A 55,951-nucleotide genomic window follows, 5' to 3' on the forward strand; every position below is an offset into this window, starting at 1 on the left:
TGCGTCGAAGTCCTGCGGGGCGGTCGACTCGGGCCGGTAGCCGACGAGTTCGTCGACGCCGAAGTCGGTGACGGGCACGGGGCTTCCTCCGGGTGCTGCGAGGGCGGGGTGGCGTACCAGGGCGGGGGTGGTGACCTCTGGGGCCGCCTCGGTTGCGGACGCCGACACGGAACTCGCTTGGGATCCCCATCGGGTGGGCTGGGCTCGGCGGTCACAAGTCGAAGCGCCTCGACGCTGACACGATCCGTACGGACCTGTCAACTACCCTGGAAAACAAAGGATTCTGCTTTTGTCCAGCCTCTTGCCCAACTGGTGACGCGTCGTTAGTCTCGCCGAAACATTCAAGCGCTTCGACGCTTCGACGGGGAGGGGCCGCACCACTGTGCGATCCGGGTGGAATCGCAGGATCAGCGATCCCCGCGGCATCGCCGCAGGGACTGCGCGGCCGACGTCGGCGCGCTCTGCCGTCACCGCCGTCACCGCGCTCTCCCACACGGTCGGCCACCGGATGGCGGTGACGGTCCTCATCCTGGTACCACTGGTGACCGTGTACCCGTTCATACAGAAGCACCCCCGCACCGGCGTCCGCACCGGCGCGATCAGGGGCTGAGCAGTCCGCACCGGGCCCCACGGGCCCCACGCACCGGAGCAGTCCCTCCCCGGGCCTCCTCCACCGTACGAACGGGAACACACCTCACCCGAACCGACACGAAGGAACCACAACGATGGTGACACTCGCCGATGTGGCCAGGCACGCCGGCGTCTCGTCCAGCACGGTCAGCTACGCCCTCAGCGGCAAGCGCCGGATCTCCGACGAGACCAGGCTCCGCATCGAGCAGGCCGTCACCGACCTCGGCTACCACCCCAACGCGGGTGCCCGCGCCCTCGCCGGCAAACGCTCCCACATCATCGCCCTGGTCGTGCCGCTCAACCCCGAAGTGCACGTGCCCACGATGATGGAGATCGCCATCGCCGCCACGGTCACCGCCCGCGAACACGGCTACGACGTCCTGCTGCTCACCAACGACGAAGGCACCCAAGGCGTCCGCCGGGTCGCCGCCACCGGACTCGCCGACGGCGTCATCCTCATGGACGTCCGCCTCGACGACGACCGCATCCCCGTCCTACGGGCCCAGGGCATCCCCGCCGCGCTCATCGGCCTGCCCGACGACCCCACCGGACTCTCCTGCGTCGACCACGACTTCGCCACCGCCGGCGCCCTGTGCGCCGACCACCTCGCCGACCTCGGCCACCACGACATCGCCTTCATCGGCTACAGCAACACCGTCTACCGACGCCACGCCGGCTACGCCCAACGCACCCTCGACGGCTTCCGCACCCACGCCGAACGACGCGGCCTGCGTTTCCTCCACCGACCCTGCGAGGGCACCTACGAGAGCACCGCCGGCACCCTCGCCCGCATCCTCGCCGACCGCCCCGACACCACCGCCTTCGTGGTCCAGAACGAAACCGCGATCGGCCCCCTCCTCAGCCTCCTGCGCGCCAACGGACGGACCGTACCGGAAGACGCCTCCGTCATCGCCATCTGCCCCGACCCGATGGCCGAACAACACTCCCCCCGCCTCACCTCCGTCACCAGCCCCCGAAAAGACCTCGGACAGATCGCCGTCGACCAGGTCATGGCACGAATCACCGCCACCGCCACCGGCAACGAACCCGAGGACCAACTCCACCTCATGGCACCAGAACTGATCATCCGCGAAAGCACCGCACCGGCCCCGCAACGCAGTTGACAGCCGCACTCTCCCCCGGCGCCCGGGAGGGTACGGGGCCTCGTCACGCACTGAACACCGAGGGGGCGGTGGGCCCACCGGGCTCACCGCCCCCTCACCTGCCGTCCGCTGCTCGGTGGCTCGGCTACTCGGCTACTCGGCTACTCGGCCGAGAAGCAGTACACCGTCATCGAACGGAACTCCTCCCCCGGGCGCAGGACGGTGGAGGGGTACTCGGGGCGGTTGGGCGAGTCCGGGAAGTGCTGGGTCTCCAGCGCCACGCCCGCGTACGCGTGGTACGGGCGGCCGGACGGGCCGCTCAGCGTGCCGTCGAAGTGGTTGCCGGTGTAGACCTGCAGCCCCGGTTCCGTCGTCAGGCACTCGACCCGCCGACCACTGGCCGGATGGCTCAGGGCGGCGACCCGCCGGAACCCGTTCCCGTCCAGCACCCAGTTGTGGTCGAAGCCGGCTCCGGCCCGGCGGATCTGGTGGTCCCCGTCGACGACGCGGTCCCCGATCCGGCCGGCCTCGCGCAGGTCGAAGGGCGTGCCCAGGACGCCCGCGACGGGCCCGATCGGGATCAGCTCGGCATCCACCGGGAGGTAGCCGCGGGCTTCGACGCGCAGCAGGTGGTCGAGCACCGTGCCGCTGCCCTCACCGGCCAGGTTGAAGTAGGTGTGGTTGGTGAGGTTGACCACCGTCGGCGCGTCCGTGGTCGCCCGGTAGCCGATCCACAGCCGGCCGGCCGGGTCGAGCAGGTACGTCACCTCGGCGGTGAGCGCCCCCGGGAACCCCTGGTCGCCGTCGGGGCTGCGCAGACGCAGCCGCACTCCGGCCCGTCGGCCCTCCCGGACGGGCACGCCGTCCCAGAGCCGGGTGGCGAATCCGTCCCGTCCGCCGTGCAGGGTGTGGCCGGTCGACTGGGTGGTGAGCCGGTGCACCGTACCGTCCAGCGGCAGCGCTCCGTCGGCGATCCGGTTGGCGTAGCGGCCGACCGTCGCACCGAAGTACGCGCCCTCCCCGAGCAGGTCACCCACCCGCTCGCAGCCGAGGACGACGTTCGCCCGCCGTCCGTCCCGGTCCGGCACGTGCAGGGCCTGGAGCCGGGCGCCCAGGTTGAGCACCTCCGCCCGCACGCCCGACGGCGAGCCGATGGTCCAGCGGGTGACGGACCGCCCGTCCGGCAGGGTCGCGGCGCCTCCCTGGGAGACCGTCAGGTCACCCGGGGACACGAGTGCGTCGTTCGGCACGGGATTGCTCCGTTTCTTCCCGGGACTGCGGGAAAGCGGCGACGCCCGCCCGTGCAGGCGGGCGGGCGTCGGACGTCCGGTGGTGCGGGTGTGGTGCGGATGGCGCTCGTCGTGGGGCTCAGAACCCCTGGGCCAGACGGTGGTAGGCCTGGTTCCAGCGCAGTTCCTTGGTGAACCGGCGGATGGTGGTGTCGTCGTCGATCACCAGCAGCTCCACGGCGAGCATCTCGGCGAGGTCCTCCAGTTCCTCGGCGCCGACCGCGCTGGAGAGCACGGTGTGGTGCGGTGCACCGGCAGTCAGCCAGGCTTCGGTGGAGGTGCGCAGGTCCGGGCGCGGCTTCCAGACCGCGCGGGCGACCGGCAGGTGGGGCAGCGGCTCCGGCGGTGCGACCACGTCCACCTCGTTGGCGACCAGCCGGAAGCGGTCGCCGAGGTCGGCGAGGCCGACCACGACCGCCGGACCGGGCTCGGCGTCGAAGACCAGGCGGACCGGGTCCTCACGCCCTCCGATGGACAGCGGGTGGATCTCGCAGGACGGGGTGCCGGCGGCGATGCTCGGGCAGACCTCCAGCATGTGCGCGCCGAGGATCAGCTCACGGCCGGACTCCAGGTGGTAGGTGTAGTCCTCCATGAAGGAGGTGCCGCCGGCGAGGCCCGCGGAGGTCACCTTGAGGGTGCGCAGCAGGGTGGAGGTCTTCCAGTCGCCCTCGCCGCCGAAGCCGTAGCCGTCGGCCATCAGCCGCTGCACCGCGAGGCCGGGGAGCTGGCGGAGCCCGCCGAGGTCCTCGAAATTGGTGGTGAAGGCCTTGAAGCCGCCCTGCTCCAGGAAGCCGCGAAGACCGAGCTCGATCCGGGCCGCGTAGCGCAGCGACTCGTGCTGCTCCCCACCGGCCCGAAGCGCCTGGACGAGACGGTAGCTGTCCTCGTACTCCTTGACCAGCGCGGTGACGTCGTTCTCGTCCGCGGCGTCCACGGCGACGACGAGGTCGTTGACGCCGTAGGTGTTGACGGAGACGCCGAAGCGGAGCTGGGCCTCGACCTTGTCGCCCTCGGTGACGGCGACATCGCGCATGTTGTCGCCGAAGCGGGCGAGCTTGAGGCTGCGCAGCTCGGCGCGGCCGGCGGCGGCGCGGGCCCAGGCGCCGACCCGGGCGGAGACGGCGGGGTCGGTGACGTGCCCGGCGACGGTCTTGCGCGGCACGCCGAGGCGGGACTGGATGAAGCCGAACTCGCGGTCGCCGTGGGCGGCCTGGTTCAGGTTCATGAAGTCCATGTCGATGGACTGCCAGGGCAGGTCGACGTTGGCCTGGGTGTGCAGGTGGAGCAGCGGCTTCTGCAGGGCGTCGAGCCCCGCGATCCACATCTTCGCCGGGGAGAAGGTGTGCATCCAGGCGATCAGGCCGATGCAGTCGTCCGCGGAGTTGGCCTCCAGGCAGATCCGGCGGATGGCGCCCGCGTCCGTCAGGACGGGCTTCCAGACCACCTCGACCGGCACTGCCGACGCACGGTTCAGGGCTTCGGCGATCTGCTGGGACTGCTCCGCGACCTGGCGCAGCGTGTCCTCGCCGTAGAGCCCTTGGCTGCCGGTCAGGAACCAGACCTGGCGGCCTTCGAGTGGCTTGGTCATGGGTGGGCTCCTTACCGGGCCTGAGGCTGGCCGTAGACGTTCTGGTAGCGGAAGTTGAGGCTGTCGATGTCCGCCTGGGCGATCGGCAGCGGCTCGCCGAGCTGGCGGGAGAGGTGGACGGTGCGGGCCACGTCCTCGCACATCACGGCGGCCTTGACGGCGGCCTTGGCGTCCTTGCCGATGGTGAAGACGCCGTGGTTCTGCATCAGGACGGCGGGCGAGCGGTGGCCCCGGAGGGTGTCCACGATGCCGCGGCCGATCGAGTCGTCGCCGATCAGGGCGAACGGGCCGATCGGGATCTCCGCGCCGAACTCGTCGGCCATCGCGGTGAGGACGCACGGGACGGCCTCGCCGCGGGCCGCCCAGGCACAGGCGAAGGTGGAGTGGGTGTGGACCACTCCACCGACCTCGGGCAGGTGGCGGTAGACGTAGGCGTGCGCGGCGGTGTCGGAGGACGGGGCGTGCTCGCCCTCGACCACGTTGCCGTCCAGGTCGCAGAGGATCATGTTCTCCGGCGACAGGTCGTCGTAGGAGACGCCGCTGGGCTTGATGACCAGCAGGTCCTCGCCGGGGACGCGGGCGGACACGTTTCCGGCGGTCCAGACCACCAGGTTGTAGCGGACCAGTTCGCCGTGGAGGTCGTTGACCTGGCGGCGGATGAGGTCGATGGTCGCGTTCACAGGGCCTCGCTCGGGGTGGTGAGGGCGGCGTTGCGGATGTCGCGCAGGCGGTGCAGCAGCTTGTCGGCGCCCCGGCCGAAGTGGTCGTGCAGGGCCCGGTATTCGGCGAAGAGGCGGTCGTAGGCGTCGGCGTCTGCCGGATCGGGCCGGTAGGCGTCCTTCTGCACCCGGCCCATCGCGGCGGACGCGGTCCGGACGTCCGGGTAGGCCCCGGCGGCGACGGCGGCGTGGATCGCCGAGCCGAGCGCCGGGCCCTGCTCCGAGTCGGCGACCGAGACCGGGCGGCGCAGTACGTCGGCGTAGATCTGCATCAGCAGGGCGTTCTTCTTGAGGCCACCGGTGACGATGAACTCGGTGACCGGGACCCCGCCCTGTTCCAGGGCCTCGACGATGACGCGGGTGCCGAAGGCGGTGGCCTCCAGCAGCGCCCGGTAGACCTCCTCGGGGCGGGTGGCCAGGGTGAGCCCGACGATCACTCCGGAGAGGTGGTGGTCGACCAGGGTGGAGCGGTTGCCGTTCATCCAGTCGAGCGCCACCAGGCCGTGTCCGCCGACGGGTTGGGCGGCGGCCTTGCGGGTGAGCAGCTGGTGCAGGTCCTCGCCGTTCCACTCGGCCTCGGCCAGGTAGTCGGCGGGCACGCCCTGGCGCAGCCACCAGGCGAAGATGTCGCCGACGGCACTCTGGCCGGCCTCGTAGCCGTAGGAGCCGGTGACGATGCCGTCCTGGACCACGCCGCAGATGCCGGGGACGTCGGCGAGGGTCGCGCCGTTGACCACGTGGCAGGTGGAGGTGCCCATGATGGCGAGGAGTTGGCCGTCGTCGACGGCCCGGGCGGCCGGGGCTGCCACGTGGGCGTCGACGTTGCCGGCGGCGACGGCGGTGCCGACCGGGAGTCCGGTCCACTCCGCCGCCCGGGCGGTGAGCGAGCCCACCCGGGTGCCCAGTGGGGACAGCGGGTGGTCCAGGCGGGTGCGGGCGAAGTCGGCGAAGTCCGGGTGGAGCGCGGCGAGGTAGTCCTCGGTCGGGTAACTCCCGTCCTGGTGGATGCCCTTGTAACCGGCGGTGCAGGTGTTACGGCTCTCGGTGCCGGTCAGCTGCCAGACGATCCAGTCGGCGGCCTCGATCCAGCGCTCGCAGGCGCCGTAGACGGCGGGGTCCTCCTCCAGCACCTGCAGCGCCTTGGCGTACTGCCACTCGGCGGAGATCCGGCCGCCATAACGTGAGATCCACTTCTCGCCGCGGGCGTGGGCCAGTTCGTTGATGCGGTCGGCCTGGGGCTGCGCGGCGTGGTGCTTCCAGAGCTTGGGCCAGGCGTGCGGGCGGGCGGCCCACTGCGGCGTCTCGGCCAGCGGGGTGCCGTCGGCGAGCGCTGGAAGGACGGTGCAGGCGGTGAAGTCGGTCGCGATGCCGATGACCCGGGCGGGGTCGACGCCGGCGTCGGCGAGCGCGGCCGGGACGGCGATGCGCAGCACCTCGCGCCAGTCCGCCGGGTGCTGCAGCGCCCAGTCGGGCGGGAGCGGGCGGCCGGTGCCGGGCAGTTCGTGCTCGATGACGGCGTGCGGGTAGTCGTGGACGGCGGTGCCCATCTCCTCGCCGTCCCGGACCCGGACCACCACCGCGCGGCCGGACAGGGTGCCGAAGTCGACGCCGACGACGTACTGGTCGGAGTCGTGGGCGGCAGGGGTCACTGTCACGTGGTCATCCTTCGTACGGGAAGCCTGGGTTGTGGGCTGTCGCCGGTGCGGTCCTCGACCGGGGCAGGGCGGGCCGCACCGACGACAGTCTCCGTTCCGCCGCCCCACCCTCGGGAGGCAGCGGAACGCGAAGCCGTCGGCCGGGCTCACGGAAGCGGGATGCAGTGGCCCGGCCGACGGAGTGGAAGAAGCGCTGTTGTTAACGCTCACAGAGATTGTTAGCGCTAACAAACTGCATGTCAAGGGAGGTGGACAGGACGGAGCCGAAGAGCCGGACAGGCACTGGCCGGCCGGTACCCGCCTGGTGCGCGGCCACCGGCGCACCGGCGCACCGGGCTCAACGACGGGCGGACGGCCCCACGCTGCGCCGCAGCACCAGTTCCGGGGAGACCTGCACCTGGGCCGGAGGGGATGCGGCACCCTCCAGCTCTCCGACGAGCAGCTCCAAGGCCCGTCTGCCGAGCTCGCCGAAGTCCTGCCGCACCGTGGTCAGCGGCGGGGTGAAGTAGGCGGCCTCCGGAATGTCGTCGAAGCCGATCACGCTGATCTCCTGCGGGACGTGCCGACCTGCCTCGTGGAAGGCCCGCAGCAGGCCGAGAGCCATGTGGTCGTTGGCACAGAAGACGGCAGTGACGTCGCGCAGCCGGGCGATCCGAAGCCCCGCCTGGTAGCCCGAGCGGGCGCTCCAGTCGCCCCGCTCCACCTCCGGCACGGGGGCCCCGGCCGCCTGCAGCGCGAGGCGCCAGCCCTCCTCCCGGTCCTGGCTCTCCAGCCAGTTGGCCGGCCCCGCCAGGTGGTGCACGGTGCGGTGGCCCAGGTCCAGCAGGTACCTGGTCGCCTCTCCCGCACCGTAGCGATTGCCCACCGAGACCATGGGCACCCGGGTCTGGTCGCCCGAACCGACCGCGACCAGCGGCACCGAGCTGGAGAGCCGGGACACCGCGCTGACCGCGGAGGTCTGCGGCGCGATCACCACGACGCCCTCCACCCCTTGGTCACGCAGCCGGTCGACGGCTTCCTGGACCGAACGGCCGTCCAGGGAGCGCAGACTGGTCACGCTCACGAAGTACCCGGCGCTGCGCGCGGCCCGCTCGATACCGTCCAGCATCGAGGCAGGGCCGTAGAGGGTCGAGTCGAAGCTGACCACCCCGAGGGTCTGCGACCGACGGGTCACCAGGGCCCGGGCGGCGGAGTTGGGCCGGTAGTCCAGCTCCCGTATCGCGGCCAGCACCCGGTCCCGGGTGTCGGGCCGCACGTGCGGAGCCCCGTTGAGCACCCGGGACACCGTCTGGTGGGAGACACCCGCCAGTTTCGCCACGTCCGCCATCACGGGCTGGCGCTGTTCCGCCCCGGTGCTGTCGGTTCCCACTCGTCGTCCCCTCCTAGGCTGTGGACCACAGTACGCGACCAGGTCCAGGCCAATCCGTCACCCTCGGTTCAACCGTGGTTTCTCTTCATACCAGTCCCTCAGGGCGCTGACATGTGCCAATACCGCCAAGTTAACGCTCACGCCTCATCCGCGGGGGTACTTGCCCGCTTCGTCCGCCCGCTCCCGGTCGGCGACCGCGTCCGGCGAGCGGTCCGGTACGCAGCGCATTCCGGATCACCGACGCGGTTCGAGGAGGACCGGGTTGGTGAGGGCCGCCACGGCGCCTTCGGCGTCACGGACCTCGGCACGGGCGAAGAGCGCCTGCGTCGCTTCCGCCGCCCCGACCCGCCACTCGACGGTGTCCGCGTCGGTGCGGGGCAGTGCGGCCTCGCGCACCCGGCCCTTCGCGGTGTGCAGGCTCACCGTGCCGGCGGGCACGCCCTGCGGCTCGGCCCGTACGACGACGCCCGACTCGTCGCCGACCGTCAGCGCTTCACCGATCCCGGCCCCCCGGCCACCGCCGATGAGCGTGAAGGACAGCTCGACGGCGCTCCCCGCGGCGATCCGGCTGCGGCCCGCCCGGAGTCCGGCGAGGATCGCCGCCCGCTCCGGCCCGTCCGCCAGGACGACGGTGCGCGGGATCCCGATCCGGCCCGCGAGGTGGGTGTCGCTGCTCCCGGTCGCGGGCCGCCACCGCCGGCCCCTCCGGAGGTCGGCGGTCAGGCTCCGCGCCCACTGTGCCGGCGCCGCCTCGTTGTCCGCCTGCCAGGGCAGCTCCGAACGCCACGGCCCGTTCCACACCTCGACCAGGTCGAACCCGCGGTACGGGCACCGGAAGGTGCCCGATCCGTACGGCGCGAACGGATGCGCGGCCACGCACAGCCCGCCGCCCCCGCGGACCTCCGCCGGCCGCCGGTCGGTCGCGCCGTCCGCGGCGCCGTAGCGCCGGTCGACCACCTGCCCCGGCCGGAGCCCGAGGGCGAGCCAGTGCCCGTCCCGAGTGGGCACCTCCTGACCCGGTACCACCAGCAGGTCGCGGTCCACTCCCCGCTTCCAACCAGCCTGCAGACAGCAGGAGTTGCGCTCGGTGACGACGCTGGAGTCGAGCACCGCCCCGCGTGCGGCGGCCAGCAGCTGTTCCGGCGTCATCTCCCCTCCGTTCGAGGCGGCGGAGTGCGCGTGGCAGTCGCCCTGGTACCAGCCCGTTCCCTCGTTCATGGCCTTCCCGGCAGCCTAAGGCCGTGTCGTTCGGATCACGCCTGGCGAACGTGATCCGAAGGACACGCCCTGGGCCCCGGCTCCGCGTGCTCGCGGAACCGGGGCCGGAGTCGGGGCCGACCCGGGTGAGCGCTACCCGAGGGCCCACTTCTGGTTGTCGCCGCCCCAGCAGCTCCACAGCTGGACGGGTGTGGCGTCGGCGGTGAGCGCCCCCGCGACGTCCAGGCAGCGGCCGGACTGGACGCCGGTGACGCTGCCGTCGGAGTCGACCTGCCACTGCTGGTTGGCCCCGCCGTTGCACGGCCAGGCCACCACCTTGGTGCCGTCGGCCGTCCCGCCGCCGTACGCGTCCAGGCACAGCGTGCTGCCGGAGATGTCCACGGTGAGCTGTCCACCGGCGGTGCGGGTCCAGGTCTGGTTCGCCGCGCCGGAGCAGCTGTAGATCTGCGCCTGCACCCCCGGCGTGGTGGAGGCGCCCGGGACGTCCAGGCACTTGCCCGAACCGGTGCCCCGCAGCACTCCCGTGCCGACCGCCGGGGAGTTGGCGTACCCGGCGGCAACGACGTTGGCCTGGACGGCGTTCTCGGTGGCCTCCGAGGGGTAGCCGGAGGTCATCACGCCTTCGTAGAAGGTGCCGCGGGCGCCCTTGCTGTTGTCACCGCCGATGCCGAGGATGATCGCTCCCTCCTTGTGCATCGGGTTGTAGCCCGAGGCGTTCGGGCGCGGCCCGGAATAGAAGGTCGACAGCCCGCCGGACTGGGCGTCGCCCGCGCGGATCGCCCACTGGTTCGGCGCGCCCTTGACCATGGCCGTCAGGTAACGGTGGTTCACCGTCGGGTCGTTGGCGTTGTAGCGGGTGTCGGCCCCGGAGAACAGGCCGTTCTCCAGGTCGGCCATCACCCAGGGGCCCGGCCCGGAGCCGTAGCCCCAGACCTTGATGTTGCCGAAGTAGATCGCCTCCATGTGGCCGTTGCCGGTGTCGTTGCTGCTGGTCTCGGCGTTGCCGTAGTCGAAGCAGCAGCCGCCGTTTGTGCCTCCGATCGAGCCGCGTGCTTCCCAGCCCGTCGGCCCGACCCTCGACGCCTACGGGCCCGACTCCGGCCGGCGGCGCCCCCTGACCGACAGATGCCCGCTCCCCGATCGCCGACGGGGGACGACGCCGCGCATTCCCATCCATAATGACCACTCGATGCGCACCTCACGTTCACTCACCACCTCCCTGGGCACCTCCCGGCCGAGGGGGCGCGCACCTGCGGAGCGGTCGTTGGCGGATCGCGATCCAACAGTGATCTAACCCCCCTTGACGCCATCGTTGTTAGCGTTAACACTTCATGTCACGCCAGGCCAGAGCTACCACCACCCCGACGCACCACAGCGTGCAGGACCGCTCCGGTCGGCGCCGCTCGACCGCTCCCAGTCGCCCAGTCAGGGGTGCGCTGCTCCGGTCGCGGACCATCACCATGGAGGAAACACGTGCGGAAGCTTTCAGCGGGTCTCGTCGCGGCCGGCCTGACGCTCTCGTTGGCGGCCTGCGGCCAGAGCTCCAACGGAGTCGGCGACGGGGCGGCCAAGGGCGACGCCAAGGGCGGACTCGTCGGCATCGCGATGCCGACCAAGTCGTCGGAGCGCTGGATCAACGACGGCAACAACATGGTCAAGGACTTCCAGGCCAAGGGCTACAAGACCGACCTGCAGTACGGCGACAACGTGGTGGAGAACCAGGTCTCCCAGGTGGAGAACATGATCACCAAGGGCGCCAAGCTGCTGGTGATCGCCGCCATCGACGGCTCCTCCCTCACCAACGTGCTGCAGAAGGCCGCCGACGCGCACATCCCGGTGATCTCGTACGACCGGCTGATCCGCGGCACCCAGAACGTCGACTACTACGCGACCTTCGACAACCAGAAGGTCGGTGTCCTCCAGGGCAGCTACATCGTCGACAAGCTCGGCCTCAAGGACGGCAAGGGCCCGTTCAACATCGAGCTCTTCGCCGGCTCGCCGGACGACAACAACGCGACCTTCTTCTTCAACGGCGCGATGAGCGTCCTCAAGCCGTACATCGACCAGAAGAAGCTGGTCGTGCAGAGCGGCCAGACCGACTTCAACCAGGTCGCCACCCTGCGCTGGGACGGCGGTGTCGCCCAGTCCCGGATGGACAACCTGCTGAGCAAGGCCTACACCAGCGCCCACGTCGACGCCGTGCTCTCGCCCTACGACGGCATCTCGATCGGCATCCTGTCCTCGCTCAAGGGCGTCGGCTACGGCACCGCCAAGTCCCTGCCCGTCGTCACGGGCCAGGACGGCGAGCTGGCCTCGGTGAAGTCGATCATCGCGGGCGAGCAGACCCAGACCGTCTACAAGGACACCCGGCAGCTCTCCAAGGCCGCCGTCCAGATGGGCGACGCGCTGCTGACCGGCGGCAAGCCCGAGGTCAACGACACCACCCAGTACAACAACGGCGTGAAGGTCGTTCCGGCCCAGCTGCTCCAGCCGGTCAGCGTCGACAAGGACAACTACCAGAAGGTCCTGGTCGACAGCGGCCAGTACACCGCGGACCAGCTCAAGTAGCCCGTGGGGCCCGCTCGACGGGCCCCGTGCCGAACCGGCGGTGCGGCGGGCACCCGGGCGCGACCCCGGTGCCCGACCGATCCCCCACCGCACCGCCCCGAACGATACGGACGCAGAACCATGGCTGGACCCGTTCTCGAAATGCGGTCGATCAGCAAGACGTTCCCCGGCGTCAAGGCACTCTCCGAGGTCAACCTGAGCGTGGCCGCCGGAGAGGTGCACGCCATCTGCGGCGAGAACGGCGCCGGCAAGTCCACCCTGATGAAGGTGCTCAGCGGGGTGTACCCGCACGGAAGCTACGAGGGCGAGATCCTCTTCGAGGGCGAGCCCTGCCGCTTCAAGGACATCCGGGCCAGCGAGCAGCGCGGCATCGTCATCATCCACCAGGAACTCGCCCTGGTGCCCTACCTGTCCATCGCCGAGAACGTCTTCCTCGGCAACGAGCACGCCACCCGGGGCATCATCAGCTGGCACCGGACGCTCACCCACGCCGCCGAACTGCTCCGGCAGGTCGGCCTGGAGGAGAGCCCGCACACCAGGATCGCCGACCTCGGCGTGGGCAAGCAGCAACTGGTCGAGATCGCCAAGGCGCTGGCCAAGAAGGTCAAGCTGCTCATCCTGGACGAGCCGACCGCCGCGCTGAACGACGAGGACAGCCGCAAGCTCCTCGACCTGATCCTGGAGCTCAAGGCGCAGGGCATCTCCTGCATCATCATCTCGCACAAGCTGAACGAGATCGCCCGGGTCGCCGACGCCGTCACCATCCTGCGCGACGGGCGGACCATCGAGACCATCGCGATCGGTCCGGAGGGCATCTCCGAGGACCGGATCATCCGCGGCATGGTCGGCCGGGACCTGGAGCACCGCTACCCCGAGCGCACCCCGGAAATCGGCGAGGTCGCCTTCGAGATCGCGGACTGGACCGTCCAGCACCCGATCGACCAGCAGCGCACCGTGGTGGACGGCGCCTCCCTGAACGTGCGGCGCGGCGAGATCGTCGGCGTCGCCGGCCTGATGGGCGCCGGCCGCACCGAGCTCGCGATGAGCGTCTTCGGCCGCTCGTACGGGCGTTGGAGCGGCGGGCGGGTACTGCTGCACGGCGAGGAGATCCGCACCCGGACGGTGCCGGAGGCGATCGGGCACGGCATCGCGTACGTCACCGAGGACCGCAAGCACTTCGGCCTCAACCTGATCGACGACATCAGCCGGAACATCTCGCTGAGCGCGCTCGGCAAGGTCGCCCGGTACGGCCGGGTCGACCGGCACGCGGAGAGCCAGGTCGCCGAGTCGTTCCGGCGCACCATGAACATCAAGGCTCCGACGGTGTTCACCCGGACCGGCACGCTCAGCGGCGGCAACCAGCAGAAGGTCGTCCTCAGCAAGTGGATCTTCGCCGAGCCGGAGGTGCTGATCCTCGACGAGCCCACCCGGGGCATCGACGTCGGCGCCAAGGCGGAGATCTACACCGTCATCGCCGAACTGGCCGCCCAGGGCAAGGCCGTACTCGTCATCTCGTCCGAACTCCCCGAACTCCTGGGCCTGTGCGACCGGATCTACACCATGGCCGAAGGCCGGATCACCGGCGAGGTCGCCCGCGCCGACGCCACCCAGGAATCCCTCATGCGGCTCATGACCATGAGCGCCGCATCCAGCAACGAGCAGGTGTGAGGCATGGCCCAGACCGAGATCATCCCGGACTCCGCCCAGAACGGCCCCGAGCCCGGCGCGAGCCCGTCCGTCGGCGCCGCGCTGGCCCGTGCGCTGCGCGGCAACGTGCGCCAGTACGGCATGCTGGTCGCCCTCGCGCTGATCGTGCTGCTGTTCCAGATCTGGACCGACGGCATCCTGCTCCAACCGCTCAACATCACCAACCTGATCCAGCAGAACAGCTACATCCTCATCCTGGCGATCGGCATGATGATCGTCATCATCGCCGGGCACATCGACCTCTCGGTCGGCTCGCTGGCCGCCTTCGTCGGGTCCGCCGCCGCGGTGATGATGGTCGAGCACCATGTGTCGTGGCCCGTCGCGGCCCTGGCCGCGCTGGTGATCGGCGCCCTGGCCGGCGCCTGGCAGGGCTTCTGGATCGCCTACCTCGGGATCCCGTCCTTCATCGTCACCCTGGCGGGCATGCTGCTGTTCCGCGGGGCCACCCAGATCCTGCTGCAGGGCCAGTCGGTGGCGCCGTTCCCCAAGGGCTTCCAGAGCATCAGCAGCGGCTTCCTGCCCGAGGTCGGCCCGCACACCAACTACCACAACCTCACCCTGCTGATCGGTCTCGCGGTGCTGGCCGTCGCGGTCGTCCAGGAGCTGCGCGGCCGACGGCAGACCGCCTCGTACGGGCTGGAGGTGCTCCCGCTCGGGCTGTTCCTGGTCAAGCTCGCCGTGATCACGGCGGCCGTGCTGGTGTTCACCCTGCTGCTGGCCAGCTACCACGGCGTGCCGATCGTCCTGCTGATCCTCGGCGCCCTGCTGGTCGGCTTCGGCTACCTGATGCGCAACTCGATCATCGGCCGGCACACCTACGCCATCGGCGGCAACGAGCCGGCGGCCAAGCTGTCCGGGGTGAAGAGCAAGCGGGTCGTCTTCCTCGCCTTCACCAACATGGGCGTCCTCGCGGCACTCGCCGGGCTGGTCTTCGCCGCACGGCTCAACGCCGGCACCCCGCAGGCCGGCATCAACTTCGAGCTGGAGGCGATCGCCGCCGCCTTCATCGGCGGCGCCTCCGCCAGCGGCGGCGTGGGCACCGTGCTGGGCGCGATCATCGGCGGCCTGGTGCTCGGCGTGCTGAACAACGGCATGTCGCTGGTCGGCGTCGGCACCGACTACCAGCAGGTGATCAAGGGCCTGGTGCTGCTCGCAGCGGTGGGCTTCGACGTCTACAACAAGCGCCGGGCCGGTTCCTGACCCGGTCCGGGGGCGAACGGACGGGTGCGGTGCCCCACACCGCGCCCGTCCTGCCACGTCTCCGCAACGTGGCAGGAACGTGGCAGGAACGTGGCGGGAACGCGGCCGTACGGGCGCCGGTGCAGACCGGCGCCGGATCCGCGCGGCCCTGGACCGGCTCGCCGGCTTCTTGGCCGAACGGCGGGCCCTGCTGGTGCTCGACAACTGCGAGCACCTCATCGACTCCTGCGCCGAGTCGGCCACCACCCTCCTGGCCGCCTCCCGTCTGCGCACGCCCACCGTCGGCCAACTCACGGACCGATGGGAGAACCGCTTCGCGCTGCTCACCGGCGGCAGCCGGAGGGCACCGGCCCACCACCGCACCCTGCGCGAGGTGATCGACTGGGGCCACGAACTGTGCACCCGGCCGAGCGGCGGCAGGAGGGGTGCCTCTCGGTGGAGAGGCACCCCTCGAAGTGCGGTTCCAGGCGGTTCCGGGCTCAGCGGGCCAGCAGCACCAGGACGAGCACGGCCAGGGCCGGCACGGTCTGCACGAACAGGATCTTCCGGGAGGAGGTCACCGCGCCGTACACACCGGCGACGGCGACGCAGGACGTGAAGAAGACCCGCGTCTGGAAGCCCACCGGGTCGTCGGCGAACGCGCCCCAGAGCAGCCCGGCCGCCAGGAAGCCGTTGTACAGGCCCTGGTTGGCGGCCATCGCCTTGGTCGAGACCGCGAACTCCTCGGAGGTGCCGAAGGAGGCCCGGGCCCGCGGAGTGGTCCACAGGAACATCTCCAGGACCAGGATGTAGACGTGCAGGAGGGCGAGCGCGACAACCGCAATCACGGCAAATGTGGACATAGCGGGCATAGTACGCGTCGGCGCGGGCGCGATCAGGTGCATGTGATGCGTGAACCGGCATTTTGTTCAGGCCCCTGCCCAACCGTCAAGCCCGGACGCGAGCCGAAGAATTCCCGACCGCGCGGCAACCTCCTCCGCACCGGCGGCAGCTGACGGGTGACACCGAGGGCGGAACGCCCACGGTGCCCCGAAAAAATCTGCACCGGAACGGCAACCTTTCCGGTCCCGGTGACCACTGGTCAGCGCAACGTCGAGTCGACCCACCGAGGTCGACCTACCGAATGGACGGGAATGAAGGCAACGAAGCATGCCGCGCCACAGTCGAACCGCAGGCGCGGGCTGACCCTGGGCATACCGTTGGCGCTGGTCGCGGTGGGTGTGCTGGTCCTGTTGGCCTTCACACTGCTGCCGGGTGGCGGGGACGGCGCCGTCTCCGCCGAGCCGGCCGCCGCCTCCGTAGCCGCCACCGAGCCGAGCACACCGTCCGGCGTCAGCGCCCCGGCCGACCCCACGTCCCCGACGCCGTCGCCGTCGGCCACCACCCCCACACCCTCGGCCACCGCAACCCCCTCACCGTCGGCCACCACCCCCACGCCGAAGCCGTCGGCCACCCCGGCCACCCCGCCCCCCTCGGCCGCCGCCAGCAGTGCCCGCAGTGTCCCGGCCTCGGCCTCGCAGGCCGGGCAGATCAAACCCGGGGCGAGCTACCAGGGCATCGCGACCTCCTATGACGCCGCCGACGGCAACGGCGCCTGCTCGTTCGGACCGTCCGGCGACATGATGGTCGCGGCGATGAACTCCACCGACTACGAGACCTCCAAGGCGTGCGGGGCGTCCGTGCTGGTCCGCGCCGCCAACGGGGCGAGCATCACGGTGCGGATCGTCAACGAGTGCCCGCTGCCCTGCGCACCCGGGCAGCTCGACCTGAGCCACGAGGCCTTCGGCAAGCTCGCCGACCTCTCGGTGGGCCGCCTCCCGATCACCTGGACGCTGCTGAGCCCCGGCACGGCACCCGACACGATGTCGATCCGGTACAAGGTCGGCTCCTCCCAGTGGTGGTGCGGGATCCAGGTGATCGGCCACCGGAACCCGGTGGCGGCTCTGGAGGTCCCGGCCGGAGGGGGCTGGCGGCAGCTGACCCGCACCGACTACAACTACTTCCTCTCCCCCGACGGCAGCGGGTGCGGCGGCCGGATCAGGGTCACCGACGTCTACGGGGAGCAACTGACCGTCGACGCCCTGCCGGTGAAGCCGGACGCCGTCCAGCCGACCCGCGTCCAGTTCTCCCGGCATTGACCACACGGCTCGCCCGGCGGCGGGCGGTGGTCGCCGACCGAGCTGACCACGGCCCCGCCCCTGATCTGGGCACTGCTACGCTCATGCCTCTTGTTAACGCTCACATTGCAGGGAGAGGGCGACCAGGGGACATGCTCCTCGATGATGCGTTCGATGATGCGTCCGCGGAGTTCCACGACTTCTTCGAACGCCACTACGCCGAACTCGCCCGTCTCGCCCACCTCTTGACCGGCGAGACGGATGCGGCCGACGACATCGCCTCGGATGCGCTGATCGCTCTGTGGCAACGCTGGGACCGCTTCCGCGGAGCCGACCACCCGCTGGCCTACGCCCGCGGGGTGGTCGCCAACATGGCCCGGGCCCGGATCCGCAGTGCGGTCCGCGAGCGGCGCCGAGTGCTGCTGTTCTGGTCCCGCACCCCGGAGAAGACCTCGGGACCGGACACGGCGGCCGTGCTCGACGTCCGCGCGGCGCTCGACCGGCTGCCCTTCCGCAAACGGGCCTGCGTGCTGCTGCGCCACGCCTTCGACCTCTCGGAGAAGGACACGGCTGCGGCGCTCGGCATATCCGTCGGTACGGTGAAGAGTCAGACCTCGAAGGGGATGGCCGAGTTGCAACGCGCGCTCGGAGTACGAGCGGTCGGCGAACTGATCACAGGAAGGAGGAGCCGGTGAACGAGCACATCAGCCAGCAGCTGCGCGAAGCCGCCGAGGCCCACCAGCCCGACCGGGCGAGGATACTGGCCCGTGTCCAGCGCGGCACGGCCGGTCCCGCCGGTCGCCACCGCACGCGCTCGGGCCTCAGGTCGTGGCCCAAGGCCGCGATCGCCGCCCTGGCCGCCACCGGCATCCTGGCCACCGGCGGTCTCGCCATGGCGGCGATCGGCAAGTTTCCGACGTCGACGGAACCCGTCGTCGCGCCGACCACCCCCGCCCCCGCGGACACCCCGACGCCGACCCGGTCGGCACCCCCGGCCGCCCCCGTGCCCGCGCCAGCCCCGGCTGCCCCGACCAGCCCGCACCCGACCCCGACCCCGTCGGCCACCAGCCGCGCCCAGAACGGGTCGCTCTGGTCGGAGGGGTCGATCGACTCGCACAGCACCGTCTACTGGGGCCAGGACAACCTCCTGCTCAGGACCACCCAGCCGCTCTCCTCCCTCACCGTCGAGCTGCGCGTCGCCCAGACCGGCGACGTACGGGACGCCGGCAACTGGCGGACCCTGCCGCCCGACGACTTCACCGTCACCGTCCAGGAGTCCGGCGGCGCCCTGGTCTACCGCTGGGTCCTCAAACCGGGCCGCACGGTACCGGCGGGTGAGCACGAGTTCGCGAGCCAGTTCAACCACGCCAACGGCGTGCCCCGCGCGACCGGCGGCGACGGCTACCGCGTCGAGGCCCAGTCGACGGGCGGCACCGCGTCCGTCTGGGGAGGCTTCACCCCGGCCCGGTGAGGGACCGGCTCTCGGAGAAGCCGACCGGCACCGACGGGCCCGTCTTCGAACTCCCCTTTGCGGAGCGGAGGTTCGAAGACGGGCCCGCCTGGCAACCCACCGCTCCGGACACGACCAGGGCGCCCGCTCCACCGAGCGGGCGCCCTGAACAGTTACGGGCCCTCGGGTCAGGCGCCGACCAGCGCCTTCCCGTCGACGGCGGAGTCCGCGGCCGCCGGGGCGGCGTCCTTCCGCATCCCCTTGAGCAGGACGACCACCGCCGTGGTGACCACCGTGCCCGCCGCGACCGCGAGCAGGTACAGGAACGGGCTGCCGATCAGCGGCAGCACCCAGATCCCGCCGTGCGGCGCGCGCAGGGTGGAGCCGAAGGCCATCACCAGGCCGCCGGCCGTCATGCTGCCGACGATGCTCGCCGGGATGACCCGCAGCGGGTCCGCCGCGGCGAACGGGATCGCGCCCTCGGTGATGAACGAGGCGCCGAGCACCCAGGCCGCCTTGCCGTTCTCCCGCTCCTCGGGGGTGAACAGCCTGCGCCGGACGACGGTGGCCAGGGCCATGCCCAGCGGCGGGGTCATGCCGGCGGCCATCACCGCGGCCATCACCTTGAGGCTGCCGGCGTCCGGGGTGGTGCCCGCGGTGGTGAGCGCGCCGGCCGCGAAGGTGTAGGCGACCTTGTTGAGCGGGCCGCCCATGTCGAAGGCCATCATCGCGCCGAGCAGCACGCCGAGCAGGATCGCGTTGGAGCCGGAGAGGCCGTTCAGCCAGTCGGTCAGGCCGTTCATCGCCGAGGCGATCGGCGAGCCGACCAGCACGAACATCAGGAAGCCGACCGCCGCCACCGACAGCAGCGGGATCACCACCACCGGCATGATGCCCCTGATCGCGCGCGGCACGTTCCAGCGGATCATCCACAGCACCAGGAAGCCCGCGGCCAGGCCGGAGACGATGCCGCCGAGGAAGCCCGCGCCGACCGCCACCGAGACGGCGCCGCCCGCGATGCCGGCGGCCAGGGCCGCCCGGTCCGCGATCCCCCAGGCGATGTACCCGGAGAGGATCGGGACGAGGAAGCCGAAGGAGGTCTTGCCGGTCTGGAACAGCATCGCCGCCCAGCTGTGCGAGGAGGTCCAGTCGAAGTGGCCCAGCACGGACGGCGCGGAGGCGATCTGGTACCCGCCGATGGCGAAGGCGAGGGCGATCAGCAGACCGCCCGCCGCGACGAACGGGATCATGTAACTGACGCCCGTCATCAGGTACTTGCGCAGCCGCTGGGCCCAGTGCTCGCCGGGCTGCGCGCTCGCCGCGGTGACCGGGGCGGCACTCGCTCCGCTGCCGGCCTCGGCGACCAGCCCGGCAGCCTGCGCGATCAGGTCGTCGGCGCGGTTGACGCCGGCCTTCACACCCACGTCGACGGTCGGCTTGCCGGCGAAGCGGGCGCGGTCCCGGACCTCGACGTCATGGGCGAGGATCACCGCGTCGGCGGCCGCGATCACCTCGGGGGCCAGCACCGTCGTCCCGGCCGACCCCTGGGTCTCGACCTGGATCTGCACGCCCGCCCGGGCGGCGGCCAGTTCGAGGGCCTTGGCGGCCATGTAGGTGTGGGCGATGCCGGTCGGGCAGGAGGTCACCGCGACGAGCCGCAGCCCGCCGCCGGTCGGCTCCGGGGCAGCAGCCGGGTCCGGCTCAGGGGCGGCGGCAGCCACCGGAGCGACGGCCGGTGCCTCCTCCCCGTTGACCAGGGCCGCGACCGCGGCCGGGCTCTCGGCCTCGCGCAGGGCGCCGGTGAACGCCGGGTCCATCAGCCGACCGGCCAGCGCGGCGAGGATCCGCAGGTGGGTGTCGTCCGCGCCGACGGGTGCCGCGATCATGAAGACCAGGTCGGCGGGCCGGCCGTCCGGGGCGTCGAAGTCCACGCCCCTGGTGCTCCGGCCGAAGGCCAGGCTGGGCCGCGTGACGTGGGGTGATCTGCAGTGCGGGATGCCGATCCCGTCGCCCATCCCGGTGGGGGCCTGGGCCTCGCGGGCGGCCACGTCGGCGAGGAAGCCGTCGAGGTCGGTCACCCGGCCCTCGGCGACCAGGCGCTGGGCGAGGGAGCGCAGCGCCTCGCTCTTGTCCGCGGGGGCGAGGTGGAGGTCAACGAGTGCGGGTGTGATCAGTCCGCTGGTGTCGCTCATCGTGTCGGTCCTTCAACTGGTGCCTGACAGTGTTCCCTTGCCCCCGGGAATGTCCGCCGTGCCCGTCCCACACGGTCCGGCGGGGTGCCTCCGGCAGGAGGCGGTGCTCAGCCGCGGAGCGGTCGTTCGAGCGGGAGGTCCGCCGTCACGACCACCGCGGCCGGGTCCAGATCGGCCGGGGTCGGCATGACGCTCCCCGGCAGTTGTACGGCGGCGGCGCCGTGTGCCAGGGCCGCCGCCAGTGCCTCGGGGCCGGTGCCACCGGCTCCGAGGAAGCCCGCGAGCGAGGCGTCGCCCGCTCCCACGTCGCTGCGGACGGCGGCGACCGGCGCGCTGCCGTACCAGCTGCCCTCCTCGGCGATCAGCAGCATCCCGTCCGCACCGAGGCTGGCGAGGACCTGCTGGGCGCCGCGTTCGCGCAGTTGCCCTGCTGCCGCCACGGCGTCGCCGACGGTGGCGACCGGGCGGCCCACGGCCTCGGCGAGTTCCTCGCGGTTCGGCTTGACCACGTCGGGGCGGGCCGGGAGCGCGGCGAGCAGTGCGGGGCCTGAGGTGTCCAGGGCAATCCGGGCGCCGCCCGAGTGCACCTGCGCGACCAGGTCCGCGTACCACCCGGGCCGGAGGCCGCGCGGCAGACTGCCGCAGCAGGCCAGCCAGTCGACGCCGTCGCCGGTGCCCCGTCCGGCCTGCTGGGTGTCGCGGACGAGGGCGAGCAGTGCGGCCGACTCGGCGCCGCTGAGCTCGGGGCCGACCGCGTTGATCTTCGTGAGGCCGCCGCCGTCCTCGGCGATCGAGACGTTGATCCGGGTGTCGCCCGCGATGGTGACCGCCGCGACGTCGATGCCCTGGCGGCGCAGCAGGTCGCCGAGCAGTCCGCCGGACGGGCCGCCGAGTGGCAGGACCGCCGTCGTCCGGTGGCCCGCGGCGGTGAGCGCACGGGAGACGTTGACGCCCTTGCCGCCGGGGTCGAGCCGGTCCTGCCCGGCCCGGTTGACCTCGCCCACGGCGAGCGTTCCCAGCTCGTAGGTGCGGTCGAGACTGGGGTTGGGGGTGATGGTGACGATCATGCGCGGATGACTTCCGGTCCGTGGTTCTCGATCTGGGCGGCCTGCTCGTCGGTCAGTCCGGTGTCCGTGACCAGCACGTCGACCTGCTCCAGCGAGCCGAACCGGGCGAAGTGGCGGGCGCCGTACTTGGAGGAGTCGGCCACCAGGACGACGCGTCGCGCACCGGCGAGCATGGCCCGCTTGACGGCGGCCTCGGCGAGGTCGGGCGTCGACAGTACGCCGTCCGGGGTGAAGCCGTTGGTGGCGACCACCGCGACGTCCGCGTGGACGTCGGCCAGGTCGCGCAGCGCCCAGGCGTCGACGGCGGCCTGGGTGCGGTGGCGCAGCCGCCCGCCGACGAGGTGCAGGGCGAGCGACGGGTGGTCGGCCAGCCGGGCCGCGACCGGGAGGGCGTTGGTGACGACGGTGAGGGCGCAGTCCAGGGGCAATAGTCCGGCCAGCCGGGAGACGGTCGTCCCGGCGTCCAGGATCACGCTGCCCTCGGTGGGCAGCAGGGCCAGCGCCGCCCTGGCGATGTGCTCCTTCTCGGCGGCGGCCGTGGAGTCCCGTTCGGCCAGGCCGGGTTCCAGGTGCAGGGCGCCGACGGGCAGTGCGCCGCCGTGCACCCGGTGCAGCAGGCCGGCCTTGTCCAGGGCGCTCAGGTCACGCCGGATGGTCTCCTGGGTGACGCCGAAGTCCTCGGCCAAGGTCGGCACGTCCACCCGGCCCCGCTCCTGGGCGAGGTGGAGGATCTGTTGCTGCCGCTCGGGTGCGTACATGTGGGATTGGGTCCGTTTCATGTCCGTTTACGCCTGGTGAAGCCCGACCATACGCGCTTCGGACGGAAATGCAAGGGGCTACTCCGCCTCCCGTTGCCTCTCGTCGCCTCTCGTCGCAGTCCGTGCAGTACGCCCGAATGTGTTGACATCTGCTCGCAACCGGGCGTAGAACCAACCGAAGCAACACGCCAACGGGCGTGAAACCAAAGACCGCCTGGCCCCCGCGACCGCCCCCGTACCGCGGGGGCCGGGCACCACCGGGCCCGGATCCCACCCGGGCCGACCGTCGTCCCCTCCTTCTCCCCCTCTCCCCCAAGGACTCCCATGCACTCGACCCAGGTCACCGTCGGCTCCAGCAGCGGCCTGCACGCCCGCCCGGCGTCACTGTTCGTCCAGGCCGCCACCGCCCGGCAGCCGGTCAAGGTCACCGTCGGCCGCCCGGGCCAGACCCCCGTCGACGCCCGCAGCCTGCTCTCCGTACTCGCCCTGGCCGCCCGCTCCGGCGACGTCCTGGAGCTCACCGCCTCCGGCGACGGGGCCGAGGACGCCCTCCGGGCGCTCGCCGACCTGCTGGCCTCCGACCTCGACGCGGCGGCCTGACCGACCCCCGCCGGAGGGTGCCCGCCCGGCGCCGGGCGGGCACCGGGCAGGGCTCCCCCGCGAGCCCTACGGCCCGAGCCCCGGCCCTGCGATTACTTGGCCTCGACCCGTCCGACCGGGTCGGGGCCGGTTGCCAGCGCCTCGCACGCGGCCTGCCAGGCCCCGTCACCCGGGGTGAGCCGGCTGCGGAGGTAGGCGGCGGTGAGCCGTCCGAGGGCAGCGACCCGCCCGGGATTCTCGTCGGTGGTCTCGGCGGCGTCGTACCCGGCGATCCCGCCGAGTCCGTGCCCCGCGTCGAACAGGGTGAGCAGGTCCTTGGGGCCGGGGGCGAGGGTGTAGGGGTCGGCGTGCCAGTCCGGCCCCATGTCGGTGAAGTGCCGCGAGTCGTCCTTGTCGCCCGCGACGACCAGCGCGGGCGCGGTCATGGTGGAGAAGTCGACGGCTCCGATGACGGGCCACTGCTCGGCCATCGGCCCGTTGAAGACGTCGCCGCCCCTGCCGGGCGCGGCGAGCAGGACGCCCGCCTTGATCCGCGGTTCGGCCAGGTGCACCACGTTCCCGGTGGCGGGATCGTTGAGTCCGGCGCCCAGCAGGAGGGCGGCCGTGAAGCCGCCGAGCGAGTGCCCGGCGAGGGCGATCCTGGTGCGGTCGATCCGTCCCGCGAGCTGCGGCACGGTGCGCTCGATCTGGTCGAGCCGATCGAGGACGTGGGTCATGTCCTCGGCGCGGGAGCGCCAGAAGTCCGGTGCGCCGGGGGCGTCGGCGACCAGGTGGCTCAGCGTCCGGGAGGTGAGGTGGGTGGGCTGGATGACGACGAAGCCCTGCTCCGCCCAGGCGTTGGCGAGCGGCGCGTAGCCGTTCAGCGAGGACAGGTGGTGCGAGGGGCCGTGGCCGTGGGAGAGCAGGATGACGGGCAGGCCGCTTCCGGTCCCCGGCGCGGAGACGCGTACCTGGAGGTCCACCGGCCGGCCGGGCACGGACAGGACCACCGGGCTGTACGACAGGACCGGGACGGGTGCGGTGCGGGTGGTTGCGCTCATGCTGAGCAGTGCTCCTTCTGCGATGGGCGTCGCCCTGCGACGGGTGTCGCCGCGGTCGGCCCAGGCCGGGCGGCGACAGGCAAGCAGGCAGGGGTTCAGGGGCGTCCCGCTTCGGCTAAGCTGAAGCGGAACGCTGTCCCACTTACTATCCGGAACATGGTTCCGCTTTGTCAATGGATGCTGGAGGAAGAGTCGTGCCCGGCGAGGACCCCACGGGAAGGACGTCGGCCCGGAGCAAGCGGGCCGACGCGATGCGCAATCAGCAGGCGCTGCTCGCGGCCGCGGCCGAGGTGTTCGTGACCTCGGGCGTCGACGCACCGATCCGCCGGATCGCGGCCGAGGCCGGCGTCGGAACGGGAACGATCTACCGGCACTTCCCGACCCGGGCCGATCTCATCACGGCCGTCTACCGCCACCAGATCGAGGAGTGCGCGCAGGCCGGCCCGCGACTGCTGGCGGCCGCCGACTCCCCGTTCGACGCGCTGCGCCGGTGGATCGACCTGTTCGTCGACTTCCTGGTCACCAAACACGGGCTGGCCGACGCGATGCAGTCGGACAGCACCGGCTTCGCCGCGCTGCACGGCCTCTTCCTCGACCGCCTGCTGCCGGTCTGCGCGCAGCTGCTCGACGCCGCGGTCGAGGCCGGTGAGATCAGGGCGGGCACCCGGCCCTTCGAGCTGATGCGCGGCATCGGCAACCTGTGCATCGGAGGCAGCGGCCCGCAGTACGACCCACGGCGCCTGATCGACCTGCTCCTGCACGGGCTGCAGCACCCCCGGCCGGCGTGACGCCGGCGGCGACCGGGCGACCGGGCGGTCGGATCGCCTCCGGAACGGAGCAAGCCGACACTCCCGCCCCGAACGGTTCACCGCCTGCCCGCATTCCACCCCGTCAGTTCATGGACCATCACCGGTCGGCCGAACTGATTCACGGACTGTTCACGACAAAACCGGAACTCGCCCCCGCCCGTGGCCGTCAGAATTCATGACGGTTCGACACATCCCACGGGCGGGGAAAGGAACGGCAATGTCCTTGGCCAGGAGGGTGATCGGCGCCGCCGCCGTGGCCCTCGTGGCCGTGTTGGGGCTGGTGGTGCTGTCCCAGTCCGCATCCGCCCTCACCCGCGAGGAACGCTGCCCCCGAATGGTCGCGGAGGCGAAGCTCGCCGAGGAGGCGGTGGCCCCCAAGTGCCCGCCGGGGCTCGGCTGGACGCGTCCGCGGAGCGTCGAAGTCCCCCCGTGCCAGCGGGAGTTGCACCCGGCCCTCGCCGACGAGGCGTCCACCGGGGACGACCCGTCGCCGACCCGCGCCTCCGACCCGCCGCACGGGGCGCGCAGACAGCCCAGAGCCGCCGTCCTCCAGGTGTTCCGCTGCTGATCGGTCCCGACCGCGCACGCACGCTCGACGACGGTGGCGACACTCCCCACGGGTGACCCACCGCCCCACGTCCCGGCAGTCCACGACGGCCCGCGGCAGTGCTTCCGCCTGCCCGCGCCGCCGCGCTCCGCGCTGCCCCCGTACCGAGCGAGCGGCACGGTCCCGAAGTCACCGTTCCCACAGGACTTCCGAAGGACCCGAGGCACGACATGCAAGGATTCATCGACCACGCCCGTACCTTCCGCCGCCGCGCCGCGCAGGAGGCCGACGCCTTCGGGCGGCTGGCGGCGGGCCAGAGCCCGCAGGCGCTGTTCATCACCTGCTCCGACTCCCGCATCATCCCCTCCGCCGTCACCGGCGCCCGGCCCGGGGACCTCTTCGAGCTGCGGACCGCCGGCAACATCGTCCCGCCGCACCGCCCGTCCGCCCCCTCGGCCGAGGCCGCGACCATCGAGTACGCGGTCGAGGTCCTGGGGGTCGCCGACATCGTGGTCTGCGGCCACTCCCACTGCGGCGCCGTGGGCGCCGTCGTCCGGGGCGAGGACCTCACCGGGGTGCCCGCCGTACGCGACTGGCTGGCCGACGGCACCGCACTGACACCCGCCGGGGAGCCCAGCCACGACCTGGCCGCCCCGGTGCAGCGGCACGTACTGGACCAGCTGGCGAGGCTGCGCACCCACCCGAGCGTCGCCCGCCGGGCCGACCAGGGCCGGCTGGGCCTGCACGGCTGGTTCTACGAGGTTCACACCGGCGCGGTGCTCAGCCACCGCCCCGGCACCGACGTCTTCCTGCCGCTGTGACCCGGCGGCCCACCCCACCGCCGCCAGCCACGCCGCCGCCGGCCACCCCGCGGCCGACCACACCGCAGCCGACCACCCCCGGACTCCCACCGATGAGGGCTCCCATGCGCTTTCCCACGCTCAAGTACGACCTGACCGCCTCGCTCGTCGTCTTCCTGGTCGCCCTGCCGCTGTGCGTCGGCGTCGCCGTCGCCTCGGGCGTGCCCGCCGAACTCGGACTGATCACCGGCATCGTCGGCGGCCTGGTCACCGGCCTGCTCCCCGGCAGCAGCCTCCAGGTCAGCGGCCCGGCCGCCGGGCTGACCGTGCTGGTCGCCGAGACCGTGCAACGGTTCGGCCTGCCGGCCCTGGGCCTCGTGGTCGCCGCCACCGGCCTGCTCCAGCTGCTGCTGGGCGCGCTGCGCTGGGGCCGGTGGTTCCGCGCGATCTCCGTCGCCGTGGTGGAGGGCATGCTGGCCGGCATCGGCCTGGTCATCATCGCCGGCCAGCTCTACGCGATGGCCGACCGGCCGGCGCCCGCGAGCGGGGTCGACAAGCTCCTGGGCCTTCCCGGCCTGCTCGCCCGGCTCGTCTCCTCGCCCGCCGCCGGCTACTCCTTCGTGATCGGCGCCGGCACCATCGCGGTGATCCTGCTGTGGCAGCGGCTGCCCGCCCGGGTGCGGGTCGTCCCGGGCGCGCTGGTGGCCGTGCTGCTCGCCACCGGCGCCGTATGGCTGCTCGACCGCCCGGTGAAGAAGGTCGAGGTCCAGGGCCTCCTGGACGCCGTCCAGCCACCAGGCAGCGGGGTGTTCGAGCAGCTGACCCCGGCGCTCGTCGTGACGGTCGTGGCCTTCACCCTCGTCGCCTCGGCCGAGAGCCTGTTCAGCGCGGCGGCCGTCGACCGGCTGCACGACGGGCCGCGCACCGACTACGACAAGGAGCTGATGGCGCAGGGCGCGGGCAACGCGCTCTGCGGCGCCCTCGGCGCCCTGCCGATGACCGCGGTCATCGTCCGCAGCGCCGCCAACGTCCAGGCCGGTGCCCGGACCAAGGCGTCCCGCGTGCTGCACGGCGTGTGGCTGCTGCTCTTCGCCGCGCTGCTCCCCGCGGCCCTCGGCGTCATCCCCGTCGCGGCGCTGGCCGGGGTGCTGGTGCACGCCGGGTTCAAGCTGCTGCCGTTCAAGCAGTTCGGGCCGCTGTGGCGCGAGCACCGGGCGGAGGCGCTCGTCCTCGCAGCCACCGCCGTGGCCATCGTCACGGTCAACATGTTCGAGGGCGTGCTGATCGGCCTGGGCCTGTCGGTCGTCAAGTCGGCCTGGGAGACCTCCCGGCTGCACGTCGACACCGAGGAGCGGCCCGGCGGTCTGCTCCGGGTCCGGCTGACCGGCAACGCCACCTTCCTCCGGCTGCCCAAGCTCCTGGACGCCCTGGAGGCACTGCCCGCCGACCGCGTCGTGGAACTGGACCTCTCCGGGCTCCGGCACCTCGACCACGCCTGCCAGTCCGCGCTGACCACCTGGACCGAGCGCCACAACGCCCGGGCCCCGGAGGACGTGCGGCTGATCCCCGCGCTGGCCGGTCCGGCCTGACCCTGACCCCGTCCCGCGGAACGCGCGTCGCCGCACCGGAACTCCGGTGCGGCGACGCATCGTTCGGCGCGTTCGCCGTTCGCCGTGCTCCGCGCTTCGTTATCCGTGCTTCGTTATCCGTGCTCCATGTCAGGCCACCGGCGCGCCGGTGCCCGCGATCACCTCGGGCCGCAGCAGGGCGGCGAGCCGCTCGGCCGGGAGCAGCCCCTTCTCCAGGACGAGTTCGGCCACGCCCCGGCCGCTGGCCAGCGCCTCCTTGGCGATGTCGGTGGCGGCCGTGTACCCGATGTGCGGGTTGAGGGCGGTCACCAGGCCGATGGAGTTCTCGACGGTCGCGCGCAGCATCTCGGTGTTGGCGGTGATGCCGACGACGCACCGCTCGGCGAGGGTGAGGCAGGCGGCCCGCAGATGGGTGATCGACTCCGAGAGCGAGTGCAGGATGATCGGCTCGAAGGCGTTGAGCTGGAGCTGCCCGGCCTCGGCGGCCATGGTGACGGCGACGTCGTTGCCGATCACCTCGAAGGCGACCTGGTTGACGACCTCGGGGATCACCGGGTTCACCTTGCCCGGCATGATGCTCGAACCGGCCTGCACCGGCGGCAGGTTGATCTCGCCGAGGCCCGCGCGCGGCCCCGAGGACAGCAGGCGCAGGTCGTTGCAGCTCTTCGAGAGCTTGACGGCGACGCGCTTGAGCACCCCGGACATCTGGACGAACGCCCCGCAGTCCTGGGTGGCCTCGACCAGGTTGGCCGCCGTGACGAGGGGCAGCCCGGTGAGGTCGGCGAGGTGGCGGCGCGCGGACTCGGCGTACCCGGCGGGGGCGTTGAGGCCGGTGCCGATCGCGGTGGCACCGAGGTTGATCTCCAGGATCAGCTCGACGGCCTCCCCGAGTCGGCTGCGGTCCTCGTCGAGCATCACCGCGAACGTCGAGAACTCCTGCCCGAGCGTCATCGGCACGGCGTCCTGCAACTGGGTGCGGCCCATCTTGAGCACGTCGCGGAACTCGACGGCCTTGCGGGCGAAGGCGTCCTGGAGCACGGCCATCGCGTCGAGCAGGCCGCGCACGGCGAAGACGGTCGCGATCCGGACGGCCGTCGGGTAGACGTCGTTGGTGGACTGGCCCAGGTTGACGTGCTCGTTGGGGTGCAGGTGCCGGTACTCCCCCTTGGCGTGCCCCAGCAGTTCCAGCGCCCGGTTGGCGATGACCTCGTTGGCGTTCATGTTGGTCGAGGTCCCGGCGCCGCCCTGGATGACGTCCACGACGAACTGCTCGTGCAGCCCGCCGCCCCGGATCTCGCGGCAGGCGGCGACGATCGCGGCGGCCTTCGCGGGCTCCAGCAGGCCGAGTTCCTCGTTGGCGAGGGCGGCGGCCTCCTTGACGGCGGCGAGGGCGTCGATCAGGTGCGGGTAGGTGGAGATGGGCGTGCCCGTGATCGGGAAGTTCTCGGTGGCGCGCAGCGTGTGGACGCCCCAGTAGGCGTCGGCGGGGACGTCGCGGTCTCCGAGCAGGTCGTGTTCGCTGCGGGTGGCGGCGGTCATGGGGGTCGCGGCGATCGTGGGTGCGGCGGCGGTCATGGGTGTGCAGTCCTCTTCCTTCGTGGAACGGTGGATCGGGTCAGACGGGGGCGGGCAGCGCCGACGGGTCGAGCGCCGCCACCGGCCGGACGCCGCCGACGGGCAGGCCACCCCCGGTCGTCGGCTCCCCCGCGAACGCGGTGAGCAGCCGCGGTTCGACCCCCGCCAGGACCAGCGCGGCCGCCGCCACCGGGACGCGCGCCCGGTTCGCCCCGTCGGCGATCTTCACGGCCACGGCGCTGCCGTCCGGCAGCGCGGCGATCTGCACACCCTCGAAGCCGTCCTTGGCCAGCAGTCCGGGCACCGCGCGCATCAGCGCGGCCGTGTCCCGGCCCGCGCCGGAGGCCATCTCCGGGTGCCCGCGCAGCGCGTCCGCCACCCGGGACTCGGGGGTCCCCGGCGCGCCGGTGGCGATGCGGGCGGCGGCGCGGGCGAGGCCGTGCAGCGAGACGGCGAACAGCGGGGTGCCGCAGCCGTCGACGCTGACCCGCGCGATGCGTTGGCCGGTGAACTCCTCGACGACCCCGGCGATCAGCCGCTGGAGCGGGTGGTCGGGGTCGTCGTAGTCGGCCGACGACCAGCCGTTGAGCCTGCAGAGGTAGAGCATCGCGGCGTGCTTGCCCGAACAGTTCTGGGCGAGCCGGGAGGCCGGGCGGCCCTCCCGGATCCAGGTGTCGCGGACCGCCGGGTCGTACGGCAGGTCCGGGACGTTGCGCAGGTCGTCCTCGGAGAGGCCGGCGAGCTCCAGGATCCGCCGGGCACCGGCGAGGTGGCGCTCCTCGCCGGAGTGGCTGCCCATCGCGAGGGAGAGCAGGTCGCCGTCGAGCGGCAGCCCCGCCCGGACCATGGCGACGGCCTGGAGCGGCTTGAGGGCCGATCGCGGGTAGCAGGCGGCCTCGATGTCGCCGAGCCGGAACCGGACCTCGCCGTTGCCGTTGCCGTGGTCGCTGTTGCTGTTGCTGTTGCCGCTGCTGCCGTTGCCGTTGCCGGAGAGGACGACGACGGAGCCGTGGTGGACGCCCTCGACCACTCCGCCGCGGGTGACGTGGGCGACGGGCACATGGCGGGGCTCGCGGATCGCGGGTGCGTCCGCGAGGGGACTGCTGAACATGACGTCCTCGATCGGTGGTGGATGTGCCGACGGCCTCGCGGGGACGGGGCCGGGGCGGGTGGAACCGCGCTCCCCGTCCTCGGGGAACCGCTCGCTCAGACCTCGGCTCGGCCGTCCGCGGGGGTCTCCGTGCGCCTGGGGTGCACGATGTCGGTGAGGGTCGCCTCGACGCGGTGGAGGTGGTGCGACATCGCCGCGACCGCGTCGGGCTCGGAACCGTCGACCAGCGCCTCGACGATCGCCCGGTGCTCGCGGTTGGACTGCTCGCGGCGATCGCCCAGCTCGTTGAGGAACGCCGACTGACGCGCCAGTGCGTCGCGGATCTCCTCGATGACCCGGCGGAAGACCGGGTTGCGGGAGGCCTCGGCCACCGCCAGGTGGAAGACCGTGTCCAGCGCGACCCACGCGGTGGTGTCGGTCTCCCGCTCCATCCGGTCGAGCAGGTGGGCCAGCTGGTCCAGGTCCTCCGGGGTCCGGCGCAGCGCCGCGTACCCGGCGACCGGGATCTCGACGTGCCGACGCACCTCCAGCAGGTCGCTGGCCGCGTAGTCGCCGAAGGTCGGGTCGTCGACCGTGTTCGCCACGACGAAGGTGCCCTTGCCGGTCTTCGAGACGGTCAGGCCCATGGTCTGGAGTGCCCGGAGCGCCTCCCGCAGCACGGGCCGGCTGACCTCCAGCGTGCGGCACAGCTCCGCTTCGGAGGGGAGCTTGTCCCCCACGGCGTACTCGCCGCGCTCGATGGCGCCGCGCAGGTGGCCGAACACCGCTTCCATCGCGCTCACCCGTCGGGGGCTCCGGGGGGACGATCCTGCTGTCTGGCTGTCTGACAGGTTCACGGGACGATCCTCGGCCGACAGGCGGACGATGTCAAGGCGGTGAGAACGCTCACCCGGGAGCTCGGACGAGCACGCCCACCGGCCCTTCGGTGCCCGACGGCTCACCCGCCGGGCACCTCGGGGCCCCTGGTCAGCGGGCGATCGGCAGGACGGACGTGGGCTCGGTGACCACCAGCGGCTCCCCGGCCGGACTCAGCAGGCCGGTCGACGGGTCGCGGTGGAAGACCGTGACCGTGTCCGAGCGCTGATTGGCGCAGAACAGCAGCCGGCCGTCCGGTGTGAGCGCGATGTCGCGCGGCCAAGTCCCGCCGCAGGGCACGGTGGTGAGCAGCTCCACGGACGCGCCGTCGTCGTGCAGGGCGTACACCGAGATCGCGTCGTCGCCGCGGTTGGTCGTGTAGAGGAAACGGCCGTCGGCCGACACGCGGACCGCGGCGGCGGAGTTGGCGTTCGGCGCGCCCGGATCCCGTCGGGTCTCGACCTCGGCGACCGGTTCGAGGCGGCCGGAGACTGCGTCCCAGGTGCAGACGGTGAGGGTGGAGGAGAGTTCGTTCAGGACGTAGGCGTACCGGGCCGACGGGTGGAACACCAGGTGCCGGGGGCCGCGGCCCGACGGCAGTTGCACCGTCCGGTGGGCGCTGAGCGGGCCGTCGGCCGGATCGAAGGCGTAGACGTACACCCGGTCGGTGCCGAGATCGGTGCACAGCAGGAAGCGCCCGTCCGGCGAGGGGGCCGCCATGTGGGCGTGCGGGGAGGTGAGCCGGTCCCCGGAGGCCTCCCGGCCCGGGTGCCGGACGGTCTGCACCGGCTCGGCGGTGGCGACCGCGCCGTCGGCACCGGTGGCGACGACCGAGAGGACGCCGTCGCCGTAGTGGGCCGCGAAGACGTGCGACCCACTGGGGTGGACCGCGAGGTGGCAGGGGCCCGCACCGCCGCTGACGGCGTCGGCGACCACGGCATCGGCGTCGGCAGCGGCACCGGTCTCGGCACCGGTATCCACGCGCACCGAGACGATCCGTCCGACCGCCTGTTCCAGGACGGCGTGGACGACCGCGCGCGTCGGGTCGACCGCCGCGTAGGAGGGGTGGTCCAGCGGGAGTGTGCGGACGGGACTCATGGCGCCGGTTCCGTCGTAACCGACCGTGCACAGCCCCGCTCCGGGAACGTCGGCCGGGGCGGCACTGCCGATGACCAGCAGTCCGCCGGGCGACGTGGTCGGAGGATGGTTCACGAAAGACCTGCTCTCTGCTCTCCGGGTGGCGCGCGATCCGCGACGCCGGTCCCACCCGGCATCGGCCGTACGGGATCGGCCGTACGCGCTCGCGCCGAGCTGTCGAGGTGGTCACCCCACGAGCGGGCGGACCCGTCGATCGTCCCGGTGGCACCGGGCCGTGAGGTGGGGGGTGGGGTGGGGTGGGGCGGGAAGTGCCGAAGTCTATCCGGCGGCCGAGCGCGCGGGAACCGGCATCGGGCGGGTGGTACGGCGTGGCAACTGCGCCTCCCGGTCGGCCGTTTGACGACCACCCGGGAAGGCCCGGCACCGGCCCCGTTCCGCTGCTACGACCGGGCCGCCCGAGCCGGTGACGCCCCTGCTCCCGGCGCTTGTGATGATGGGCCCGTCAACCCGGATCGTCCGCATCACCGCAGGTGAACGGCCGTGTGCTGACCGTCGAGGTGATCGGTCGGGCGCGGACGGGCAACCCCGGCGTTGACACGGCTGCGCTCGGCCGCCGACGCGCCCCCGGCCCCGGCTCCCCGACGAGCGGACCGGCAGGTGCGTACCCCCACGCGCCCTGAGCAGCCGGTCCCGCCCACCCCGGCCCCTTGGAGCGCTCCCCCATGTCCCTGCTCGCCTACTTCGCCCCCACACTCGCCCCGGCCCCGAGCCCGACCCCGGCCCTCGCCCCGGCCACCGGGCCCCTCGGCACACCCCCCGCGCCGATCCGCCCGGCCGCTCCGGCACCCCGACTGACCAGCACCGTCGCCAAGGAGTACGTCCACCGGGCCTGCCACGCCGAGGTCTTCATCACCGGCAGCGAGCCGCTCGGCGACACCGCGTTCACCGTCACCGCCCAGTGGCCGCGGGCGCACACCTTCTTCAGCACCCCGGACGGGACCAGGTACGACCCGATGCTCGCCGCCGAAACGGTTCGCCAAGCCGGGCTCTACCTCGCCCACACCCGGTACGGTGTCCCGCTCGACCACAGGTTCCTGATGTGGAACCTCGACTACACCGCCCGCGCCCGCCGGCTGTCCATCGGGGCGACACCCACCGACCTCACCATCGAGGCCAGACTCCTCCCCCGCCCTCGGCGCACCCGCAGCACGGTCGACTTCACCTTCACCGCGACCGTCCGCCGCGGCCCCCACCTGGCCGCGACCGGCGAGGCCCGCTTCACCACCGTGCCGGACTCCACCTACCGCCGGCTGCGCGGCGCCCGCCCCGCGAGCAGCCCGATACCGGTCGCAACCGAGGCAGGGACCGGCCGCCCCCTGCCGCCCGCCCTGGTCGGGCGGGTCCGGCCCTGCGACGTCGTGCTGACCCCGACCGACACCCCCGGCACCTGGCTCCTCACCCCCGACCTCCGGCACCCGATCCTCTTCGACCACGCCGGCGACCACATCCCCGGCATGGTGCTGCTGGAGGCCGCCCGCCAGGCCGCCAACGCCCTCGGCGCCCCGGTCACGATCGCCCCGACCGCCGCGGCCACCACCTTCCACCGCTACGCCGAACACGACGCGCCCACCACCGTCACCGCCCGGCACACCCCCGGCGAGGAGCCGGACACCGTCACCACCACGGTGACCGGACACCAGCACGGCGAGCCGGTCTTCACCACGGTCCTCACCGGCCGACGCGACCGGGGCTGAACCGCACGCCCCGGTGGGTGCGGGCCCGTCCGGCCCCGGGTCGGACGGGCCCGCACCGCTGACTGACGATCCGTCATGTCCATTGATCAGGAAGCACTTCCGAGTCGGCCGAGCGAGCGGTCGGGGAGGACGAGGAGGAAGAGCAGGGCCGCGCCTCCGAACATGAACAGCGCGAGGTGGTGCAGTCCGGCCGTGGTGGCGCCGTGCGGGAAGAAGGCCGCGTTCGCGGCCGAGGCGGCCATCGCCCCGAGGTACATGAAGGTCCGCAACAGCCCGGCCGCGGAGGCGATGGCGGCCGGGTCGGCCTGGTGGTAGAGCGCGGTCTGGTTGCCGAGGCCGATCAGCCCCTGCGGGATGCCCGCCAGCACCCCGACGGCGATCAGCAGCACCGGCGGACTCGCCGACCCCGCCGTCAACAGCGCCGCGCAGGCCGCCATCTGGACCGCCGCGCCGACCACCAGCTTGCCCCGCACCGCCGCACGGCGACCGGTCGCACCGGAGACCGCGAGGGCGGTCAGCGAGAGCGGCAGCAGCACCAGCCCGGCGGAGGCGGCGCTCAGGCCCCGCCCCTGCTCCAGCCACTGGGTGTAGCCGTAGAGGAAGGCGTAACTCGCCGTGCAGCCGAGCACCTGGCGCAGATAGGTGGCGACCAACGGACGGTTGCCGGCCAGGGCCCGCAGGTCGATGAACGGGCTGCGGGCCCTGGTCTCCCGGAGCACGAATCCGACACCGGCCAGGACCGCGAGCACCGGCAGGTACCAGCGCTCCGTCCCGGGCCGCATCACGAACAGCATCAGTGCCAGCAGGAGGACGGCGAACAGCGCGATCCCGGACCGGTCCAGCCGCCCCCCGCCGTCCCGGCCGTCCCGCCGCGGCCCGGCGGCGGGCAGCCGGGCGGACCCGAGCACCAGACAGGCCAGCGACAGTGGGACGTTGACCGCGAAGATCGTCCGCCAGCCGCCCAGCCCGATCAGCAGGCCGCCGAGCGTCGGCCCGATCACGGCGATGGTCTGGTTGGCGACGGCGAGCACCGTCAGCACCCCGGTGGGACTGTTCCGCCCGGTCCGCCCGGTCCGCCCGGTCCGCCCGGCCCGCTCGGCCCGCTCGGCCTCGCTGCGAGTGAGGTACATCGCGGCCGGGTACGCGGCGGAGGTGCCGATCCCGAGCAGCACCCGGGCGACGACCAGCAGCCCGAGCGTGGGCGCCAGCACACCGACCAGTCCCGCCAGGCCGACCAGCGCCGTCCCGGCCAGGTAGAGCCGGCGCGGCCCGTAGGTGTCCACCAGCCGGCCGATCACCGGCTGGCCGACGGCAGTGGCGAGGTAGAGCCCGCTCACCAGCCAGGCCGTCTCGGCGGGCGGCGCGCCGAAGGCGGTGCCGACGGGCACCAGGGCCACCGCGATCATCGAGGAGTTGATCGGGTTGAGCACCGAACCCAGCACCATCGGGGCGAGCAGCCGACGGTTGAACCCGCCCCCGGGCCCGGGCCCAGCCGGCCCGTCGGCTCCGGTCGGGGCCAGCGGGGCCGAGACGGACGAGGCGGGGACGGACTGGGCCGAGACGGACGAGGCCGCTGCCCGGTCCGCGCCCTGGCGCCGGGAGCGCAGCCGCGCCAGCAGCGTCGACGGGCCGGTCATCGCCGGTTCAGCCGGCTTGATCGGCTCAGCCGACTCGCCCGGTTGAGCCGGTCCAGCAGGGGCAGCGCCGCCAGCACGGTGGCGCGCTCGGCCTCGCTGAACTCCTCCTCCAGGGCCCTGGCCAGCCACTCCTCACGGGCCCGGCGGCTGTCCGCGATCCACTCCAGCCCGGTCGCGCTGAGGTCCACCACCTGGCGGCGCCCGTCCTTGGGGTCGGGGCGGCGGGCGACCAGCCCGTGCGCCTCCAGCGCGGTCAGCGTGGCGGCCATCGACTGCGGCCGGACCCGCTCCGCAGCGGCCAGCGCGCTCGCGGCGGCCGGGCCGTCGGTGATCAGGCGGTTCAGCACCGCGGTCTGCGAGGGGGTGAGCCCGCTGGAACCCTGTCCCTTCTCCTGGAGGGTCCGGCGCAACCTGCTGAACACGGCCCGGAGCTCCCGGGCGGCCAGCGCGGCTGTATCGACATGAGGCTCCGAGGCAGGCGGGGCCTCCGGAACGGCTGGGGCGGTTCGCTTCTCGGTCACCGCTCCACGGTAATTTCATCAGTCCGAACTGTCCAGCCTTGCTGTAGATCTACATCGCAAGGCCGACCCGGACCCGGCACCACCGCCCACCCGGACGGTCCGGATAATGGCGTCATGATCGACAAGCAGCTCCGCGTCGTCCTCGCCGAGGACTCGGTGATCCTCCGCGAGGGGATGGTCGAGCTCCTGACCGCCCGTGGGTGCGCGGTGGTCGCCACCGCCGGCACGGCCCCCGAACTGGTCGCCGCCGTCACCGAGCACCGGCCCGACGTGGCCGTGGTGGACATCCGGATGCCGCCCACCCACACCGACGAGGGGATCCGGGCCGCGGTCGAGATCCGGGCCACCGCACCCGGGACCGGCATCCTGGTCTTCTCCCAGCACGTGGAGACCGCCTGGGCCGCCCGGCTGCTGGCCGGCGGCGCCGCAGGCATCGGCTACCTGCTCAAGGAGCGGGTGGCCCGCACCGCCGAGTTCGTGGACGCCCTGCACCGGGTCGCCGCGGGCGGCACGGCGCTCGACCCGGAGATCGTCAACGGGCTGATGCACGGCGGACGGCGCAACCGGGTGGACTCGCTCACCGCCCGCGAGCGCGAGGTGCTGGAGCTGATGGCCCAGGGCCACTCCAACCGCTCGATCGCGGGACGGCTGGTGGTCTCCGAGCGAGCGGTGGAGAAGCACGTGGCCGCCGTGTTCACCAAGTTCGACCTGCCCGCGACGGACGCCGACAACCGCCGGGTCAAGGCCGTCCTGGCCTACCTCGCGGAGACCGGGGCCTGAGCGGCCCGGCCCCCTGCCCGTCCGGGGCGACACGGCCCGACAGCCTCACAGCTTGCTCGGCAGTTCCGCCGTGACCAGCGTCGGCCCACCGGGCGGGCTGTCCACCCGCAGCCTCCCGTCCACCGCCGCCAGGCGCTCGGCCAAGCCCGTCAGCCCCGTCCCCGCACCGATCCCGGCGCCCCCGCGCCCGTCGTCGCGCACCGTCAGCCGGACCCGGCCGTCGACCGCGCTCGCCGTCAGGTCGACCGTCCGGGCACCGCTGTGCTTGGCCACATTGGTGAGCAGTTCGGCCGCACAGAAGTAGACCGCGCGCTCGATCACCTCCGCCGGCCGCTCCCGCAGGTCCAGCCGGAGCGTCACCGGCACCGGCGAGGTGGCCGTCAGTGCGGGCAGCGCCTCGGCCAGGCCGCCGTCCAGTGCCACCGGGTGGATGCCCCGGGTCAGCCGCCGCAGCCCGGTGATGGTGTCGTCGGTCTGCCCGCGCGCCCGGTCGACCAGGGCGCGCAGCCGCCCCAGGTCGGCACCGCTCCCGGCCCCGGACGCCGCCGCCCCGCCGAAGGCCACTGCCCCGCCAGGCGCCGCCTCGCCGAGCGCATCGTCCGCCAGCGAGAGGGTGATGGCGAGCGCGACCAACTGCGCCTGGGTGCCGTCGTGGAGGTCGCGTTCGAGCCGCCGCAGCCGGTCCGTGTTCTCGGCGAGCAGGGTGGCGCGGGCGTGCTCCAGCTCCCGCACCCGCTGCTGCGACCGCACCGGCCCGAGCAGCGCGCGGGCCAGCGCACGGTTGGCCCGGCTCAGGGCCCGCAGTACGGCCGGTACGGCTGCCAGCACCGCGAGCCCCACCGGCGGCCCGGCGACGTCAAGCCAGTCGACCGCTCGCGGCCCCGGCTCCAACAGCCGTACCCAGAGCGGAAAGCCCGCCAGCCACACCGAGCTGAGCGGCAGTCCGACCACGGTCAGGAAGCCGAGCGCGCCGAGCGGCAGCCGGAGGAGCAGGTAGAGCAGCGCCCGCCAGGCGACCGGGTCGGTCAGTACGGCCCGCCCCCGGGCCAGCAGCCCCGAGGGGCGTGCCGACGCCGGTGGCGCGGCCACCCGTTCGCCCAGCAGCCGCCCGACCAGCCGCCGGTGCAGCCCGCCGATCCCGCGTGCCCCGACCAGGGCGGCCGCGACGAACGGCAGCCCCAGGACGGTGAGCGAGAGCAGCGCCCCCGCGTAGAGCACGGCGACCGCGTAGACGCCGCCCAGCACTCCGAGGGGAAGTCCGAGGAGGGCGAACGCCACCTCACCGCCCCGCACCGACAGTCCGCGCCGCCACCGAGTCACCACGTGCCCCACCGTTCACCGATCAACCGACCCCCAGCATCCCCCAGCCACCACCAGGTCCGCCGCCTGCCCGGACCCTCCGTCACCGCAGGCCACCTCACGGCCCCGGGCCTCCCCGAACCTCCTCTCACCTCCGCAGTCCTCATCCGCCCTCATCCCTCCTCAGCTGTCCAAGGCCGCCCGCAGCCGCCATCCTCCCGCTCACCCCCACTCACCCCCGCTCCCCGCCCACCTCCTCCACCGCGCGCCCGCCGATCGCCCAGAGCCCCGTGCCCACGATCCCCGGCACCGTCAGCACCGCCGCGCCCGCCACCACCCAGCCGCAGGCGGCTCCCGGCACCACCGGCAGCAGCGACCCGGTGACCGCCCGGCTGAACGCCCCGGTCGCCGCGGCCGCCACCGCCGCACCGAGCAGCACGCCCACCGCCGTGGTCAGGACGGCCTCGACGAGGAGCATCCGCAGCAGCTGCCGCCGCGTCGCCCCGACCAGCCGGAGCAGTGCGAACTCCCGCCGCCGGTCGGCGGTCAGCGCGACCAGGGTGTTGACCGTGGAGACCGCCGCGAACCCGGCCAACAGGCCGAGCTCCGCCTGCCGCAGCCAGACGTCGCTGGCCTTGGTGACGCTGGTCGTGGCCCCGGTCGCCAGCGCCGCCCGCTCCGCCGTGCCGGTCATGATCAGCATGGTGGCCGAGAGCCCGACCAGCAGCGCGACCGGGACCACCGCCGAGGAGAGCCGGACGGCGTAGCCGCGCAGGTTGGCGTCCGCCAGCCAGCCGACCCGGGGCAGCAGCGCCCGGACCGGGGCACCGAGCACCGCCATCGGCAGCCGGGCCACCACCGGCCCCAGCAGGGCGACGGCGACCAGCAGCACCAGGGCGCCGAGCAGGGCCGCCTGCCCCGCCTTGTCCAGTTCCCCGGCCGGTCGGGTGCCGGCCAGCCGCAGCAGGAGGCCTCCGCCCACCAGCACCGCCCCGCCGATCAGCAGCCGCGCCACGCCCGTCCACCGTTGCCCGACCGCGCTGTCGGTCAGCGCGGCCGCCGGGGCGGGCCGGGTGATCCGCCGGACCGTGAGCGCGGTGGCCGCCAGGCCGACCAGCAGCGCCACCGCGAGCGCGATCAGCACCGGCACCGGTGTCCCGGGTATCCGCAGCCCCGGTGCGGCCATCCCGCGCCGCTGCAGCGCGGTGAGGAAGGCCCGGGCGGCGAAGTGGCCCGCCGTACCGCCCGGGACGGCCGCCGCCAGCACCGTCGCCGTGACCTGGAGGCGTACCAGCCGCCGGATCTGGCGGGGCGTCGCCGCGACCGTGCGCAGCAGGGCGAGGTCACGGTGCTGCTGACGGAGGGTGAACCCGAGCGCGTTCACCACCACGAACAGCGCGACCAGGACGGCGATCTCACCGAAGGCCCCGGCGATCACCAGCAGCCCTGGTCCGGCCACCGCCGCCCGCGCCGCCGGGGCAGGCGCCGTGACCTGGGCGGCGACCAGGGAACCGAACAGCGTCACCGCCGCCACCGCCAGGAACAGCGCCGCCGCGAGCCCGGCGAAGGCCGCCGGCCGACGCGTGATCTGACCGACCGCCAGGGTCGGCACGGAACCGCCACGCATCGCCCTCACCCGCCCAACCTGCTGAGCCGCTCGCCGACCTGCGCCGCCGTCGGCCGGTCCAGTTCGTCCACCAGCAGGCCGTCCGCCAGCAGCAGCACCCGGTCCGCGTAGCCGGCGGCCACCGGATCGTGGGTGACCATCACGCACGTCCGCCCGTCCTCGTCCACGCCCGCGCGCAGCAGGTCCAGGACGTCGCGCCCGGTCGCCCGGTCCAGCGCGCCGGTGGGCTCGTCGGCGAACAGCACCTCGGGCCGGGCGGCCAGGGCGCGGGCGATCGCCACCCGCTGCTGCTGGCCGCCGGACAGCCGGCCCGGCCGGTCCCGCTCCCGCCCGGCCAGCCCGACCCGGGCCAGCGCCTCCCGCACCCGGGCCCGCTCCGGCGGGTGCCCGGCCAGCCGCCCGGGCAGTTCGACGTTCTGCGCGACCGTCATCGCGGGCATCAGGTTGAAGGCCTGGAAGACGAACCCCACCCTGGTGCGCCGCAGCTCGGCGAGCCGCCGTTCGGGCAGGCCGGACACCTCCGTACCGCCCCAGCGGACAGTGCCCCGGGTGGGGCGGTCCATCCCGGCCAGGCAGTGCAGCAGGGTGGTCTTGCCGGAGCCCGAGGGTCCCATCACCGCCGTGAAGGTGCCCGGCGCGAAGGCCACGGACACCCCTCGCAGCGCCCGGACGGCGGCTGCGCCGCGCCCGTACTCGCGGTGCAGCCCCTCGCCGCTGAGGGCCGCCCCCGTCACCTCGCCGTGCGCCGCCCGGTCGGCGGCTGTCGTGATCCCGTTCATGCCCCCAATCCTGGACATCCGGGACGACCGGGTCGATTGTGCTGGCACCCCAATCCGGGGTTCGGAAAACCGAACCCCGCAGGTGGTGCTACGTCTCCTCGGGCCCCTGGCGCGTCCGCCAGTCCCAGATCACGTCGGCCCGGTGGTCGTACCGGTACTCGTGCCAGGGGAGGCCCCCGACCCGGTCGACCGCCTCCGCCGCCCGCCGGTCGCCCCGCACCACGAGCCCGTAGGCGCCGACCACCCGGGCCCGCTGGTCCTCCTCGTCCGACAGCGCGGCCAGGGCGTCGGCGACCTCGCCCGTCCGGTCGTCCGACTCCGCCAGGGCGCACCCGGCCGAGAGCCGCACCCGGGCGTCCTCGTCCCCGGCGAGCGCGAGCAGCACCGCCCTGAACTCCTCCGTCAGCGGACGATTCTCAAGCCTCCAGGCCACTCCGGACCGGACCGGCGGCCACCCGTCCCGCGCGAGCCGCAGCAGGCAGGCGGTGACCTCCGCCGAGAAGGGCTGACCGCCGACCCCCAGGCAGTGCGTCGCCACGGTGCGCACCTCCCGGTCCGGGTGGTCGGCGTGGCGCAGCGCCAGGCCCCTCGTCCCCGGGTGTTCGCGCATCAGCAGCGCCTGGAGGACCTCCACGAGCACCTCGCCGTCGGTCTCCTCCGCCGCCCATACGACGAGCAGCTCGTCCTCCTTCTCCTCCTCGAAGGAGGGGACCGGGGCCGGCGGCACCATCCGGTTGGTCGCCAGGAAGGAGGCCGTGAAGCGGCGGTGGCGCGGGTCGGGGTGCCGGCGGTACGCCATCACCGCCTCCCAGGTCGCCCTGTCGGGGCGCTGTGCGAGGACGTACTGGCACGCCGCCCCGTCGACGTGGCGGTCGTCGGGCTGCCGCACGGCCCGGGCCACCAGCTCGTCGACCGGGGTGGCGATCCGGAAGGTCCACTCCAGCGTCGTCAGCACGGCGCCGTGCCCGGCCCGGACGGTGAACCCGCCGAGGGAGACCTGCTCGACCTGGCAGAAGTCCTCCTCGATCAGCAGGCTCTCGCCCGGCCCCTCCGCGCCCGTCCGGCGGCGCAGCTCGGCCTGCACACCCGTCGCGTACCAGGACCGGGCCAGCCCGAGCAGCCGCTCCCGCTCCGCCGGCCCCAGCCGCAGCGCGGGGTCCTCGCCGAGGACGGCTCCGAGGACGGCGTACGAGCCCAGGTCGACGGCGCGCAGCAGCGGGGTCGTCCCGTCCGGCAGCGTGAGGTCGGGGTCGGCGCCCATGGTGACCAGCGCGTTGGCCACCGCGTGGTCGAACCCGGCCACGGCCGCGCACAACACCGGCAACCCGTCCCCGCCCCGCACATCGGGGTCCGCCCCCGCGCCGAGCGCCGCCCACACCGCGTCCTCGTCCCGGGCCCGCACCGCCTCGACGAGCCGGGCGTCCGCCGGTACCTGATCCGCCGCCATCCGCTCCCCCTCCGCCTCCCCCTCGGCTCCCTTTCGGTTCGCCTCGGTTCTCCTCGGTTCTCCTCGGTTCCCCACACCGACCCTAGCCCGGCGCACGCTCCGTGACGCCTGCCACGGCAGCACGGACTCCCGCCGGCGGGCCCGAGGAGGAATCATGATCGGGTGACCATCGACCTGCTGCCCGGCCGAGGCGTTCGCCTGCCGGCCCCGCTGCCCGAACTGCGCTTCGGCCTCACCGAGGAGGCCGTACGCGCGCTGCTGGCCCCGCACGGCGAGCTGCTGCCGGACGGGGTGCGCCCGACCTTCGTCTGCGGCACCAGCTGGGCCCTGGGCTTCGGACTCCCCGGGGTGGGCGTCACACTGTCCGGGGGCGAGGACGGCGGCCTGGAGAGCGTCTCGGTGGGCCTGAACCGGTACGACGACCGGCCCGCCTGCCCGGTCGGCCACCTCGGGATCGACGTCTTCGCCTGGCCGGCCCGGGAGTTGGCCGAGGCCCTGCGCGCCCAGGGCCTGCCGGTCCCGGATCCGGAGCACGGCACGCTGCGCCACCAGGGGCTCTACCTCCACGCGAGCACCGGACGCCCGCCCCGCCCGGCCCCCGGCCGCAAGGCCCGCCACGAGGCGCCCTACCACTTCGACTTCGTCTCCCTCCACCGCACCATCACCACCGAGGCCACCCGATGAACCACCCCCCACAGTCGACCCCGCGCCCCACCGGGACCGCCACCGGCCCGTACGACGCCGCCTTCCTCCCCCGCCTCGCGCTCTCCGCACGCCCCGCCGAGCGGCCGATCACCGAGCCGGTCGCCAAACTCGGCGGCGAGCCCTGCTGGCTGGCCGAACCCACCTGGCCGCTGGCCCCCGGCACCGGCGAGCCCCTGGTGTTCATCGGCCAGTTCCCCGTCCCCGGCGAGGAGTTGCGGCTGGCGTACCTCTTCCTGGAGGAGGACGAGCTGATCATGGGCGGCCTGGACCCGGAGGCCGGCGACGGCGTGCTGCTGGTCCAGCCGGGCGGCCGGATCCCGTCCTTCGCCGTGATCGGCCCGCCCGGTACCCGGGGCCGCACGCTCTGGCGCTACGACCCCGTCACCGACGGGACCGTCCCGGTCGAGTTCCACCTCGGCCTGCTGCCGCTGCCGGCCGAGCTGGACCGCTCGATGGACCAACGGGCCGCCCACCAGCGGTACTTGCGCCACGAGGGCCCCGAGGTCCCGTTCCCGGACGACGACCCCGTGCACGACCACCTCGGCGGCCTCCCGTCCTTCCCGAACGGCCGGGCCCGGGTGCCCGCGCCCTGGCAGTTCCTCTTCTCGCTCTCGGACGCCCCCGACGACGGCGATCCGTACTTCCTCAACTTCGGCTACGGCGTCGGCTCCGGCTTCCTCAGCCCGGACGGCCTGGAGGGCCGCTTCTCCTGGGAAGCCCCGTAGCGACGGCCCCGAACGGCCCGCTCACGCACCGGTCACCAACCCTCCCCACCCCACGAAGGAGTCCGCATGACCACCACCCCCCTCACCGTCGCCGTCCTCGGCCCCGGCGGCGTCGGCGGCCTGATCGCCGGGCTGCTCGCGCGCGACGGCCACCGCGTGATCTGCCTGGCCGGCGAGCAGAGCGCGGCCGTCCTCGCCCGCGACGGACTGCACGTGCGCAGCACCCAGTTCGGCGAGTTCACCGCCCGGGTCGAGGCCGCGACCGAGCTCCGCGAGCCGGTCGACGCCGCCTTCGTGACCGTCAAGGAGACGGTCCTGACCGCCGCGCTCGACCGGATGCCGCCGCAGACGCTCGGCACCGGCATCGTGGTACCGCTGCTCAACGGCCTGGACCACATGGCGCTGCTGCGCGGGCGCTACCCGGCCAGGCAGGTGGTGGCCGGCACGATCCGGGTCGAGGCCACCCGTACCGCGCCGGGCCGGATCGAGCACACCAGCCCGTTCGCGGCCGTGGAACTCGCCGGTCCCGTAGCGGAGTTCGCCGAGCAACTGCGGCACACCGGGCTGGACGTCACGCTGCGCGAGGACGAGACCGCGATGCTCTGGAGCAAGCTCTCCTTCCTCGCGCCCTTCGCCCTGCTGACCACCCGGCACGCCGACGGCGTCGGCGTCGTGCGCACCGAGCACCGGGACGAACTGCTCGCCGTCCTGGACGAGATCACCGCCGTCGCCGACGCGGTCGGCGCACCGGCGGACGCGCGGGCACTGCTCGCCGCCTTCGACCGGATCCCCGCCGGGATGAAGTCCTCGATGCAGCGGGACGTCGAGGCGGGCCGGCCGACCGAACTCGACGCGATCGGCGGCGCGGTGCTGCGGGCCGCCGAGGCCCACTCCGTCCCCACCCCGACCATCGCCCGACTGGTGCGCGAGCTCTCCTGACGCCTCGAACCCCGCCGTCGAACCTCTGCATGGACCGACGGCGGGCGTTCGACACCCATGGCCGAACCCGGTTGCGGGCGGTCGGGCACCGGAGTAGAACTCGTCGGATGACCTCACCCGATCACCCCACCGCTCCCGCCTGGAGCCACGTCGAGGAGTTCCTGCGCGCCCACGAGGCCGACCGGATCCCCCACCCGGGCGGGACCCTGCTGGCGCACCTGACCCGGGTGGCGGCCCGGTTGGCCGACTGGGGCACCGACTCCGCCGTCCAGACCGCCGGGCTCTGCCACGCCGCGTACGGGACCGACGGGTTCGACGGCGCCCTGCTCGCCCTGGACGAACGGGCCACCCTGGTCGAGCTCCTGGGCGACCGCGCCGAGGCGATCGTCTACCTGTACGCCAGCTGCGGCCGGGCCGCCGTCTACCCGCGCCTGGGCCGGGACGAGGCGCCACTGTTCCACGACCGGTTCACCGGCGAGGACCACACCCCGCCGGAGGAGGACCTGCGGGCCTTCCTCGCCATCACCGCCGCCAACGAGCTCGACGTGTTCATCCACAACGCCGAGCTGGCCGCCCGCTACGGAGCCGGCCTCTACGAACTCGTCTCCCGCAGCCGCACCTTGCTCCCGCCCCTCGCCTGGAAGGACTGGCAGGACTGGCATCACCGGCAGAGCAGCTCCACCTGACGATCCGTCACTCTCATACCCGCAGTCGAGACTTCGCCGACCGTTCACCCTCCACGCCGGAACCGCCGCGCGAGCACGGGACGTTCTAGAACGCGGGAGGGATACAGACATGACAAAGAAGCCGTACCGCCTGGCCGCCACCGCGCTCGTTCTGCTCGTGGCGGCCCCCTTGTTGACCGCGTGCAAGAACACCGACCAGGCCCTCGACTGCGGGAAGCGGGCGATCAGCCTCACCGGCGACGTCCAGGACCTCACCGACTCCGCGCTCAACGTCGGCCAGATCACCGACGAGAGCCGGCGCAAACACACCGTCACGGCCCTCAAGAAGATCGTCGAGGACGTCAAGAAGATCCGCCAGGACGGGGACGGCAAGGTGGACGCGGCGGCCGACAAGCTGTCCAAGGCCGTGGACAACGCCCAGACCGCCGTCTCCAAGGGCAAGGAACCCGACTTCGGGCCGATCGGCGACGCCGCCGGCGAGCTGACCAAGGCCTGCGCCGGAGCCTGATCCCCGCACAGCCGCCACCCGGGCCGGGAGCGCCGAACCACCGGGCGCTCCCGGCACCCGCACCGCCCGAGCACCCCCGGGACATCCCCGAACACCCCCGGGACATCCCCGAGCGCCCCCGGGCACCCCGGCCTGTCGCCACCGCACCGAGGCCCGCACGCGGTAGGAATGGGCACCGGACCGAACCGCACCCCGGAGGCACCGGTGAACCACCCGATCCTCGACCAGATCCGCCGCCTGCGCGCCGAGTTGGCCCCCGGCGACACCGCGCCCGCCCTGGTCACCGCGCTCGCCGCCGACACCGCCCCGCTCTCCGCGGTGGCCGAACTCGCCGCCCAGCAGCAGCGGATCATCACCTCGGACCGGCGCAGCCTGCTGCTGCTCGCCACCCGCTGCGCCGACCGGCCGCTCGGCGCCTGGTACGTCACCCTCGCCGGGGGCGAGAGCGCCGCCCTGCGCACCCTGCCCGCCCTGGCCGAAGCCTGCGGCCTGGACCACCGGGCGGTCGCCGCCCGGGTGCCACTTCCCGGCTGCCAGGCCTACCCGTCCTACCTCGCCTGGCTCGCCCTGAACGCCCCGCCGCCGGCCGCAGCCGCCGCCCTGGTGGCCAACTTCGCCGCCTGGGGCGGCTATTGCGCCACGATCGCCGCGGCGCTGCGCCGCCACCACGGCTTCTCCGACGAGGCCTGCGCCTTCTTCGACTTCTTCGCCCAGCCGGCCCCCGAACTGGAACAGCAGGCCGCCGACGCCCTCGGCCCCGACCCGCTGGACGACCCCACGCTGGCCGCCGCCCGGGAGTACGGCCTGCTGCTCCAGGCCTACGAGCACCTGTTCTGGGACACCCTCGGCGGGTGACTCACGCCTGCCAGTGCGGCTTTCCGCTGACCATCCGGCAGTAGATCATCCGCCCGTTGGCGTCGTGGGTGCTCCGGCCCAGGTCGTCGTTGCGGCAGAACTGGCCGGCCGCGTAGCAGTTGCCCGCGTTGGAGCGGAGCTCGCACTCGGTGCCGCCCGCCGCCTGGGTGTGCTGCGGCTGCGGGTCGTTCGGCGGCTGGGCGGTGGTGACCTTGGGCTGCGGCTTGGCGGACGGCGTCTGCGGGTGCGCGGCGGGCGGGGCGGACGGCGGCGGGGCGGACGCGACGGGCGGCGCCGAGGGGGTGACCACCGGCGGCGCCGGGACCGTCGGGCTCGCCGCGGTGGGCGTGGCGGGAGCCGGCGTGGCCGCGACGGTCGGGGAGGAGGTCGGCGTGGCGTCCGCCGCCGACGGGTCGCAACCGGTCAGCGCCAGGCCGACGGTGAGGACGAGTCCGGCGAATCCGGCCAGGCCGGCCGTCCTGCGGCGCCCGGATATCGGTGAAGCCATGAGGGGGGAACGCTCCGTTCCGTTGGTCCGTACGGGTGAGGCGTGCGATTCAAGCAGAGTCCGCACACGCCGTGAGCACCGTTTCCCCACTCGTTGGCGGATCGAGATCTTCCGGCCACCGCGTCGAGCCTTCCGCGGGGGTATAGCGCCGGAGCGCGGGGCGTTACGACATGTTCCGGACATGCCAATCGGATCGCTACGGTTCCGGCAACCCCCACGCCGAACGAGGAGACCCCATGCTCCGGATCCGTGCGCTGGCCGTCGCCGCAGCCTTCGCGACCGTCGCGCTCACCGCAGCACCCGCCGTCAGTGCACCCGCTGACGACCCGTCCGTCACGGCCGCCCTGGCCGCCACCCCCACCCGCACCGCGGCCGTGCCCACCGCCCTGCTGCACGCGATGCAGCGCGACCTCGGGCTCGCCCCGCAGGCCGCCGCCGACCGGATCGCCCGCGAGGGCCGCGCCACCGCCGTCCAGCACGCCCTCACCCAGGCGCTCGGCGAGCGCTGGGCCGGCGCCTGGATCGACGGACCGCAGGCCGACCTGGTGGTCGCCACCACCGACGCCTCCGCCGCCCGGACCATCACCGCCCACGGCGGCCGGGCCACCGTCGTCCGGCACGCGCTGGCGTCCCTGGACCGGGCCAAGGACGCGCTCGACCGCGCCTCCCGGGCAGCCGCCCCGGACGCCACCCCGCTCTGGTACGTCGACGTCCGCTCCAACGCCGTCGTGGTGCAGTCCGCCGACGACGCCCGCACCGGGGCCTTCCTGGACCGGGCCGGGGTGGACCGCTCCGTGGTCCGGGTCGAGCGGGCCACCGCCGCACCCCGGCCGCTCGCCGACCTGCACGGCGGGGACGCCTACTACATCGACAACGCCGCCCGCTGCTCGATCGGCTTCCCGGTCACCCAGAACGGCCAGCCCGGCTTCGTCAGCGCCGGCCACTGCGGCCAGCCCGGCTCCAACGCCACGACCTCCGACGGCAGTTCGATCGGCACCTTCCAGGGCTCGACCTTCCCGGGCAACGACTACTCCTGGGTGGCCGCCGGATCCGACTGGACGGCCCAGCCGCAGGTGAACGACTACGCCGGCGGCACGGTCACGGTGGGCGGCTCGTCCGAGCAGGCGGTCGGCGGCTCGGTCTGCCGCTCCGGTTCCACCACCGGCTGGCACTGCGGCACCGTCCAGGAGCTGAACGCCACCGTCAACTACCAGGAGGGCAGCGTCTACGGCCTCACCCGCACCGACGTGTGCGCCGAACCGGGCGACTCCGGCGGCTCGTTCATCTCCGGCAACCAGGCCCAGGGCGTGACCTCGGGCGGCTCCGGCGACTGCACCTCCGGCGGCGAGACCTACTTCCAGCCGGTCAACCCGATCCTCAGCACCTACGGCCTGACCCTGGCCACCGGCTGACCCGCCCGGGGCCGGTGGGTTCCCCCACACCCACCGGCCCCGGCCCCACACCACCGACCCCGGCGCCCCACCTACGGACCCAGCCCCACACCTACGGCCCCGGCCTCACAACTCCGCCGTCCGACGCTCGAACACCTCGGGACGCGCCGTCTCCAACGCCGTGGCCACCGCGCCCAGGAGCACCGCCTCCTCCCCCAGCAGGCTCGGGGCGAGCGTCGGACGCATCGGCGCGAAGCGGCGCAGGGCCCGCTCCAGCGGTTCCAGGAGCAGGTCCGCGCTGCTGCCGATCCCCCCACCGAGCACCAGCAGGTCCGGGTCCAGCACGGCGGACAGCACCGCCACCGCGTACGCGAGCCGCTCCGCCTCCCACTCCACCGCCCGCAGCGCCGCGTCCTCCCCGGCCCGGGCCCGTTCGAAGACCTGCTTGGCGGTCAGCCGGCTCCGGCCCTTCCCCGCCAGCCCGAACTCCCGGGCGGCACGCACCACCGCGTCCGCCGCCGCCTCCTCCTCCAGCGTGGTCACGGCCGGCTCACCCGGGCGGGCGGGCAGCGGCACCAGGCCGATCTCGCCGAGCGCGCCGTGCGCACCGAGCAGCAGCTCGCCGTCCTTCACCACCCCGACCCCGAGGCCGGTGCCGACCAGCAGGTAGGCGAACATCCGGCTGCCGCGCCCGGCTCCCAGGGTGTACTCGCCGAGCGCGGCCAGGTTGGCGTCGTTGGCCACCGTCACGGCCGTGCCCAGGCCCTCGCCGATCCGGTCGAACAGCCCCGGCCGGCCCCAGTCGGGCAGGCTGGTGGCGTACCGGAGGCCGCGCCGCTCCTCGTCCCACACCCCGGGCGTGCCGATCACCGCATGTACGAGGCCCCCGGCGGCCAGGCCCGCCTCGGCGGTCGCCTCCCCCGCGGCGGCGACCACCGCGTCCGCGACGGCGTCCGCGGTCCGCCCCCGGTTGGGCACGTCCCGCCGGGCGACCACGGTGCCGGCCAGGTCCGCCACGGCGACCCGCAGCCGGGCCCGGCCGACGTCCACGCCGAGCACGTGACCGGCCGTCGGGTCGACCTCGTAGAGCACCGCGGTGCGGCCCCGCTCCGGGGCCACCCGCCCGGCCTCGCGGACCAGCCCGGCCTGCTCCAGGTCGGCCAGCGCGGCGGACACGGTCGGCTTCGACAGGCCGGTGTCCCGGGCCAGTTGGGCCCGCGAGGTACCGCCACCGGTGCGCAGCAGCTCCAGCAGCAGCCACTCGTTGTTGCTGCGCAGCCGCTGCCGGTTCCACGGCACCCCGGGGGCCCCTGCCGCCGGACGACTGGTCGGCTGGTGGGGGCTCATCGGTTCCTCCGGTCTGGGCTGCTGACGGGCCGCTCCTGGCGGTCCGTTGCCTGCGAACGGCGCTGTGGCACCGTCTGCGGCACCCGGTGTCGGGCGCCGCCGCCCAAGTATGACCGTTGATCACCCGCGACCCGTCGCCCGGACCGCCCGGGACAGCCCGGAACCGCACGCACCCCGGCGCCCCAACCCCGCGCCCCGCACCCCGGCACCCCTCCCGACGTCAGGCGCCGCCGGTCGCGACCCACCCGCCGGTCATCGCCCCCACCGCCGAACCGTCCAGGTCGGCCAACTTGACCCCGACGAAGGCCCGGGCCGCCTCGGAGGTCTGCACCCGCAGCGGCGGCCGCTCGGCGGTGAGCACGTCGACGATCGGCGCGGCCGCCTCCTCGGGGGTCTGGGCGCTGCCGAAGGCCTTCAAGGTCCGGTCGACGTACGCCTCCAGGGCGGGGCCGTACGGGCCGGCGGCGGCCACCAGCGCGGGCACGTCGATGCCCTGGTTGCCGATGAACTCGCTGGCCACCGCGCCCGGTTCGACCACGGTGACGGCCACCCCGACGGCGGCGGCGACCGGTGCCAGCGACTCCATGAAGCCCTCGACGGCGAACTTGGCTGCGCAGTAGGCCTCGTTGAAGGGCTGCCCGACCATCCCGCCGACGCTGGTCACGGTGACCACCCGGCCGCCGGCGGCGCGCAGGTGCGGCAGCGCCGCCCTGGTCACCTCGACCACGCCGAAGTAGTTGACCTCCATGGCGGCGCGCACCGGCGCCATGCCGTCCTGCTCGACGGTGCCGACGAAGCCCGCGCCCGCGTTGTTGACCACGGCGTCCAGCCGCCCGTGCCGCTCGACGACGACGCCGAGGCAGTCCGCGACGGAGGCGGGGTCGGTGACGTCCAGCCGCTCGATCTCGATCCGCTCGGCGACGCCCGCCTCCTCCGCCGCGCGCAGCAGGTTCCCGGCCCGGCCGGTGTCGCGCATGGTGGCGACGACCCGGAAGCCGGCCCGGGCGGCGGCCACGGCGGCGGCGAGGCCGATTCCGGAGGAGGTGCCGGTGATCAGGACGATCCGGGTGCCGTTCATCGGGGTGACTGCCATGCGGGCCCTCCTCGCGGCCGCCGGACGGTTCCGGACGGCCATGACTGTGTGCGTGTGCACGCACTCTACAAGTGCGTGTGCGCGCACGCAACCGGGCACGCTTCGCTACAACACCGTCTCCGAGCGGTCAAGGTTTCACCCAGTTGTGGGCGTGCCGCGCCCCGACGCGTGATCATGGGCCTATGCACTTCCGGCACGGGCCCCGCGCAGAGGGCACCCCGCCCCCGGACGAGGACCCCGCCTCCGAACCCTCCGGCCACGACCCTGGTCACGACCCTGGCCACGACCCCGGGAACGACCCCGACCTGCTCCGCGAGCTGCTCGCCACCGCCCCGGTCGGTGTCGCCCTGCTCGACGACCAGCTGCGCTGGCACCACCTCAACGCGTTCACCACCGTCACCGGCCTGCGCCGCGCCGACCTGCTCGGCCGCGCCGCCGCGACCACCCCCTTCGCCGGTGCCGTCGCCACCCTGCGCCGCGTCCTCGCCGACGGCCGCGACCGCGAGCACGTCACCGGCGGCCCCGACAGCGCGGGCGCCCCCGTGCCGCCCGGACTGCGGGTGCGCTACCGGCCGCTGCGGCACGGCGGGCGGACCACCGGCGTGATCGTCGTGGTCCTGGACGACCCCGACCCGGCCCGCGCGCAGCTGCGCGAGCTCGAACAGGCCCGCGCCCGGCTCGCCCTGCTGGACGCCGCCGCCGAGCGGATCGGCACCACCCTCGACATCCGCACCACCTGCGCCGAACTCGCCGCCTTCACCGTGCCCGCCCTCGCCGACCTCGCCGTCGTCGACGTGCTGCCGCCCGAGGCCGAACCCGCCCGCCCGGGCCGGGCCGGTGCCCAGCGGCTGCACCGCGCCGCGGTCCGGGCCGTCCCCGGACTCGACGCCGCCCTCGCCGAACTGGCCCGCCCCGGCGAGTCCGTGCGCCACCGCGAGGGCTCGGCCGCGGCCCGCGGCCTGGCCGGCGGCGTCGCCGTGCTCACCGCACCCGGCCCCGCCGACGCCTGCCCGGCGGGCACCGCCTCACTGCTGGTCCTGCCGCTCGCCGCCCGCGGCCACCTGGTCGGGGTGCTCACCCTCGGCCGCACCGCCGCCACCCCGGCCTTCACCCCGGACGAGGCCGCCATGCTCGGCGACCTCGCCGCCCGCGCCGCCACCGGCATCGACAACGCCCGCAGCTACACCCGCTCCCAGGGCATCGCCCTGGAACTCCAGCGGGCCCTGCTGAGCGAGCCCGGCAATCCGCACCAGAACCTCGCGCTGGCCTCCCGCTACCTGCCCTCCGGCAGCAGCTCGGTGGTCGGCGGCGACTGGTACGAGACGGTCCGGCTGCCCTTCGGCCGCACCCTGCTGGCCATGGGCGACGTGATGGGGCACGGCGTCGAGGCGGCCGTCGACATGAGCCACTACCGCTCGGCGCTGCGCGACGTCGCCGGCATGGACCTGCCCCCGCACCGGATCCTGCGCCAGCTCGACCACGTGATCTCCGCCGACGACACCGCCCGCCCCGCGACCTGCCTGCTGGCCCTCGCCGACCCCGGCCGCGCCCGCTGGACCTTCTCCAGCGCCGGCCACCTGCCGCCCGCCCTGATCACCCCGGACCACCCCACCGAACTGCTGGCCGTCCCCACCGGCCCGCCGCTCGGCACCGGCTTCGGCGGCTACGAGCAGTCCACCCACCCGCTCGACCCCCGGCAGACCCTGCTGCTCTACACCGACGGCCTGGTGGAGCGGCGGCACGAGGACATCGACACCTCGCTGGAGCGCCTCGCCGCCCTCCGGCTCCCCGCCACCGGCGACCTCGACGAGCTGCTCGACGCCGTCCTGCACTCCCTCGCCCCGCCCCCGGCACCCGCCGCGGAGGACGACATCGCCCTGCTCGCCGCCCGGCCCAGGGCCCGCTGACGGCCGGCCCGCCGGCCTACTCCTCGCTCCGCGCCACCGACCCGGCCCACCCCTCCGCCGTCCTACTCCTCGAACCAGACCACCAGCCGGACGTGCTGCTCCCCGTGCACCTCGGCGAGGGTGCGTAGCACCGTCCACACCGGCCGCCACGGCCCGTCCGCGGGAACGGCGTCGCGGCGCCGGTCGCGCTCGGCCCGGAAGACCAGCGGTCCGGTGTCCCACTCGGTGCCCTCCGCCCAGTGCTCGCCGAGCCGACCGAAGTCGAAGGTCCGGCTGTCGATCCCGGCGGCCCGGGCGAAGGTCCGGCTCCAGTCCTCCCGGCGGACCGGCTCCAGCGAGCCGTCGGGCCGGCGCCGGTACCGGGCGATCCTGGTCGCCCGGGGCAGCGCCGGCTCGTCCCAGTCCACCGCGAGCACCTCGTCCCAGCCCAGCCAGGTGGCACCGAAGGCCGCCGGACCCCAGGAGGCGTGCCCGGCGCGGGTGGTGGCCGAGGCGTCCGCGGGCAGGCCGCGGGTACCGACCACCGGCCGCCAGTGGCCGTGCGGGTCCCGGACCCCGAAGAGGCAGGCGAAGGAGCCGTAGTCCCTGGTCGGCCCGAGCAGGGACAGGTCGACGGCCGCCTGCCAGGCCCGCTCCCCGGGGTCGAGGCCGGGGGCCCAGGTGCGGCACTCCACGAAGCCCCGGATGTCTGTTCCCATGGACCGGATCATGCCCGGTCCGCCGGTACCCCCGCAGCCGGATTTCCGCCCCGCCGGGCCGGGCCCCACCCGGCCTCCCGCTCAGGCCCCACCCAGCCTCCGGGTCGGACCTCAGGCCTTCACGAGGGCCTTCGCGAGGGCCTGCTCGACATCCGCCCACAGGTCCTCCGGGTGCTCGATGCCCACCGAGACCCGCACCGTCCCCGGGCCGATGCCCGCCGCCGCCAGCTCCTCGTCCGACAGCTGCCGGTGCGAGGTACTGGCGGGGTGGACCACCAGGGTGTGGACGCCGCCCAGCGAGGGTGCCAGTGCGGCCAGCCGGACGGACTCGGTGAAGGCCCGGGCCGCCTCCCGGCCGCCCGCCAGGTCGAAGGCCAGCACGCCGCCGTGGCCGTCGGGCAGCAGGCGGCGGGCGAGTTCGTGGTCGGGGTGGTCGGGCAGGCCCGGGTAGTGGACGGCGTCGACGGCCGGGTGGGCGGCCAGCCGGGAGGCCAGGTCGAGCGCGGTGTCGCAGTGGCGGCGGACCCGCAGCGCCAGCGTCTGGAGGCCGCGCAGGGTCAGCCAGGCGGCGAAGGGATCGGCGCTGGCGCCGAGTTCGGTCCCGTGGTGCCAGACCTTCCGGTGCAGTTCGGGGTCGGCGAAGACGGCGACCCCGGCCAGCACGTCCGAGTGCCCGCCCAGGTACTTGGTGGCCGAGTGCACCACCACGTCCGCGCCGTGCTCGATCGGGCGGCACAGCAGCGGGGTGGCGAAGGTGTTGTCGACCACGCTGAGCACCCCGGCCCGCTTGGCGACGGCGATCAGCCCGGGCAGGTCGGTGACCCGGGTGGTGGGGTTGGAGACGGTCTCCAGGTGCAGCAGCCGGGTGGTGGGCCGCAGCGCCGCCGCCACCTCGTCCGGGTCGGAGCCGGAGACGTGGGTGACCTCGACGCCCCACCGCTGCGCGAGGTCGGCCAGCAGCGCGAACGTCCCGCCGTACAGGCTCCGTTGGGCGATCAGGTGGTCGCCGGAGCGCAGCAGGGCGAGCAGTACGGTGCTGATCGCGCCCATTCCGGAGGCGGTGGCGAGCGCCCCGGTGCCGCCCTCCAGGTCGGCGACGGCGTCCTCCAGCGAGCGGACGGTGGGGTTGCCGTAGCGGTTGTAGACGAACGCCCCGTCGGGGCCGGCGAAGGAGGCGGTGAGCGCCTCGCTGGTCTCGAAGGCGTACAGGTGGCCCTGGTGCAGCGGGACGCCCATCGGCCGGGCGCCGCCGAGTCCGGCCAGCGGCGGGTGGACGATCCGGCTCTCGGGGCGCAGCGTGGCGGCGGCGGGGTTGCGCGGGAGGTCGCTCATGCCGCTCATCCTGGGGCGCGGCGGTCGGGCGGGACAGGGCCAATCACCGCCGGGTGGCCCGGCCCGGCGCCGTGTCGGCGCCCGGGCCGGCCGCCCCGGAACCGGCCCAGCGGCTCAGCGGTTCATCAGCTCAGCGGTTCAGCGGCCCAGCGGTTCAGCGACGACGGAAGAGCTTCCGCACCAGGTGAACGATGCCCCAGATCACCAGGATGATGAACAGGATGATCAGAATGACCACGACCAGCAGGAACTTGCCGAGCTTGGCGAAGAAGCCGGACTTCTTCTTCTCCTCCTTGGCCGCGACGTGCGCGACCTGCCGGTCCTGCGCGCCCTGAACGCCCTGGGCGGCGGCGCCGACGGCAACGGGCACCTGGGCGGCGGCGGCCGCCGGTCCCCCGGCAACGGCCGTGCCGCTCGCGGCGGTCCGGGGTGCGGCCACCGCCGTCGCGCTCGACGCCGCGGCGCTGAGGCCGACGGCGGCCAGCAGTGCCACCAGGGCGCCGGCTATCGAACGTGCGATCCGGTGAGTCATCGTGCTCCTCGTGCGGGTACGGAGCGACGGAGATGAGACCCGGTCGACCTTCTCTCATGGTCTGACCAGTATTTTTCTCATCTGCGCCTAGTATGCTCCTCTGGAAGTTCTACAGCCGTGTAAAAGTTTAGCGGCGGAACGACCCGGATCGACACTCCGACCCAGGACCACGCAAGCCACCGCTCCGTCGGGGGTTCCGTGGCAACTGTGGAGGATGACGCCGTGTC

Annotated in this window: 50 protein-coding genes and 1 pseudogene (1 of these 51 cut by a window edge); 23 read left to right on the plus strand and 28 right to left on the minus strand. The window is 73.6% G+C overall.

Going from position 1 to position 55,951, the window contains the following annotated elements; translation table 11 throughout:
* Window positions 1-725 precede the first annotated feature (725 nt).
* A complete protein-coding gene (locus ACFV8H_RS28080; protein ID WP_380405289.1) occupies window positions 726-1,754 on the plus strand; it encodes a LacI family DNA-binding transcriptional regulator in 1,029 nt (342 codons plus the stop codon).
* A gap of 140 nt (window positions 1,755-1,894) precedes the next feature.
* Here the strand turns inward: ACFV8H_RS28080 and ACFV8H_RS28085 are convergent, their stop codons facing one another.
* The 7 genes and pseudogenes from ACFV8H_RS28085 to ACFV8H_RS28115 all read right to left on the minus strand — a co-directional run.
* Window positions 1,895-2,983 carry an aldose epimerase family protein gene (locus ACFV8H_RS28085; RefSeq protein ID WP_380405292.1) on the minus strand — a complete coding sequence of 363 codons (1,089 nt, stop codon included), beginning with the start codon at window positions 2,981-2,983 and terminating at the stop codon, window positions 1,895-1,897.
* 118 nt (window positions 2,984-3,101) lie between these two features.
* Window positions 3,102-4,610 carry an L-arabinose isomerase gene (gene araA / locus ACFV8H_RS28090; protein ID WP_380405295.1) on the minus strand — a complete coding sequence of 503 codons (1,509 nt, stop codon included), beginning with the start codon at window positions 4,608-4,610 and terminating at the stop codon, window positions 3,102-3,104.
* A gap of 11 nt (window positions 4,611-4,621) precedes the next feature.
* Window positions 4,622-5,290, minus strand: coding sequence for an L-ribulose-5-phosphate 4-epimerase (locus tag ACFV8H_RS28095; protein ID WP_380405298.1), 669 nt, complete (start codon window positions 5,288-5,290; stop codon window positions 4,622-4,624).
* Window positions 5,287-6,984 carry a ribulokinase gene (locus ACFV8H_RS28100; protein ID WP_380405301.1) on the minus strand — a complete coding sequence of 566 codons (1,698 nt, stop codon included), beginning with the start codon at window positions 6,982-6,984 and terminating at the stop codon, window positions 5,287-5,289. Before ACFV8H_RS28100 ends, ACFV8H_RS28095 begins: the two co-directional genes overlap by 4 nt.
* Window positions 6,985-7,321: 337 nt before the next feature.
* Entirely contained in the window at window positions 7,322-8,311 is a 990-nt protein-coding gene (locus ACFV8H_RS28105; RefSeq protein WP_380405416.1) for a LacI family DNA-binding transcriptional regulator, read from the minus strand.
* Window positions 8,312-8,587: 276 nt separating this feature from the next.
* Window positions 8,588-9,571, minus strand: a complete 984-nt coding sequence (locus tag ACFV8H_RS28110; protein ID WP_380405304.1) for a CehA/McbA family metallohydrolase — start codon at window positions 9,569-9,571, stop codon at window positions 8,588-8,590.
* A gap of 132 nt (window positions 9,572-9,703) precedes the next feature.
* Window positions 9,704-10,600, minus strand: a pseudogene (locus ACFV8H_RS28115) (arabinofuranosidase catalytic domain-containing protein); the annotation flags it as partial.
* Between the two features lie 444 nt (window positions 10,601-11,044).
* On the opposite strand from ACFV8H_RS28115, the gene chvE reads away from it, so the two are divergent.
* The 3 genes from chvE to mmsB all read left to right on the plus strand — a co-directional run bounded on the left by chvE (window position 11,045) and on the right by mmsB (window position 15,046).
* Window positions 11,045-12,139 (plus strand): multiple monosaccharide ABC transporter substrate-binding protein, encoded by a 1,095-nt coding sequence (gene chvE, locus ACFV8H_RS28120; protein WP_380405307.1) that lies wholly within the window; start codon window positions 11,045-11,047, stop codon window positions 12,137-12,139.
* A 120-nt stretch (window positions 12,140-12,259) separates the two neighbouring features.
* Window positions 12,260-13,807: a multiple monosaccharide ABC transporter ATP-binding protein gene (gene mmsA, locus ACFV8H_RS28125; protein ID WP_380405310.1), complete on the plus strand. Its 1,548-nt coding sequence runs from the start codon at window positions 12,260-12,262 to the stop codon at window positions 13,805-13,807.
* Window positions 13,808-13,810: 3 nt separating this feature from the next.
* Window positions 13,811-15,046 carry a multiple monosaccharide ABC transporter permease gene (mmsB, locus tag ACFV8H_RS28130; RefSeq protein WP_380405313.1) on the plus strand — a complete coding sequence of 412 codons (1,236 nt, stop codon included), beginning with the start codon at window positions 13,811-13,813 and terminating at the stop codon, window positions 15,044-15,046.
* A 479-nt stretch (window positions 15,047-15,525) separates the two neighbouring features.
* Here the strand turns inward: mmsB and ACFV8H_RS28135 are convergent, their stop codons facing one another.
* A complete protein-coding gene (locus ACFV8H_RS28135; protein WP_380405316.1) occupies window positions 15,526-15,888 on the minus strand; it encodes a DUF1304 domain-containing protein in 363 nt (120 codons plus the stop codon).
* A gap of 291 nt (window positions 15,889-16,179) precedes the next feature.
* Here ACFV8H_RS28135 and ACFV8H_RS28140 point away from each other — a divergent pair, with 291 nt between their 5' ends.
* The 3 genes from ACFV8H_RS28140 to ACFV8H_RS28150 all read left to right on the plus strand — a co-directional run bounded on the left by ACFV8H_RS28140 (window position 16,180) and on the right by ACFV8H_RS28150 (window position 18,634).
* On the plus strand, window positions 16,180-17,184 hold the full coding sequence (locus ACFV8H_RS28140) for an expansin EXLX1 family cellulose-binding protein (RefSeq protein ID WP_380405319.1): 1,005 nt from the start codon (window positions 16,180-16,182) through the stop codon (window positions 17,182-17,184).
* Window positions 17,185-17,315: 131 nt separating this feature from the next.
* On the plus strand, window positions 17,316-17,858 hold the full coding sequence (locus tag ACFV8H_RS28145) for a SigE family RNA polymerase sigma factor (RefSeq protein WP_380405321.1): 543 nt from the start codon (window positions 17,316-17,318) through the stop codon (window positions 17,856-17,858).
* Window positions 17,855-18,634, plus strand: a complete 780-nt coding sequence (locus ACFV8H_RS28150) for a hypothetical protein (RefSeq protein WP_380405324.1) — start codon at window positions 17,855-17,857, stop codon at window positions 18,632-18,634. Before ACFV8H_RS28145 ends, ACFV8H_RS28150 begins: the two co-directional genes overlap by 4 nt.
* A 167-nt stretch (window positions 18,635-18,801) precedes the next feature.
* On the opposite strand, the gene ACFV8H_RS28155 is transcribed toward ACFV8H_RS28150, so the two are convergent.
* From ACFV8H_RS28155 to ACFV8H_RS28165, 3 genes are all read right to left on the minus strand, one after another.
* The gene (locus tag ACFV8H_RS28155) at window positions 18,802-20,805 is read right to left on the minus strand and encodes a fructose-specific PTS transporter subunit EIIC (protein ID WP_380405327.1); all 2,004 of its coding nucleotides are present in this window, start codon (window positions 20,803-20,805) and stop codon (window positions 18,802-18,804) included.
* 107 nt (window positions 20,806-20,912) lie between these two features.
* Entirely contained in the window at window positions 20,913-21,872 is a 960-nt protein-coding gene (gene pfkB / locus ACFV8H_RS28160) for a 1-phosphofructokinase (RefSeq protein ID WP_380405330.1), read from the minus strand.
* Complete coding sequence (locus ACFV8H_RS28165) at window positions 21,869-22,630, minus strand: DeoR/GlpR family DNA-binding transcription regulator (RefSeq protein ID WP_380405332.1); 762 nt, start codon at window positions 22,628-22,630, stop codon at window positions 21,869-21,871. Before ACFV8H_RS28165 ends, pfkB begins: the two co-directional genes overlap by 4 nt.
* Window positions 22,631-22,954: 324 nt before the next feature.
* Between ACFV8H_RS28165 and ACFV8H_RS28170 the strand changes: the two genes are divergently transcribed.
* Complete coding sequence (locus ACFV8H_RS28170) at window positions 22,955-23,230, plus strand: HPr family phosphocarrier protein (protein WP_380405335.1); 276 nt, start codon at window positions 22,955-22,957, stop codon at window positions 23,228-23,230.
* A 92-nt stretch (window positions 23,231-23,322) separates the two neighbouring features.
* Here the strand turns inward: ACFV8H_RS28170 and ACFV8H_RS28175 are convergent, their stop codons facing one another.
* Entirely contained in the window at window positions 23,323-24,270 is a 948-nt protein-coding gene (locus ACFV8H_RS28175; protein WP_380405337.1) for an alpha/beta hydrolase family protein, read from the minus strand.
* Window positions 24,271-24,443: 173 nt separating this feature from the next.
* On the opposite strand from ACFV8H_RS28175, the gene ACFV8H_RS28180 reads away from it, so the two are divergent.
* The 4 genes from ACFV8H_RS28180 (at window position 24,444) to ACFV8H_RS28195 (ending at window position 28,015) form a co-directional block, all read left to right on the plus strand.
* Window positions 24,444-25,058, plus strand: a complete 615-nt coding sequence (locus ACFV8H_RS28180) for a TetR/AcrR family transcriptional regulator (protein WP_380405340.1) — start codon at window positions 24,444-24,446, stop codon at window positions 25,056-25,058.
* 238 nt (window positions 25,059-25,296) lie between these two features.
* Entirely contained in the window at window positions 25,297-25,647 is a 351-nt protein-coding gene (locus ACFV8H_RS28185; RefSeq protein ID WP_380405343.1) for a hypothetical protein, read from the plus strand.
* A 209-nt stretch (window positions 25,648-25,856) separates the two neighbouring features.
* Window positions 25,857-26,447: a carbonic anhydrase gene (locus ACFV8H_RS28190; protein ID WP_380405346.1), complete on the plus strand. Its 591-nt coding sequence runs from the start codon at window positions 25,857-25,859 to the stop codon at window positions 26,445-26,447.
* 104 nt (window positions 26,448-26,551) lie between these two features.
* Entirely contained in the window at window positions 26,552-28,015 is a 1,464-nt protein-coding gene (locus ACFV8H_RS28195) for a SulP family inorganic anion transporter (RefSeq protein ID WP_380405349.1), read from the plus strand.
* Window positions 28,016-28,144: 129 nt separating this feature from the next.
* Here ACFV8H_RS28195 and aspA read toward each other — a convergent pair whose 3' ends face one another.
* The 4 genes from aspA to ACFV8H_RS28215 all read right to left on the minus strand — a co-directional run bounded on the left by aspA (window position 28,145) and on the right by ACFV8H_RS28215 (window position 32,768).
* Entirely contained in the window at window positions 28,145-29,554 is a 1,410-nt protein-coding gene (gene aspA / locus ACFV8H_RS28200) for an aspartate ammonia-lyase (protein WP_380405418.1), read from the minus strand.
* A gap of 76 nt (window positions 29,555-29,630) precedes the next feature.
* Window positions 29,631-30,701 (minus strand): asparaginase, encoded by a 1,071-nt coding sequence (locus ACFV8H_RS28205; RefSeq protein ID WP_380405352.1) that lies wholly within the window; start codon window positions 30,699-30,701, stop codon window positions 29,631-29,633.
* Window positions 30,702-30,796: 95 nt separating this feature from the next.
* Window positions 30,797-31,474, minus strand: coding sequence for a FadR/GntR family transcriptional regulator (locus ACFV8H_RS28210; protein ID WP_380405421.1), 678 nt, complete (start codon window positions 31,472-31,474; stop codon window positions 30,797-30,799).
* A 193-nt stretch (window positions 31,475-31,667) separates the two neighbouring features.
* Window positions 31,668-32,768: a lactonase family protein gene (locus ACFV8H_RS28215; RefSeq protein ID WP_380405355.1), complete on the minus strand. Its 1,101-nt coding sequence runs from the start codon at window positions 32,766-32,768 to the stop codon at window positions 31,668-31,670.
* Between the two features lie 608 nt (window positions 32,769-33,376).
* Here ACFV8H_RS28215 and ACFV8H_RS28220 point away from each other — a divergent pair.
* On the plus strand, window positions 33,377-34,408 hold the full coding sequence (locus ACFV8H_RS28220) for a ScbA/BarX family gamma-butyrolactone biosynthesis protein (RefSeq protein ID WP_380405358.1): 1,032 nt from the start codon (window positions 33,377-33,379) through the stop codon (window positions 34,406-34,408).
* Between the two features lie 86 nt (window positions 34,409-34,494).
* Here the strand turns inward: ACFV8H_RS28220 and ACFV8H_RS28225 are convergent, their stop codons facing one another.
* Window positions 34,495-36,045: an MFS transporter gene (locus ACFV8H_RS28225; protein ID WP_380405360.1), complete on the minus strand. Its 1,551-nt coding sequence runs from the start codon at window positions 36,043-36,045 to the stop codon at window positions 34,495-34,497.
* Window positions 36,042-36,566, minus strand: a complete 525-nt coding sequence (locus ACFV8H_RS28230) for a MarR family winged helix-turn-helix transcriptional regulator (RefSeq protein WP_380405363.1) — start codon at window positions 36,564-36,566, stop codon at window positions 36,042-36,044. Before ACFV8H_RS28230 ends, ACFV8H_RS28225 begins: the two co-directional genes overlap by 4 nt.
* Window positions 36,567-36,680: 114 nt before the next feature.
* Between ACFV8H_RS28230 and ACFV8H_RS28235 the strand changes: the two genes are divergently transcribed.
* A complete protein-coding gene (locus tag ACFV8H_RS28235) occupies window positions 36,681-37,346 on the plus strand; it encodes a response regulator transcription factor (protein ID WP_380405365.1) in 666 nt (221 codons plus the stop codon).
* Between the two features lie 45 nt (window positions 37,347-37,391).
* On the opposite strand, the gene ACFV8H_RS28240 is transcribed toward ACFV8H_RS28235, so the two are convergent.
* The 4 genes from ACFV8H_RS28240 to ACFV8H_RS28255 form a co-directional block, all read right to left on the minus strand.
* Entirely contained in the window at window positions 37,392-38,666 is a 1,275-nt protein-coding gene (locus ACFV8H_RS28240; protein ID WP_380405424.1) for a sensor histidine kinase, read from the minus strand.
* 211 nt (window positions 38,667-38,877) lie between these two features.
* On the minus strand, window positions 38,878-40,272 hold the full coding sequence (locus ACFV8H_RS28245) for an FtsX-like permease family protein (protein WP_380405368.1): 1,395 nt from the start codon (window positions 40,270-40,272) through the stop codon (window positions 38,878-38,880).
* A 5-nt stretch (window positions 40,273-40,277) separates the two neighbouring features.
* Window positions 40,278-41,051: an ABC transporter ATP-binding protein gene (locus tag ACFV8H_RS28250; RefSeq protein WP_380405370.1), complete on the minus strand. Its 774-nt coding sequence runs from the start codon at window positions 41,049-41,051 to the stop codon at window positions 40,278-40,280.
* 88 nt (window positions 41,052-41,139) lie between these two features.
* The gene (locus tag ACFV8H_RS28255; protein WP_380405372.1) at window positions 41,140-42,498 is read right to left on the minus strand and encodes a hypothetical protein; all 1,359 of its coding nucleotides are present in this window, start codon (window positions 42,496-42,498) and stop codon (window positions 41,140-41,142) included.
* Window positions 42,499-42,660: 162 nt separating this feature from the next.
* Between ACFV8H_RS28255 and ACFV8H_RS28260 the strand changes: the two genes are divergently transcribed.
* The 6 genes from ACFV8H_RS28260 (at window position 42,661) to ACFV8H_RS28285 (ending at window position 46,916) form a co-directional block, all read left to right on the plus strand.
* Window positions 42,661-43,182, plus strand: coding sequence for a hypothetical protein (locus ACFV8H_RS28260; RefSeq protein WP_380405375.1), 522 nt, complete (start codon window positions 42,661-42,663; stop codon window positions 43,180-43,182).
* Window positions 43,179-43,928: a hypothetical protein gene (locus ACFV8H_RS28265; RefSeq protein WP_380405378.1), complete on the plus strand. Its 750-nt coding sequence runs from the start codon at window positions 43,179-43,181 to the stop codon at window positions 43,926-43,928. Before ACFV8H_RS28260 ends, ACFV8H_RS28265 begins: the two co-directional genes overlap by 4 nt.
* A 66-nt stretch (window positions 43,929-43,994) precedes the next feature.
* The gene (locus ACFV8H_RS28270; protein WP_380405379.1) at window positions 43,995-44,867 is read left to right on the plus strand and encodes a ketopantoate reductase family protein; all 873 of its coding nucleotides are present in this window, start codon (window positions 43,995-43,997) and stop codon (window positions 44,865-44,867) included.
* A gap of 107 nt (window positions 44,868-44,974) precedes the next feature.
* Window positions 44,975-45,553, plus strand: coding sequence for a DUF6817 domain-containing protein (locus ACFV8H_RS28275; protein WP_380405382.1), 579 nt, complete (start codon window positions 44,975-44,977; stop codon window positions 45,551-45,553).
* A gap of 109 nt (window positions 45,554-45,662) precedes the next feature.
* The gene (locus ACFV8H_RS28280) at window positions 45,663-46,061 is read left to right on the plus strand and encodes a hypothetical protein (RefSeq protein ID WP_380405384.1); all 399 of its coding nucleotides are present in this window, start codon (window positions 45,663-45,665) and stop codon (window positions 46,059-46,061) included.
* Between the two features lie 204 nt (window positions 46,062-46,265).
* Window positions 46,266-46,916, plus strand: coding sequence for a transcriptional regulator (locus ACFV8H_RS28285; RefSeq protein ID WP_380405387.1), 651 nt, complete (start codon window positions 46,266-46,268; stop codon window positions 46,914-46,916).
* A 1-nt stretch (window position 46,917) separates the two neighbouring features.
* On the opposite strand, the gene ACFV8H_RS28290 is transcribed toward ACFV8H_RS28285, so the two are convergent.
* Window positions 46,918-47,424 (minus strand): hypothetical protein, encoded by a 507-nt coding sequence (locus ACFV8H_RS28290; RefSeq protein ID WP_380405390.1) that lies wholly within the window; start codon window positions 47,422-47,424, stop codon window positions 46,918-46,920.
* Window positions 47,425-47,660: 236 nt separating this feature from the next.
* Here ACFV8H_RS28290 and ACFV8H_RS28295 point away from each other — a divergent pair, with 236 nt between their 5' ends.
* A complete protein-coding gene (locus ACFV8H_RS28295; protein WP_380405393.1) occupies window positions 47,661-48,836 on the plus strand; it encodes a S1 family peptidase in 1,176 nt (391 codons plus the stop codon).
* Between the two features lie 105 nt (window positions 48,837-48,941).
* On the opposite strand, the gene ACFV8H_RS28300 is transcribed toward ACFV8H_RS28295, so the two are convergent.
* Window positions 48,942-50,162: an ROK family protein gene (locus ACFV8H_RS28300; protein ID WP_380405396.1), complete on the minus strand. Its 1,221-nt coding sequence runs from the start codon at window positions 50,160-50,162 to the stop codon at window positions 48,942-48,944.
* A gap of 220 nt (window positions 50,163-50,382) precedes the next feature.
* The gene (locus ACFV8H_RS28305; RefSeq protein WP_380405399.1) at window positions 50,383-51,255 is read right to left on the minus strand and encodes an SDR family NAD(P)-dependent oxidoreductase; all 873 of its coding nucleotides are present in this window, start codon (window positions 51,253-51,255) and stop codon (window positions 50,383-50,385) included.
* Between the two features lie 182 nt (window positions 51,256-51,437).
* Between ACFV8H_RS28305 and ACFV8H_RS28310 the strand changes: the two genes are divergently transcribed.
* Window positions 51,438-53,162: a SpoIIE family protein phosphatase gene (locus ACFV8H_RS28310; protein WP_380405402.1), complete on the plus strand. Its 1,725-nt coding sequence runs from the start codon at window positions 51,438-51,440 to the stop codon at window positions 53,160-53,162.
* 62 nt (window positions 53,163-53,224) lie between these two features.
* Here the strand turns inward: ACFV8H_RS28310 and ACFV8H_RS28315 are convergent, their stop codons facing one another.
* The 3 genes from ACFV8H_RS28315 to ACFV8H_RS28325 all read right to left on the minus strand — a co-directional run bounded on the left by ACFV8H_RS28315 (window position 53,225) and on the right by ACFV8H_RS28325 (window position 55,724).
* A complete protein-coding gene (locus ACFV8H_RS28315; protein WP_380405405.1) occupies window positions 53,225-53,860 on the minus strand; it encodes a hypothetical protein in 636 nt (211 codons plus the stop codon).
* Window positions 53,861-53,971: 111 nt separating this feature from the next.
* Entirely contained in the window at window positions 53,972-55,192 is a 1,221-nt protein-coding gene (locus ACFV8H_RS28320) for a trans-sulfuration enzyme family protein (RefSeq protein ID WP_380405407.1), read from the minus strand.
* Window positions 55,193-55,346: 154 nt separating this feature from the next.
* Complete coding sequence (locus ACFV8H_RS28325) at window positions 55,347-55,724, minus strand: hypothetical protein (protein WP_380405410.1); 378 nt, start codon at window positions 55,722-55,724, stop codon at window positions 55,347-55,349.
* Between the two features lie 222 nt (window positions 55,725-55,946).
* Between ACFV8H_RS28325 and ACFV8H_RS28330 the strand changes: the two genes are divergently transcribed.
* On the plus strand, window positions 55,947-55,951 hold the 5' end (the start) of the coding sequence (locus ACFV8H_RS28330) for an LCP family protein (RefSeq protein WP_380405413.1). The gene runs 1,690 nt beyond the window's last position; only the first 5 of its 1,695 coding nucleotides appear in the window; it begins with the start codon at window positions 55,947-55,949; its stop codon lies beyond the right edge, outside the window.

Source organism: Kitasatospora sp. NPDC059827 (genome assembly GCF_042731675.1).
Taxonomy (GTDB): Bacteria; Actinomycetota; Actinomycetes; order Streptomycetales; family Streptomycetaceae; genus Kitasatospora.

What these genes read in the sequence shown, in the direction of transcription:
- ACFV8H_RS28080 (WP_380405289.1), top strand. Translation starts at nt 726, where the DNA reads ATGGTGACACTCGCCGATGTGGCCAGGCACGCCGGCGTCTCGTCCAGC.
- araA (WP_380405295.1), bottom strand. Translation starts at nt 4,610, where the DNA reads ATGACCAAGCCACTCGAAGGCCGCCAGGTCTGGTTCCTGACCGGCAGC.
- ACFV8H_RS28105 (WP_380405416.1), bottom strand. Translation starts at nt 8,311, where the DNA reads ATGGCGGACGTGGCGAAACTGGCGGGTGTCTCCCACCAGACGGTGTCC.
- ACFV8H_RS28110 (WP_380405304.1), bottom strand. Translation starts at nt 9,571, where the DNA reads ATGAACGAGGGAACGGGCTGGTACCAGGGCGACTGCCACGCGCACTCC.
- mmsA (WP_380405310.1), top strand. Translation starts at nt 12,260, where the DNA reads ATGGCTGGACCCGTTCTCGAAATGCGGTCGATCAGCAAGACGTTCCCC.
- mmsB (WP_380405313.1), top strand. Translation starts at nt 13,811, where the DNA reads ATGGCCCAGACCGAGATCATCCCGGACTCCGCCCAGAACGGCCCCGAG.
- ACFV8H_RS28135 (WP_380405316.1), bottom strand. Translation starts at nt 15,888, where the DNA reads ATGTCCACATTTGCCGTGATTGCGGTTGTCGCGCTCGCCCTCCTGCAC.
- ACFV8H_RS28140 (WP_380405319.1), top strand. Translation starts at nt 16,180, where the DNA reads ATGAAGGCAACGAAGCATGCCGCGCCACAGTCGAACCGCAGGCGCGGG.
- ACFV8H_RS28145 (WP_380405321.1), top strand. Translation starts at nt 17,316, where the DNA reads ATGCTCCTCGATGATGCGTTCGATGATGCGTCCGCGGAGTTCCACGAC.
- ACFV8H_RS28155 (WP_380405327.1), bottom strand. Translation starts at nt 20,805, where the DNA reads ATGAGCGACACCAGCGGACTGATCACACCCGCACTCGTTGACCTCCAC.
- pfkB (WP_380405330.1), bottom strand. Translation starts at nt 21,872, where the DNA reads ATGATCGTCACCATCACCCCCAACCCCAGTCTCGACCGCACCTACGAG.
- ACFV8H_RS28165 (WP_380405332.1), bottom strand. Translation starts at nt 22,630, where the DNA reads ATGTACGCACCCGAGCGGCAGCAACAGATCCTCCACCTCGCCCAGGAG.
- ACFV8H_RS28170 (WP_380405335.1), top strand. Translation starts at nt 22,955, where the DNA reads ATGCACTCGACCCAGGTCACCGTCGGCTCCAGCAGCGGCCTGCACGCC.
- ACFV8H_RS28175 (WP_380405337.1), bottom strand. Translation starts at nt 24,270, where the DNA reads ATGAGCGCAACCACCCGCACCGCACCCGTCCCGGTCCTGTCGTACAGC.
- ACFV8H_RS28180 (WP_380405340.1), top strand. Translation starts at nt 24,444, where the DNA reads ATGGATGCTGGAGGAAGAGTCGTGCCCGGCGAGGACCCCACGGGAAGG.
- ACFV8H_RS28185 (WP_380405343.1), top strand. Translation starts at nt 25,297, where the DNA reads ATGTCCTTGGCCAGGAGGGTGATCGGCGCCGCCGCCGTGGCCCTCGTG.
- ACFV8H_RS28190 (WP_380405346.1), top strand. Translation starts at nt 25,857, where the DNA reads ATGCAAGGATTCATCGACCACGCCCGTACCTTCCGCCGCCGCGCCGCG.
- ACFV8H_RS28195 (WP_380405349.1), top strand. Translation starts at nt 26,552, where the DNA reads ATGCGCTTTCCCACGCTCAAGTACGACCTGACCGCCTCGCTCGTCGTC.
- aspA (WP_380405418.1), bottom strand. Translation starts at nt 29,554, where the DNA reads ATGACCGCCGCCACCCGCAGCGAACACGACCTGCTCGGAGACCGCGAC.
- ACFV8H_RS28205 (WP_380405352.1), bottom strand. Translation starts at nt 30,701, where the DNA reads ATGTTCAGCAGTCCCCTCGCGGACGCACCCGCGATCCGCGAGCCCCGC.
- ACFV8H_RS28210 (WP_380405421.1), bottom strand. Translation starts at nt 31,474, where the DNA reads ATGGAAGCGGTGTTCGGCCACCTGCGCGGCGCCATCGAGCGCGGCGAG.
- ACFV8H_RS28220 (WP_380405358.1), top strand. Translation starts at nt 33,377, where the DNA reads ATGTCCCTGCTCGCCTACTTCGCCCCCACACTCGCCCCGGCCCCGAGC.
- ACFV8H_RS28225 (WP_380405360.1), bottom strand. Translation starts at nt 36,045, where the DNA reads ATGACCGGCCCGTCGACGCTGCTGGCGCGGCTGCGCTCCCGGCGCCAG.
- ACFV8H_RS28235 (WP_380405365.1), top strand. Translation starts at nt 36,681, where the DNA reads ATGATCGACAAGCAGCTCCGCGTCGTCCTCGCCGAGGACTCGGTGATC.
- ACFV8H_RS28245 (WP_380405368.1), bottom strand. Translation starts at nt 40,272, where the DNA reads ATGCGTGGCGGTTCCGTGCCGACCCTGGCGGTCGGTCAGATCACGCGT.
- ACFV8H_RS28250 (WP_380405370.1), bottom strand. Translation starts at nt 41,051, where the DNA reads ATGAACGGGATCACGACAGCCGCCGACCGGGCGGCGCACGGCGAGGTG.
- ACFV8H_RS28255 (WP_380405372.1), bottom strand. Translation starts at nt 42,498, where the DNA reads ATGGCGGCGGATCAGGTACCGGCGGACGCCCGGCTCGTCGAGGCGGTG.
- ACFV8H_RS28265 (WP_380405378.1), top strand. Translation starts at nt 43,179, where the DNA reads ATGAACCACCCCCCACAGTCGACCCCGCGCCCCACCGGGACCGCCACC.
- ACFV8H_RS28270 (WP_380405379.1), top strand. Translation starts at nt 43,995, where the DNA reads ATGACCACCACCCCCCTCACCGTCGCCGTCCTCGGCCCCGGCGGCGTC.
- ACFV8H_RS28275 (WP_380405382.1), top strand. Translation starts at nt 44,975, where the DNA reads ATGACCTCACCCGATCACCCCACCGCTCCCGCCTGGAGCCACGTCGAG.
- ACFV8H_RS28280 (WP_380405384.1), top strand. Translation starts at nt 45,663, where the DNA reads ATGACAAAGAAGCCGTACCGCCTGGCCGCCACCGCGCTCGTTCTGCTC.
- ACFV8H_RS28290 (WP_380405390.1), bottom strand. Translation starts at nt 47,424, where the DNA reads ATGGCTTCACCGATATCCGGGCGCCGCAGGACGGCCGGCCTGGCCGGA.
- ACFV8H_RS28295 (WP_380405393.1), top strand. Translation starts at nt 47,661, where the DNA reads ATGCTCCGGATCCGTGCGCTGGCCGTCGCCGCAGCCTTCGCGACCGTC.
- ACFV8H_RS28300 (WP_380405396.1), bottom strand. Translation starts at nt 50,162, where the DNA reads ATGAGCCCCCACCAGCCGACCAGTCGTCCGGCGGCAGGGGCCCCCGGG.
- ACFV8H_RS28305 (WP_380405399.1), bottom strand. Translation starts at nt 51,255, where the DNA reads ATGGCAGTCACCCCGATGAACGGCACCCGGATCGTCCTGATCACCGGC.
- ACFV8H_RS28310 (WP_380405402.1), top strand. Translation starts at nt 51,438, where the DNA reads ATGCACTTCCGGCACGGGCCCCGCGCAGAGGGCACCCCGCCCCCGGAC.
- ACFV8H_RS28315 (WP_380405405.1), bottom strand. Translation starts at nt 53,860, where the DNA reads ATGGGAACAGACATCCGGGGCTTCGTGGAGTGCCGCACCTGGGCCCCC.
- ACFV8H_RS28320 (WP_380405407.1), bottom strand. Translation starts at nt 55,192, where the DNA reads ATGAGCGACCTCCCGCGCAACCCCGCCGCCGCCACGCTGCGCCCCGAG.
- ACFV8H_RS28325 (WP_380405410.1), bottom strand. Translation starts at nt 55,724, where the DNA reads ATGACTCACCGGATCGCACGTTCGATAGCCGGCGCCCTGGTGGCACTG.